This is a genomic window from Rhodococcus sp. IEGM 1341 (assembly GCF_030056895.1).
Classification (GTDB): Bacteria; Actinomycetota; Actinomycetes; order Mycobacteriales; family Mycobacteriaceae; genus Rhodococcoides.
In genome coordinates this window covers 115,344-171,850 of record NZ_JASHKV010000003.1, presented here as the reverse complement: position 1 = coordinate 171,850, position 56,507 = coordinate 115,344, and the positions used below count along the sequence as shown (strand labels likewise).

At 64.5% G+C, this 56,507-nt stretch carries 58 protein-coding genes, 3 tRNA genes and 1 other RNA gene (2 of these 62 cut by a window edge); 26 read left to right on the top strand and 36 right to left on the bottom strand.

The window, feature by feature from the left end:
• The 3 genes in view from panB to pip are tightly spaced (at most 42 nt apart) and all read left to right on the top strand, a layout consistent with a single transcriptional unit that may run on beyond the window.
• Positions 1-401 carry the final stretch of a 3-methyl-2-oxobutanoate hydroxymethyltransferase gene (panB, locus tag QM615_RS10260; RefSeq protein ID WP_149406151.1) on the top strand. 451 nt of this gene lie to the left of the window's left edge, so 401 of the gene's 852 nt are visible here — the last part of the coding sequence; the start codon falls outside the window, past its left edge; the stop codon is at positions 399-401.
• 42 nt (positions 402-443) lie between these two features.
• Positions 444-890, top strand: coding sequence for a hypothetical protein (locus tag QM615_RS10255; RefSeq protein WP_176460269.1), 447 nt, complete (start codon positions 444-446; stop codon positions 888-890).
• A gap of 1 nt (position 891) precedes the next feature.
• Entirely contained in the window at positions 892-1,848 is a 957-nt protein-coding gene (gene pip, locus QM615_RS10250) for a prolyl aminopeptidase (RefSeq protein WP_149406152.1), read from the top strand.
• Here pip and QM615_RS10245 read toward each other — a convergent pair.
• The 5 genes from QM615_RS10245 to QM615_RS10225 form a co-directional block, all read right to left on the bottom strand.
• A complete protein-coding gene (locus tag QM615_RS10245) occupies positions 1,838-3,268 on the bottom strand; it encodes an RNB domain-containing ribonuclease (RefSeq protein ID WP_149406153.1) in 1,431 nt (476 codons plus the stop codon). The two genes, pip and QM615_RS10245, sit on opposite strands and share 11 nt — an antisense overlap.
• 2 nt (positions 3,269-3,270) lie before the next feature.
• The gene (locus QM615_RS10240; RefSeq protein WP_094688449.1) at positions 3,271-3,453 is read right to left on the bottom strand and encodes a hypothetical protein; all 183 of its coding nucleotides are present in this window, start codon (positions 3,451-3,453) and stop codon (positions 3,271-3,273) included.
• A gap of 57 nt (positions 3,454-3,510) precedes the next feature.
• Positions 3,511-3,951: RNase P RNA component class A (gene rnpB, locus QM615_RS10235), an RNA gene on the bottom strand.
• Positions 3,952-3,967: 16 nt separating this feature from the next.
• A complete protein-coding gene (locus QM615_RS10230) occupies positions 3,968-5,380 on the bottom strand; it encodes an MFS transporter (RefSeq protein ID WP_149406154.1) in 1,413 nt (470 codons plus the stop codon).
• Positions 5,377-5,955: a TetR/AcrR family transcriptional regulator gene (locus QM615_RS10225; protein ID WP_262498374.1), complete on the bottom strand. Its 579-nt coding sequence runs from the start codon at positions 5,953-5,955 to the stop codon at positions 5,377-5,379. The genes QM615_RS10230 and QM615_RS10225 overlap by 4 nt, the downstream gene beginning before the upstream one ends.
• Positions 5,956-6,026: 71 nt before the next feature.
• Here QM615_RS10225 and QM615_RS10220 point away from each other — a divergent pair, with 71 nt between their 5' ends.
• Complete coding sequence (locus QM615_RS10220) at positions 6,027-6,551, top strand: DUF1697 domain-containing protein (RefSeq protein WP_149406155.1); 525 nt, start codon at positions 6,027-6,029, stop codon at positions 6,549-6,551.
• Positions 6,548-7,798, top strand: a complete 1,251-nt coding sequence (locus QM615_RS10215; RefSeq protein WP_149406156.1) for an SLC13 family permease — start codon at positions 6,548-6,550, stop codon at positions 7,796-7,798. The genes QM615_RS10220 and QM615_RS10215 overlap by 4 nt, the downstream gene beginning before the upstream one ends.
• A 32-nt stretch (positions 7,799-7,830) precedes the next feature.
• Here the strand turns inward: QM615_RS10215 and QM615_RS10210 are convergent, their stop codons facing one another.
• Positions 7,831-8,250, bottom strand: a complete 420-nt coding sequence (locus tag QM615_RS10210; protein WP_149406157.1) for a MerR family transcriptional regulator — start codon at positions 8,248-8,250, stop codon at positions 7,831-7,833.
• Between QM615_RS10210 and QM615_RS10205 the strand changes: the two genes are divergently transcribed.
• Entirely contained in the window at positions 8,237-9,043 is an 807-nt protein-coding gene (locus tag QM615_RS10205) for an SDR family oxidoreductase (protein WP_283347318.1), read from the top strand. The two genes, QM615_RS10210 and QM615_RS10205, sit on opposite strands and share 14 nt — an antisense overlap.
• Before the next feature lie 219 nt (positions 9,044-9,262).
• Here QM615_RS10205 and QM615_RS10200 read toward each other — a convergent pair whose 3' ends face one another.
• The 5 genes from QM615_RS10200 to cobC all read right to left on the bottom strand — a co-directional run bounded on the left by QM615_RS10200 (position 9,263) and on the right by cobC (position 14,026).
• On the bottom strand, positions 9,263-9,799 hold the full coding sequence (locus QM615_RS10200) for a Uma2 family endonuclease (RefSeq protein ID WP_149406158.1): 537 nt from the start codon (positions 9,797-9,799) through the stop codon (positions 9,263-9,265).
• A gap of 94 nt (positions 9,800-9,893) precedes the next feature.
• Positions 9,894-11,012, bottom strand: a complete 1,119-nt coding sequence (locus QM615_RS10195; RefSeq protein WP_283347317.1) for a bifunctional RNase H/acid phosphatase — start codon at positions 11,010-11,012, stop codon at positions 9,894-9,896.
• Positions 11,009-11,746: a zinc ribbon domain-containing protein gene (locus QM615_RS10190; RefSeq protein ID WP_283347316.1), complete on the bottom strand. Its 738-nt coding sequence runs from the start codon at positions 11,744-11,746 to the stop codon at positions 11,009-11,011. Before QM615_RS10190 ends, QM615_RS10195 begins: the two co-directional genes overlap by 4 nt.
• Positions 11,747-11,852: 106 nt before the next feature.
• Positions 11,853-12,974: a Nif3-like dinuclear metal center hexameric protein gene (locus QM615_RS10185; RefSeq protein ID WP_283347315.1), complete on the bottom strand. Its 1,122-nt coding sequence runs from the start codon at positions 12,972-12,974 to the stop codon at positions 11,853-11,855.
• Positions 12,975-12,988: 14 nt separating this feature from the next.
• Positions 12,989-14,026, bottom strand: a complete 1,038-nt coding sequence (gene cobC / locus QM615_RS10180; protein WP_283347314.1) for an Rv2231c family histidinol phosphate aminotransferase CobC — start codon at positions 14,024-14,026, stop codon at positions 12,989-12,991.
• A gap of 55 nt (positions 14,027-14,081) precedes the next feature.
• Here cobC and QM615_RS10175 point away from each other — a divergent pair, with 55 nt between their 5' ends.
• From QM615_RS10175 to QM615_RS10165, 3 genes are read left to right on the top strand one after another with little or no spacing between them, the layout of a single operon-like run.
• Positions 14,082-14,774 (top strand): HAD-IA family hydrolase, encoded by a 693-nt coding sequence (locus QM615_RS10175; RefSeq protein WP_283347313.1) that lies wholly within the window; start codon positions 14,082-14,084, stop codon positions 14,772-14,774.
• Positions 14,771-15,244, top strand: a complete 474-nt coding sequence (locus QM615_RS10170; RefSeq protein ID WP_283347312.1) for a low molecular weight protein-tyrosine-phosphatase — start codon at positions 14,771-14,773, stop codon at positions 15,242-15,244. Before QM615_RS10175 ends, QM615_RS10170 begins: the two co-directional genes overlap by 4 nt.
• Positions 15,245-15,262: 18 nt before the next feature.
• Positions 15,263-16,186, top strand: coding sequence for an SURF1 family cytochrome oxidase biogenesis protein (locus tag QM615_RS10165; protein WP_283347311.1), 924 nt, complete (start codon positions 15,263-15,265; stop codon positions 16,184-16,186).
• Here QM615_RS10165 and QM615_RS10160 read toward each other — a convergent pair.
• A complete protein-coding gene (locus tag QM615_RS10160; protein ID WP_283347310.1) occupies positions 16,127-17,095 on the bottom strand; it encodes a cobalamin biosynthesis protein in 969 nt (322 codons plus the stop codon). The genes QM615_RS10165 and QM615_RS10160 overlap by 60 nt on opposite strands.
• A gap of 364 nt (positions 17,096-17,459) precedes the next feature.
• Complete coding sequence (locus tag QM615_RS10155) at positions 17,460-18,356, bottom strand: LysR family transcriptional regulator (RefSeq protein ID WP_283347309.1); 897 nt, start codon at positions 18,354-18,356, stop codon at positions 17,460-17,462.
• A gap of 113 nt (positions 18,357-18,469) precedes the next feature.
• On the opposite strand from QM615_RS10155, the gene QM615_RS10150 reads away from it, so the two are divergent.
• Positions 18,470-19,963 (top strand): CoA-acylating methylmalonate-semialdehyde dehydrogenase, encoded by a 1,494-nt coding sequence (locus QM615_RS10150; protein ID WP_283347308.1) that lies wholly within the window; start codon positions 18,470-18,472, stop codon positions 19,961-19,963.
• Positions 19,964-19,993: 30 nt separating this feature from the next.
• On the top strand, positions 19,994-21,160 hold the full coding sequence (locus QM615_RS10145; protein WP_283347307.1) for an iron-containing alcohol dehydrogenase: 1,167 nt from the start codon (positions 19,994-19,996) through the stop codon (positions 21,158-21,160).
• Between the two features lie 6 nt (positions 21,161-21,166).
• On the opposite strand, the gene QM615_RS10140 is transcribed toward QM615_RS10145, so the two are convergent.
• Positions 21,167-22,567, bottom strand: coding sequence for an amino acid permease (locus QM615_RS10140; protein WP_283347306.1), 1,401 nt, complete (start codon positions 22,565-22,567; stop codon positions 21,167-21,169).
• Between the two features lie 104 nt (positions 22,568-22,671).
• On the opposite strand from QM615_RS10140, the gene QM615_RS10135 reads away from it, so the two are divergent.
• Positions 22,672-23,613 carry an NAD(P)/FAD-dependent oxidoreductase gene (locus tag QM615_RS10135; RefSeq protein WP_283347305.1) on the top strand — a complete coding sequence of 314 codons (942 nt, stop codon included), beginning with the start codon at positions 22,672-22,674 and terminating at the stop codon, positions 23,611-23,613.
• Between the two features lie 45 nt (positions 23,614-23,658).
• On the top strand, positions 23,659-24,087 hold the full coding sequence (locus tag QM615_RS10130) for a hypothetical protein (protein ID WP_283347304.1): 429 nt from the start codon (positions 23,659-23,661) through the stop codon (positions 24,085-24,087).
• Here QM615_RS10130 and QM615_RS10125 read toward each other — a convergent pair.
• The 4 genes from QM615_RS10125 to QM615_RS10110 form a co-directional block, all read right to left on the bottom strand.
• Positions 24,084-24,758, bottom strand: a complete 675-nt coding sequence (locus QM615_RS10125; protein WP_283347303.1) for a nitroreductase — start codon at positions 24,756-24,758, stop codon at positions 24,084-24,086. The two genes, QM615_RS10130 and QM615_RS10125, sit on opposite strands and share 4 nt — an antisense overlap.
• 99 nt (positions 24,759-24,857) lie before the next feature.
• Positions 24,858-25,745 carry a MetQ/NlpA family ABC transporter substrate-binding protein gene (locus QM615_RS10120; RefSeq protein WP_283347302.1) on the bottom strand — a complete coding sequence of 296 codons (888 nt, stop codon included), beginning with the start codon at positions 25,743-25,745 and terminating at the stop codon, positions 24,858-24,860.
• A 25-nt stretch (positions 25,746-25,770) separates the two neighbouring features.
• A complete protein-coding gene (locus QM615_RS10115) occupies positions 25,771-26,388 on the bottom strand; it encodes a methionine ABC transporter permease (protein ID WP_283347328.1) in 618 nt (205 codons plus the stop codon).
• A gap of 83 nt (positions 26,389-26,471) precedes the next feature.
• On the bottom strand, positions 26,472-27,479 hold the full coding sequence (locus QM615_RS10110; protein WP_283347301.1) for a methionine ABC transporter ATP-binding protein: 1,008 nt from the start codon (positions 27,477-27,479) through the stop codon (positions 26,472-26,474).
• A gap of 168 nt (positions 27,480-27,647) precedes the next feature.
• Between QM615_RS10110 and QM615_RS10105 the strand changes: the two genes are divergently transcribed.
• Positions 27,648-29,039: an LLM class flavin-dependent oxidoreductase gene (locus tag QM615_RS10105; protein ID WP_317548607.1), complete on the top strand. Its 1,392-nt coding sequence runs from the start codon at positions 27,648-27,650 to the stop codon at positions 29,037-29,039.
• A 1-nt stretch (position 29,040) separates the two neighbouring features.
• Here QM615_RS10105 and QM615_RS10100 read toward each other — a convergent pair.
• From QM615_RS10100 to QM615_RS10090, 3 genes are all read right to left on the bottom strand, one after another.
• Positions 29,041-29,115, bottom strand: a tRNA-Val gene (locus tag QM615_RS10100).
• 87 nt (positions 29,116-29,202) lie between these two features.
• The gene (locus QM615_RS10095) at positions 29,203-29,664 is read right to left on the bottom strand and encodes a peroxiredoxin (RefSeq protein ID WP_094640166.1); all 462 of its coding nucleotides are present in this window, start codon (positions 29,662-29,664) and stop codon (positions 29,203-29,205) included.
• Between the two features lie 31 nt (positions 29,665-29,695).
• The gene (locus QM615_RS10090) at positions 29,696-30,118 is read right to left on the bottom strand and encodes a DUF3052 domain-containing protein (protein ID WP_032379129.1); all 423 of its coding nucleotides are present in this window, start codon (positions 30,116-30,118) and stop codon (positions 29,696-29,698) included.
• A 258-nt stretch (positions 30,119-30,376) separates the two neighbouring features.
• Between QM615_RS10090 and aceE the strand changes: the two genes are divergently transcribed.
• From aceE to QM615_RS10060, 6 genes are all read left to right on the top strand, one after another.
• Positions 30,377-33,196 carry a pyruvate dehydrogenase (acetyl-transferring), homodimeric type gene (gene aceE / locus QM615_RS10085; RefSeq protein ID WP_269593833.1) on the top strand — a complete coding sequence of 940 codons (2,820 nt, stop codon included), beginning with the start codon at positions 30,377-30,379 and terminating at the stop codon, positions 33,194-33,196.
• A gap of 87 nt (positions 33,197-33,283) precedes the next feature.
• Positions 33,284-34,663, top strand: a complete 1,380-nt coding sequence (locus tag QM615_RS10080) for a PucR family transcriptional regulator (protein WP_231893914.1) — start codon at positions 33,284-33,286, stop codon at positions 34,661-34,663.
• A gap of 128 nt (positions 34,664-34,791) precedes the next feature.
• Positions 34,792-35,700: an ACP S-malonyltransferase gene (locus QM615_RS10075; RefSeq protein ID WP_149406177.1), complete on the top strand. Its 909-nt coding sequence runs from the start codon at positions 34,792-34,794 to the stop codon at positions 35,698-35,700.
• Positions 35,701-35,788: 88 nt separating this feature from the next.
• Positions 35,789-36,133, top strand: coding sequence for a meromycolate extension acyl carrier protein AcpM (gene acpM, locus QM615_RS10070; protein WP_045199610.1), 345 nt, complete (start codon positions 35,789-35,791; stop codon positions 36,131-36,133).
• Between the two features lie 8 nt (positions 36,134-36,141).
• A complete protein-coding gene (locus tag QM615_RS10065; RefSeq protein WP_068052249.1) occupies positions 36,142-37,392 on the top strand; it encodes a KasA/KasB family beta-ketoacyl-ACP synthase in 1,251 nt (416 codons plus the stop codon).
• Positions 37,393-37,520: 128 nt separating this feature from the next.
• Positions 37,521-38,954 carry an acyl-CoA carboxylase subunit beta gene (locus QM615_RS10060; protein WP_283347300.1) on the top strand — a complete coding sequence of 478 codons (1,434 nt, stop codon included), beginning with the start codon at positions 37,521-37,523 and terminating at the stop codon, positions 38,952-38,954.
• A gap of 144 nt (positions 38,955-39,098) precedes the next feature.
• Here the strand turns inward: QM615_RS10060 and QM615_RS10055 are convergent, their stop codons facing one another.
• The 3 genes from QM615_RS10055 to QM615_RS10045 form a co-directional block, all read right to left on the bottom strand.
• Complete coding sequence (locus tag QM615_RS10055) at positions 39,099-39,545, bottom strand: cold-shock protein (RefSeq protein ID WP_283347327.1); 447 nt, start codon at positions 39,543-39,545, stop codon at positions 39,099-39,101.
• Positions 39,546-39,629: 84 nt separating this feature from the next.
• Positions 39,630-40,142, bottom strand: coding sequence for a DUF3145 domain-containing protein (locus tag QM615_RS10050; protein ID WP_283347299.1), 513 nt, complete (start codon positions 40,140-40,142; stop codon positions 39,630-39,632).
• A gap of 144 nt (positions 40,143-40,286) precedes the next feature.
• Positions 40,287-41,090 (bottom strand): serine hydrolase domain-containing protein, encoded by an 804-nt coding sequence (locus tag QM615_RS10045; RefSeq protein ID WP_283347298.1) that lies wholly within the window; start codon positions 41,088-41,090, stop codon positions 40,287-40,289.
• Positions 41,091-41,157: 67 nt separating this feature from the next.
• Here QM615_RS10045 and QM615_RS10040 point away from each other — a divergent pair, with 67 nt between their 5' ends.
• The 3 genes from QM615_RS10040 (at position 41,158) to QM615_RS10030 (ending at position 44,215) form a co-directional block, all read left to right on the top strand.
• Complete coding sequence (locus QM615_RS10040) at positions 41,158-43,311, top strand: molybdopterin-dependent oxidoreductase (protein ID WP_283347297.1); 2,154 nt, start codon at positions 41,158-41,160, stop codon at positions 43,309-43,311.
• A gap of 69 nt (positions 43,312-43,380) precedes the next feature.
• Positions 43,381-43,454, top strand: a tRNA-Ile gene (locus QM615_RS10035).
• A gap of 143 nt (positions 43,455-43,597) precedes the next feature.
• Positions 43,598-44,215 carry a YdeI/OmpD-associated family protein gene (locus tag QM615_RS10030; RefSeq protein WP_149406180.1) on the top strand — a complete coding sequence of 206 codons (618 nt, stop codon included), beginning with the start codon at positions 43,598-43,600 and terminating at the stop codon, positions 44,213-44,215.
• 16 nt (positions 44,216-44,231) lie between these two features.
• Here QM615_RS10030 and QM615_RS10025 read toward each other — a convergent pair whose 3' ends face one another.
• The 4 genes from QM615_RS10025 to QM615_RS10010 form a co-directional block, all read right to left on the bottom strand.
• Entirely contained in the window at positions 44,232-44,780 is a 549-nt protein-coding gene (locus QM615_RS10025; RefSeq protein ID WP_149406181.1) for a hypothetical protein, read from the bottom strand.
• Between the two features lie 32 nt (positions 44,781-44,812).
• Complete coding sequence (locus QM615_RS10020; protein WP_149406182.1) at positions 44,813-45,163, bottom strand: hypothetical protein; 351 nt, start codon at positions 45,161-45,163, stop codon at positions 44,813-44,815.
• Positions 45,160-46,950: a TIGR03767 family metallophosphoesterase gene (locus tag QM615_RS10015; RefSeq protein ID WP_149406183.1), complete on the bottom strand. Its 1,791-nt coding sequence runs from the start codon at positions 46,948-46,950 to the stop codon at positions 45,160-45,162. Before QM615_RS10015 ends, QM615_RS10020 begins: the two co-directional genes overlap by 4 nt.
• Positions 46,951-47,054: 104 nt before the next feature.
• Complete coding sequence (locus tag QM615_RS10010) at positions 47,055-47,522, bottom strand: universal stress protein (RefSeq protein WP_068052281.1); 468 nt, start codon at positions 47,520-47,522, stop codon at positions 47,055-47,057.
• A 116-nt stretch (positions 47,523-47,638) separates the two neighbouring features.
• Between QM615_RS10010 and QM615_RS10005 the strand changes: the two genes are divergently transcribed.
• Complete coding sequence (locus QM615_RS10005; RefSeq protein WP_068052282.1) at positions 47,639-48,361, top strand: GAF and ANTAR domain-containing protein; 723 nt, start codon at positions 47,639-47,641, stop codon at positions 48,359-48,361.
• A 10-nt stretch (positions 48,362-48,371) separates the two neighbouring features.
• Here the strand turns inward: QM615_RS10005 and QM615_RS10000 are convergent, their stop codons facing one another.
• The 3 genes from QM615_RS10000 to QM615_RS09990 all read right to left on the bottom strand — a co-directional run bounded on the left by QM615_RS10000 (position 48,372) and on the right by QM615_RS09990 (position 50,585).
• Positions 48,372-49,838 (bottom strand): DHA2 family efflux MFS transporter permease subunit, encoded by a 1,467-nt coding sequence (locus QM615_RS10000; RefSeq protein ID WP_149406184.1) that lies wholly within the window; start codon positions 49,836-49,838, stop codon positions 48,372-48,374.
• 52 nt (positions 49,839-49,890) lie between these two features.
• The gene (locus tag QM615_RS09995; RefSeq protein WP_156516304.1) at positions 49,891-50,043 is read right to left on the bottom strand and encodes a hypothetical protein; all 153 of its coding nucleotides are present in this window, start codon (positions 50,041-50,043) and stop codon (positions 49,891-49,893) included.
• Positions 50,044-50,117: 74 nt separating this feature from the next.
• Entirely contained in the window at positions 50,118-50,585 is a 468-nt protein-coding gene (locus tag QM615_RS09990) for an NUDIX hydrolase (protein WP_149406185.1), read from the bottom strand.
• An 82-nt stretch (positions 50,586-50,667) separates the two neighbouring features.
• Between QM615_RS09990 and QM615_RS09985 the strand changes: the two genes are divergently transcribed.
• A complete protein-coding gene (locus QM615_RS09985; RefSeq protein ID WP_149406186.1) occupies positions 50,668-51,309 on the top strand; it encodes a ScbR family autoregulator-binding transcription factor in 642 nt (213 codons plus the stop codon).
• Here the strand turns inward: QM615_RS09985 and QM615_RS09980 are convergent.
• The gene (locus QM615_RS09980) at positions 51,287-52,201 is read right to left on the bottom strand and encodes an AfsA-related hotdog domain-containing protein (RefSeq protein ID WP_149406187.1); all 915 of its coding nucleotides are present in this window, start codon (positions 52,199-52,201) and stop codon (positions 51,287-51,289) included. The genes QM615_RS09985 and QM615_RS09980 overlap by 23 nt on opposite strands.
• Before the next feature lie 270 nt (positions 52,202-52,471).
• Positions 52,472-52,544: transfer RNA gene (locus QM615_RS09975), tRNA-Asn, on the bottom strand.
• Positions 52,545-52,682: 138 nt separating this feature from the next.
• Between QM615_RS09975 and QM615_RS09970 the strand changes: the two genes are divergently transcribed.
• Positions 52,683-52,928 (top strand): hypothetical protein, encoded by a 246-nt coding sequence (locus QM615_RS09970; RefSeq protein ID WP_068052299.1) that lies wholly within the window; start codon positions 52,683-52,685, stop codon positions 52,926-52,928.
• On the opposite strand, the gene dnaG is transcribed toward QM615_RS09970, so the two are convergent.
• The 3 genes in view from dnaG to QM615_RS09955 are tightly spaced (at most 53 nt apart) and all read right to left on the bottom strand, a layout consistent with a single transcriptional unit that may run on beyond the window.
• A complete protein-coding gene (gene dnaG / locus QM615_RS09965) occupies positions 52,925-54,841 on the bottom strand; it encodes a DNA primase (protein WP_149406188.1) in 1,917 nt (638 codons plus the stop codon). The genes QM615_RS09970 and dnaG overlap by 4 nt on opposite strands.
• A 53-nt stretch (positions 54,842-54,894) precedes the next feature.
• Positions 54,895-56,169 carry a deoxyguanosinetriphosphate triphosphohydrolase gene (locus tag QM615_RS09960; RefSeq protein ID WP_149406189.1) on the bottom strand — a complete coding sequence of 425 codons (1,275 nt, stop codon included), beginning with the start codon at positions 56,167-56,169 and terminating at the stop codon, positions 54,895-54,897.
• On the bottom strand, positions 56,170-56,507 hold the final stretch of the coding sequence (locus tag QM615_RS09955; protein WP_149406190.1) for a YdcF family protein. It continues 379 nt past the right edge of the window; only the last 338 of its 717 coding nucleotides appear in the window; its start codon lies beyond the right edge, outside the window; the stop codon is at positions 56,170-56,172.

Sequence of the window (56,507 nt, the reverse complement as noted above, 5' to 3'; positions counted from 1 at the left end):
GCATCCCGGTGATGGCCCATGTCGGCTTCACCCCGCAGAGCGTCAACACCCTCGGCGGCTTCCGCGTCCAGGGTCGCGGAGACGCGTCCGAGCAGCTCGTGGCCGACGCCATCGCAGTCCAGGAGGCGGGTGCATTCGCCGTCGTCATGGAGATGGTTCCCGCCGACATCGCCGGCCAGGTGACCCGCAAGCTGACCATTCCGACGGTCGGTATCGGCGCGGGCAACGAATGCGACGCGCAGGTACTGGTGTGGCAGGACATGGCCGGATACACCAATGGCAAGACCGCGAAGTTCGTGAAGAAGTTCGCCGACGTCGGCGATTCACTGCGGACCGCGGCAACGACGTACATGTCCGAGGTGCGATCGGGAGTCTTCCCCGGGCCCGAACACAGCTACTGATCGTTCTCGCCTCGCCGGAGTTCGGGTGGCACACTCGGGGCCATGACAATCAGACGGGGTACGACGTCCATTGCAGGAAGAAGCGCAGTCGCATTGGCAGGCGCGGCTGCGCTTCTCGTCGTAGCGACTGCATGCAGCACCGACACCACCAACACCGGTTCGTCGTCCACCACGACGGTCGCACCGACCCCGACGGTCACCGCACCGCCTGCGGGCGCAGCGATCACCGACGCGCAGAAGCAGCAGCTGTGCACCGATCTCGAAGCGCAGCTGTCCAATTGGCGCGTCCAAGGGCCCACCCTTGGTCGCGGCGGGCTCAACATTCTCGTGCAGACCTGGGCGGCGCAGAGCGGCGTCATCAATCTTCAGGTGGTGCAGGACCGAGCGATCATCGACGACATCACGACGGAAACGTGTTCGGACGTACGAGACGAGGCCATCCGATCGCTCGACATTCCGGACCTCGCGTCCGGTCTGGTGGGCTTCTGAGATGCGGACCCTCTACCCCGAAATCGATCCGGTGGAGACCGGCCACCTCGATGTCGGCGACAGCCAACAGATCTACTGGGAGGTCTCCGGCAATCCCGACGGTGCGCCGGTGGTGTTCGTGCACGGCGGTCCGGGCGGTGCCACCAATCCGTTGCAGCGCAGGTATTTCGACCCGCAGGCCTATCGAATCGTGTTGTTCGATCAGCGCGGCTGCGGGCAGTCGACCCCGCACATTGCCGACGGTGCCGATCTGTCGGTCAACACCACCGACCGGTTGATCTCGGACATGGAGAAGCTCCGCGAGCACCTGGGTATCGACACGTGGTTGGTGTTCGGCGGTTCGTGGGGCTCGACGCTGTCCCTGGCGTACGCGCAGTCGCACCGTGATCGTGTGCGTGGGCTCGTACTACGGGGAATCTTTCTCGTGCGTCCGTCGGAGATCGCCTGGTACTACGGCGGCGGGGCAGGCCACATCTTCCCCGATCTGTGGGAGAAGTTTCTCGAACCCATTCCGGAAGACGAGCGCGACGGCAATCTCGTCGAGGCGTATCACCGGCAGCTGATGTCCGAGGACCACGAAGCCGCGACGCGAGCTGCGGTGGCATGGTCCACCTGGGAGGCAGCGACGAGTTACCTGCTGCCCAAACCGGATGCAGTGCAGTCCAATTCGGATGCACGGTTCGCCCTGGCGTTCGCCGGTATCGAGAACCACTACTTCCGGAACAACTGCTTTCTCGAAGAGAATCAACTGCTGCGCGACGCCCACCTGCTCGACGGCATTCCCGGTGTCATCGTGCAGGGCCGCTACGACGTCGTGTGCCCGGCAACGAGCGCGTGGGCGCTGCACAAGGCCTGGCCCTCGGCAGATCTGGTGATCGTCGACGATGCCGGCCATTCTGCGGCCGAGCCCGGCATCGTGCATCACCTCGTCGAGGCGACGGATCGTTTCAGGCCGTAACGGCCGGGTAGTCGAATCGGACTGTGCGCGAGTCGGTGTCGGCCCGGGTCAACCGGACCTGCACCGACTCCCCCGCGGGCGGTTCTCCGTCGCACTTTCCGAGAACGATTGGCTGTGACACCAACACCTCGGCGTCCCGCTTGCCCTCGGCCCCGCGCAGTACGACAGCCGAGAACTGCTCGCCCACTCGATCTTTCAGTACGTGCGCTTCGGTGAGGTCGATGCAGGCACGGTCCACTTTCGACGCCGCGGAATCCGATCCGCGCATGGTGGCGGGCAGTTCCGGCAATGCCTGCGCGACCCAGTCCGGTACCGGCGCTCCGGCTACGACGGCCAGGCACACCTCGGTGGCGAAGCGATCGGACAGCCGACGCAACGGTGCCGTCACGTGCGCGTACGGCGCACCGATTCCCGAATGCTCGACCGATGCGTCACTGTCCACAGGGTTTGTCGTGCGGTCGAACGCGAGGTAGTCCGCGCCGCGCAGCAAACCGGTCGCCTGGGTCATCATCGCCAGCGTCGACGGCTCGTCGGTGGGCAGGCCGGCCAGCACAGAACCGGCGGATGCTCCTGTGGGCCAGTCGATTCCGAGTGCTGCTGCCGTCTTCTTCAGTGTGTCCACCGATTCGGGCGAGGCAGGCGGCAGAGTGCGGACGATGCCGATCCCGGCGTCGAGCATGATTCTGGCGGCGCACATTCCCGTCAGCAGCGATACTTCGGCGTTCCACCCGTCCACTGCGGTGCGTGGTTGCAGGACGATGCGCCAGCCCTGTCCGTCGGGTGCCACTTCCTGCTCGGGCAGGGTGATGTCGACGGCTCCGCGCCGTCGGGCTGCAGCTGCGCGCAGTGTCCCGAATTCGGCCAGCGCCGCGATGGACGGATGCGGCGTCCCCGCGTCCACATCGGCTTGCACCGAGGCGTAGTCGAGCCGGGCGGTCGATCGAACGAGCGCGCGGGTGACCGTCCACGCGGCCGCCTCGCCGACGTCGTCGAGTTCGATGGTCCACAGCGCGGCGCAACGAGTCTGCCCCTCCAGCAGGCTGCCCGACCCCTCCGACAGCTCTCGTGGATGCAACGGCACGGATCCGTCGGGGAGGTAGAACGTCTGGCCGCGTCGACGGGTTTCGGCATCGAGTGCTCCCCCGGGCGTTACCAGTGCGCCCACATCCGCGATCGCGTAGTGCACCACCAGCCCGTTGGACGTCTTCTCGATGTGTACGGCTTGGTCGAGGTCCTTCGAGCCGGGTGGGTCGATGGTGACGAACGGAATGTCGGTGCGGTCGATTCTGCTGTCGGCGTGCAGGTCTCGTGCTTCGATCGCCTCGCGCATCACGTCTGCTTCGAAAGTTTCGGTGAGAGCGAACTCGGATCTGATGGCCTCGAAGTCGAAGCCCGGAGCCCTGAGCCGGGTGAGCAGCACCGTCAGTTGTTCCAGTCGTCGTCGGAATCGGCGGCCTTGTTGCGCGCCGCGGCGATCTTCAGCGCCTGCTCCGCGGTGGCCTTGTCCGGATAGGGGCCCATGCGGTCGAGGGCGTTGGTCTGCTTGCCCTGCACGACCTGCTTGGTGGTGATGTCGTAGTACCAGGAGGTGTCGTCGTCGGTCATGACTTCCAGTGTGCCCCATGGAGCGACGCCGCAGGCGAACTGCGAGAAAAGTGAGTGCGAACGAGTCGGCCTGTAAGCCGGATCCTGTTCATCGTTCCCGCTCACGCGGGTTCGAATCGACGACCATCCATCTGGGCACACCGTTGCCGGGTACCTCGAGCAGTCCACCCGCAGGCTCGGGCGAGCAGCCCTCGAGCACCTGCGCAGCTGCACCCCTTGCGCGATGCAGCCTTCGACCTTGCTCCGGGCGGGGTTTACCTAGCCATCCCAGTCACCTGGGATGCTGGTGCGCTCTTACCGCACCGTTTCACCCTGACCTGCAGTTCGATTCCGAAGAATCGTCCCGCAGGCGGTCTGTTTTCTGTGGCACTGTCCCGCGAGTCACCTCGGGTTGCCGTTAACAACCGCCCTGCTCTGTGGAGTCCGGACTTTCCTCGGCCCGAAGCGCGACGAAACTACTTCGCCGGTCCTCCGAGCCGCAGCCGTCCGGCCAACTCGTTCGCGATTGCGTACTCTACTCGGCTCGCGTCGAGGGTCCGGCGACTCCCCGGCTGCGAAGTACGGTTGCGCTCGTCACGGCTGCGGCGGCGGTGACGGCCACCCCCACCCAGGCGGCGGTCGTATAGGCATCCTCTATGGGGAAGGTGGAGCCCGGACTCGTTCCGGCGGCGAGGACCAGACCACCGATCGCGCTTCCAAGAGAGAATCCGACACTGCGCACCACCTGGTTGATACTCATGACACTCGAGGTCTCCTCGGATGGCACCACCGGAAGCACGACGGCCGGCAGCGCGGCCGAGAAGCTTCCGACCCCGAAACCCAGAATCGCCATCACCGCACAGAGTTCCACGACACTGGCGCGGGTACCGGCGAACAAGGCGAGAGAGACCAGAACGATCAGGGCACTGACCGTCAGCGCGCTGCCTGCCCCCACCCGACGCAGAGCGCTGGGCACCAGCTTGCCTGCGAGAAATCCGAACACCGAGAACGGAACCAGGACGAGGCCCGCCGTGAACACGTCGAGGCCGAAACCGTATCCGGCACCGGAAGGCGTCTGCGCGTAGCGCGTGACGATGGTCAGCAGCAGATACATGCCAATGCCGCCGAGAAACATTGCACCGTTTGCTCCGACCACGGCAGTGTGACGAAACAACCGAAGATCGACGAGCGGTGCCGAGCTCCGGAGTTCGACCCGGACCCACATGCCCGCGCTGAAGACCGCGATCGTGGCCAGCATCGCCGCCGCCCATGGGTGGCTCGTCCACAGCTCCGTTTCACCGATGAGAATCAGTAACAGGGAGAGAGCGAGCGCGAGCAGCAGTGCACCGGGAACGTCGATGCGAGGTGCGCGCTTCCGAGTGGAGGTCGGAATGATTTTCAGAGCAACTGTCAACGCCATGACCGTCATCGCGGCACCGAACCCGTATGCGACGCGGAGACCGCCGTGCTCGGTCAGAAAGCCCGACAAGGGGTAGCCCACGCCGACACCTGCAGTCGATGCAACCGACAACAAGGCAATGGTCGATCCGGACCGCTTGTCGGACAGATGATCTCGCGCAACGCCCATCAGCATCGAAGTCAGAGCCAGACCCACTCCCTGGGCTGCGCGGCCGAGGAGCAGCCAGGAAAAAGACAACGGTAGTGCGGTCAAAATTCCACCGACCGAAACGACGCCGAGTGTCCCGAGCATGGCCGCCCGTCGATGCGGACCCGACGCGAGGCGGCCCAGAACTGGAGTCGTGACGGCACCGGTCAACAGCGCCAACGTCAGTGTCCATTGTGCGCTGGAGAGGGAGACGTCGAATGTGGTTGCAACACTGGTGATCAATGGAGCACCGAGGCTGCCGACGGCAGCCACGACCACTCCGACGAACACCAACGCAGGCACGAGCAGTCGCGAGTCGCAGGTCCCGGCGTCCGCGGTCATCGGTTCGTATCGCTCGTGATGTGGTCGAACAATCCAGCCTGGATGCGAGTGCCCACCCCGTTCGCCCACGGTGCGTCGACGTCGTTGATCTGCAGGGCCGCACCACTGTTGAGTAGCATGCCGAACGCGAGAAACGCCTTGACGGTCACGGCGTCGAGCCCGGTGACCTCTGCGACTGTGTTCCACATCCGGCCGAAGCCGGCCCGCACCGCATCCCGGACCTCGGGATCACCACATGCTGCGATCCCTTGTAGTTGCAGCAACAGCGAGGTTCGATCCTCGAGCATCGTGTAATAGCGCTCCCCCATCGAGGCCAACGCCTGCTGCCCGGTGTCCGTACCCGCCGCTTCGCGCATTCCGTCTGCCAACCGATCGAAGGACGCGACGACCAGTTCGGAGAACAGTGCCTTCTTGGTACCGAATATCCGAAAGATGTAGGCCTGAGTAATCCCGGCTGTCCGGGCGATTGCCTCGGTCGAACCGCCGTGGAGTCCAGCCGTAGCGAATTCGTCTGCTGCAATCCGCAGGATCTGCTCACGACGGTCGGGTCCGGTCATCCGTTTTCGCTGCGCCATGACCGCTAAGTTACTGATTACTAACTACTAACTCAAGGGTGATTGTCGAGCACTTCACTACAGTTCCTCCCATGAGTGAGTGGGTCGTGTTGCTCCGCGGCATCAACGTCGGTGGCATCAACATCAAGATGGCCGATCTCCGTGAGGCCCTGACATCGGCCGGCTTCACCGATGTCCGCACTGTTTTGGCGACCGGCAATGTTCTGCTGGGCTCCTCGCTGAGCGTCGACGCCGTCAAGGCGCAGACGGAGAGCACTCTGGCCGAGACGTTCGGCTACCAAGCCTGGGTTGTCGTCCTCGACGTGACCACACTTCGAGCGATAGTGGAGTCGTACCCGTTCGACGCCGAGCGGGAGGGCTGGCATCCTTATGTGGTGTTCGGTAGCGACGATAAACATTTGACCGAATTGTCCGCTCTTGCAGACGAACTCGACCCCGAGCTCGAAAGGATCGCCGAGGGGAACAGCGTGCTCTATTGGGAGGTGCGCAAGGGCAACACCACCGACAGCACATTCGGGAAAGCCACGGCCAAAGCAAAGTACAAGGCCACGACCACCACACGAAACGTGCGCACGCTCGTGAAGATTCTCGCGTGACCGTTCTTGCCGCGGCACTGGTCGCCGCCGTTCTCGTCTTCGCCATCGTTCGCCCTCGCGGCCTGCCCGAGATCGTCGCCGCACTTCCGGCTGCGGCGATCGTTCTGCTCGTCGGCCTCGTAAGCCTCGACGCCGCGCGAGAGCAAGTACTCGAACTCGCTCCGACCGTGGTCTTTCTGGCGTTCATCCTTATCCTGGCGCACCTCTCGGACGCACTCGGAGTGTTCACGTGGATAGCCGCGAAGCTCCGCCGAGGATCCAGGGGCAGTCCCCGCCGATTGCTCACCCTTGTGTTCGCGGCGGCGGCGTCGACCACCGCGGTGCTGAGCCTCGACGCCACCGTGGTTCTGCTGACACCGGCCATCATCGGTGCTGCGCGGATCTTGGGGATGTCGCCGCGTCCGCACAGTTACGCCACTGCACACCTGTCCAATTCGGCGTCGACTCTGCTGCCGGTGTCGAACCTGACCAACCTTCTTGCATTCGCCGCGACCGGTCTGACCTTCCTGCACTTCACTGCCTTGATGGCCCTGCCGTGGATCTTCGCGGTGGCCATCGAGTTGGCGGTGTTCCTGATCTTCTTCCGCAAAGACCTGTCCCGCACCGCCACACCGCCGGAGAAGTCCGTCGAGCAGAGCGCCGAGGACGTACCCGCACCGCGAGCCACGCTGGCAATCCTCGGCGCGACACTCGTCGGCTTCGCAGTGGCAGGCCTGTTCGACGTCGAACCGTTCTGGGTGGCGGCGGTGGGATCGGTGGCATTGGCCATCCCCGCACTCCGGGGCCGGCACACCAGTGCTCGCGCCATTCTGCGCGGTGCCGATCTACCGTTCTGCGGCTTCGTCTTTCTGCTCGGCATCGTCGTTCTCGGCGTCACCACAGGCCCGATCGGCGACTGGCTGACGCGAATTCTGCCGTCGGACACCACCTTCGCATCGCTACTGGCAACCGCAGCCATTGCGGCGGTGGCGTCGAACATCGTCAACAACCTGCCCGCGACGCTGCTGCTACTGGCCGCCTTCGGGGCCGACGCTCCCCCGGCGTTGCTGTTGGCCATGGTGATCGGGGTCAACCTCGGCCCCAACCTCACCTACGTCGGTTCGCTGGCGATCATGCTGTGGCGACGCGTCGCGTCGGCCAACGACGAGCCGGCAGACCTGCGGACCTTCACCGTGTTGGGCGTCATCACGACACCGCTGACCATCGTCGGTGCCGTGGCCGGTCTGTGGCTTGCATTGCAAGTGTGACCGGCGTGTCGCTGTAGCGACGGCGAGCACGCCTACGGGTGCTGGTTCCGACTTACAGTCGGGTCCCACAACCCCCCGATATTGCCGGTACGCAACCTCTGTTCGTAGACATCGGTCTTCCACGCGATGATCTCGCGGGCCTGTTCCAGCTCAGCGATTTGAGCGTCGATTCGGGCACGATGCGTGCTGAGCAGCGCGAGACGGTTGGCCTCGTTACCTGCCCCATCTCGCACAAGCACGGCAAACCGCTCGAGATCCGCCAACGGCATACGCGACTCCCTCAACCGGGTACACACCCGAAGCCAGTCGATGTCGATCTGGCTGTATCGCCTGCGTCCGCTGGCGGTACGTTCTACCGACCCGAGGAGCAGACCTTTGCGCTCGTAGAACCGCAGCGCATGCACACTGAGCCCGACCGCTTTCGCGACCTCTCCGATGGTGTACTCGGACATCTGCCACCTCCCGCAGCTTGACCTAGAGCGAACTCTAGAACATAGCGTGCTGTTCATGACCTCACGATTCCAAGGAAAACGAATACTGATCACCGGAGCGACCAACGGAATAGGACTGGCCGGCGCGCGACTTCTGGCGCGCGAAGGAGCACAGTTGATTTTGACTGGGACGAACAATGAACGCCTGGCAGCTCTGGCTGACGAAATCAGTTCGGCCACCGTCTTGTTCAATGATGCATCGCTCCCGGACACCGGACACACACTCGCCGAGCAATTGGACGAGCTCGTCATCGACGGACTGTGGTTCAATGCCGGTTACGCCGGCATCGCCCCGATTACCGACGTCAGTACTCCCTTCTTCGACACGATGATGGCAACCAATGCGCGTGGCCCCCTGCTTCAGCTTGCCGCGCTGAGTGATCAACTGAGCGACGGTGCCTCCGTAGTCGTCACCTCATCGACGTCGACCTACGAAGGGGCTCCGCTGACCGCCGTGTACGCGGCAACAAAAGCGGCACTGATTGCCGCTGCGCGCACCTGGGCCACAGAACTTGCCCCTCGGAAAATTCGGGTCAACACTCTGGTTCCAGGTGCAATCGAAACAGGTTTCCGAAGCTTCATGGATACCGAGACTCGTCAGGACTTCGAGGCCGGCGTCCTCGGCCGAGTGCCACTCGGCCGAATCGGGACGGCTCCGGAAGCTGCTGCGGTTGCGCTGTTTCTGCTTTCCGAGGAGTCGAGCTACGTCACTGCCAGCCAATACTCGGTCGACGGTGGATTGGGCCACCGCTGACTACTTCCGGCATCGGCCCTGTGCGAGATGAGTTGCACGGCGCTCGATTTTCGATTCGACGCCCAGAACACGCGGCGGATCTACTAGCGCTCCACGAGCCCCATCCATGTTGCCGAAATACGAATGAGATCGACTGTAAAGCAGTTACTTTCGATGAACGCGGGCTGCCGAGTGGGAACGGAACGCCAATGAGGTACCACACGACTATGGACAGTCTTGTCAGCTCAACGCAGCGTCGAGATCGATCGTCAGTGGCACTGGAGCTTCGATGACGCATCGCCCTCGACGAACCTGCTCGACATATCCGTGCGGACTCAGATCCAGCGTTGTGAGCGTGGCTGCATCCGGATCGACAATCCAGTAATGGGGAATCCTCGCGTCGGCGTACTCGCTGCGTTTCGTCACCACATCAGTACGACGAGACCCAGGCGAGATCACCTCGACAACCAACACGACGTCTTCGGCAAGCAGCGCCTCAGGTGAGTCGATTGCGCACACCACCACGTCGGGTACCCGCACCGTCGCCGGCGTTACCGAATCGACGACAACCTCGACCTCCGGTAATGCCTCCAGACCGCCCTGCAACTGGTCGTCGAGCTGTGCGCACAGTCGAAACAGAATTCGGGCGTGGGCTTTCGACGGTCGCGGTGACGCGATCAGCACACCCTCCTGCATTTCGGCGTGAAAATCGTCTTCACCCAGCGCGCGCCACTGCTCGACAGACAGCAGTTCGGAATGCGCTCTGGCGACGGTCACTCGTGCAGTTTATCCGCGGTCACTGCGGCACCACCGACTATGACGGCGCTACCTGCTCAGTCGTCAACGTGCAGTTACCCGCGCCATCCGGCCGTCAGGCCAGTCGACCCAGGTGCGAGGTGTCGTTCACCAATCGCACCGATGCCCCGCCGTCGGGGTAGAACTCGGCGATGCTCAGCGACGCGAGATCGAGGTGCAGTCGATACAGCAGCGACGGGCCGACGTCGAGTGCGAGTTGCAGCAGCATCTTGATCGGGGTGACATGAGTGACCACCAGCAGGGTCTTCCCGGCGTACTCGGTGAGCAACTGGTCGCGGGTCGTTTCGATGCGCGTGCGCACCGCGTCGAAGCTCTCCCCGTTCGGCGGTGCGACGGAGGTGTCACCGCGCCACGCCTTGTGCGCGTCGGGGTGACGTTCCATGGCCTCGGTGAACGTGAGGCCTTCCCAGTCGCCGAAGTCGGTCTCGATGAGTCCGTCGACGGTGGTGACGGGCAATCCGAGAATGCCAGCGGTGGCCGAGGCGGTCTGCTGTGCGCGAGCCAGCGGCGAGGCAACGATGGCATCGATATCGGTACGCGAGCCCAGAACCGTTGCGGCAGAATCGGCTTGACGTCGACCCAATTCGGTGAGATCGGGGTTGCCGCGGCCGGAGTAGCGTCGGTCCACCGACATCGGGGTCTGGCCGTGACGCAGCAACAGCAGGCGAGTCGGCTCCCCCATCGCACCGGTCCAGCCGGGCGACTCGACCTTCTTCGCTACCGGCTCGGCATCGGGCAATTCCGACAGGTCCGCGCCCTCGGCCGCGGCGTCCATCGCCTCGTTCGCCAGTGCATCGGCGTGCGAGTTCTGCGAACGCGGAATCCACTCGTAGGTCACGGAATCGAAGTGGCGGGCCAGTTCGGCCGCTTTTCGCTGAAGCGGAATCATGTCCGGGTGCTTCACTTTCCAGCGCCCGGACATCTGTTCGACGACGAGTTTGGAGTCCATTCGGACTGCAACCTCACGGGCCCCGACATCACGAGCCGCGCTCAGTGCTGCGATCAGTCCGTTGTACTCGGCGACGTTGTTCGTGGCCACGCCGAGCGATGCCCGACGCTCGGCCAGAACCTGCGAGCGATCGGCACTGAACACCACTGCGCCGTACCCGGCCGGGCCGGGGTTACCCCGCGATCCACCGTCGGCCTCGGCGACGACCCTCGATACCTGACTCAAATTCCGGATTCCTTGGTGCGCACCAGGATTGCATTGCACTCGGAGCAACGGATGAGAGCGTCCGCGGGCTTGTTGGCGATGCTTGCAATCTCGTTGCGATCGAGTTCGATGCGACACGCTCCGCAACGGCGAGCCTGCAGCAGTGCCGCACCGCGGCCGGTGAGCGCTCGCTGCTTCTCGTAGAGCGCAAGCAGATCCGTGGGCAATCCCGAGGCCAACGATTCGCGGCGCTCGGCGCTGCGCTTCTCGGCGACATCGAGGTCTGCGACGGCGTCGTCGCGGCGACGGCCGGCGTCGACGAGTTCGTCTTCGATCTGCGTCAGCTGCGCACCGGCGTGCTCGTAGTCCCGCTCACTGGCCTCGCGCTGCTCCATGACCTCGAGCAGTTCCTCCTCGAGGATGCCCTGGCGACGCTCGAGGCTGCCGAGTTCGTGCTGCAGTTCGGTCATCTGCTTCGGGGCGATGGTGCCGCTCTCGAGCATCTTCTTGTCGCGAGCCTCGCGTTGCCGGACCGCGTCGACCTCGCCTTCGAGTTTGCGGATGTCCCGATCGAGGTCGTCCATCGAGATCTGCACCGTCACCGCGGCGTCCTTGCGGGTGGTGCGCTCGGTCTCGAGCTTGTCCACCTCTTGCTGCTCGGGGAGGCTCTTGCGGCGGTGGGCGATCTGCGAGAGTTCGGTATCCACACCGGCCAATTCGAGCAGCGAGGCCTGGACTTTGGGATCGACGTTCACGCTTGATGACTCCTGCGACTATGGAAGTTGATAAGAGATCACCCTACCGGCTACCCGAAACCCAGACAGCCGGATCCACCTCACCGTCGGTCGCTGGGCTCGATGGTCACAGCGTCCACGGGTCGGTACGCACGTCGGTGACCCGGCTGCTCCACCCGTCGGTGTCGCCGAACGCGGCGTCGACGATGCCTCTCGCCTGTTCGCACCACGGAAACTCCGAGGCCCAGTGCGCGGTGTCGATCACGGCGGGTCCACCGGCGCGCAGATGCTCGTCGACGGGGTGGTGCCGCAGATCCGAGGTGACGTACACGTCGGCGTCGGTGCGCGCCACCGCGGACAGGAACGAGTCACCCGCTCCCCCACACATCGCAACCACCGAGACCGTGGCCTCAGGATTCCCTGCCGCACGTACTCCCCATGTCGTGGCAGGCAACGCCTCGCGGACGACCTCGGTGAACTCGGCAAGGGTCATCGGATTCGGTAGCTTTCCGATGCGCCCCAAACCGGTGCACGACGGAAAGGCCGCGGACTCGAAGACATCGAACGCGGGCTCCTCGTACGGGTGTGCCCGACGCATTGCCGAAAGCACCTCTGCACGTATTCCTTTCGGGGCAACGACTTCGATGCGATCCTCCGCCTCGGTGTGCACCTCTCCGGCGACACCGAGCGTCGGGTGCGCATTCGGACCCGGACGGAATTGGCCGAGTCCTGCGCTCTGCCAGCTGGCTTCGCTGTACTCGCCGATCTGTCCGGCTCCGGCGTCGAACATTGCCCGTCGCACCGCGGCCGAGTCGGAGGTCGGTACGAAAACCACCCACTTGTCGTGTGCGGGAGCAGGAATGGGGTCGAGCGGCCTGGTGTCGATCACGCCCAGGGCGGACGCGAGTGCATCGGAGACACCGGGATCGGCGGAGTCGGCGTTGGTGTGGGCGGTGAACAGCGCGCAGTCGGCCTTGATCAGGCGATGGATCACCGAGCCCTTCGCGGTGTCGGCCGCGACGGTGTCGACGCCTTTGAGCAGTAAGGGATGGTGGGCGACGATGAGATCGGCACCCCCAGCGATGGCGTCGTCGACCACGGCGTCGGTGACGTCGACGGTGTACACGACCTGCTGCACAACAGCTTCGGGATCTCCGCACACCAGGCCCACCGAGTCCCAGCTCTCGGCCAGACGGGGTGGGTACGCGTCGTCGAGTACCTCGATGACGTCCGCCAGTGTCACTGCCATGGTCGATGCTCTCCTCACAGAACGGTGTTCAACGCGTCCACCAGTATGTCGACCTGCTGCGAGTCCCGTACCGCGACGCGCAGGTAGTGACGGTCGAGCCCCGGGAACGTGTCTGCACGCCGCACCGCGATACCCATCGCGCGCAGTCGTTCTCGCACGAGGTCGGCATCCTGGACGCGCACCAACAGAAACGGCCCCCGGGCCGGGCCTGCGACGAAGAGGCCAAGAGCCTCGAGTCGCGGGATCATCGCGGTTCGTTCGCGGTCGATGCGCTCGGACTCGCTGCGTGCCTGATCGACGGCGAACGGTTCGGTGCAGGCGCGGATCGCTTCGAGCTGCAGACTCCCCAGAGGCCAGTGCGCGCGACCGTGCTGCAGTCTCGCGAGGACGTCTGGATGGCCCAGCGCATATCCGCATCGCAATCCCGCCAGCGCCCACGTCTTCGTCAGACTGCGCAGAACCAGCACGTCGTCCAGGCGCTGTGAAGCGATCGACTCCCCCGACCCGAGAACGGCGTCGGCGAAGGCCTCGTCGATCACCAGCGTGCGTCCGGATCCACGCAGACTCAATACCGCCTCACGGGGATGCAGAACCGATGTGGGGTTGGTCGGGTTGCCGAGGATCACCATGTCGGCGGCATCGGGCACGAGCGTCGGATCGAGCTCGAACGGCGGCGGCAGGATCACTCGGTGCACCGGAATGCCCGCCTGCTCCAGCACCCAGTCGGGCTCGGTGAACGACGGGTGGATCGTCGCAACGAGCTCAGGCTCGAGACGCGGCAGCATCGAGAACCCCTCGGCCCCACCGCTGAGCAGCAGCACCTCGTCCGGTGAGCGGCCGTGGTGTTCGGCCACCTGTTCTCGTGCAGCCTTGTCGGCGGCCTTGCTCGGGTACGAACCCAATACGCTCAGTGCCGCGGCCAGTCGATCGCGAAGCCATGCCGGCGGTCCGTCACCGCGCACGTTGACGGCGAAGTCGACGAAGCCGGAATCGACCTCGACGTCGCCGTGGTGACGGAGTAGCGCATCGGGATCGGCAGCTGTGTCGGACATCGCGACGAGCGTAGCCGCGCCTTCACAGAACAGCCCGCACCGATAGGCTCGGGCCATGTCTGTCGATGCTCCCGCGTCCGTTGTCCTGTTCGATCTCGATGGGACGTTGACCGATTCCGCACCGGGAATTCACGCCGGTTTCCGCCATGCATTGGCGTCGGTGGAGGCTCCCGAACCGACCGAGGAACAGCTGTCGATGGTCGTCGGGCCACCCCTGATCGACACATTGCGCGGGCTCGGCCTGGACGAGGATGCAGCGCAGCGCGCCTTGGCGGCGTACTTCCAGCGCTACGACGAGCGGGGCTGGGCCGAGAACACCGCGTTCGACGGCATCGAGACGGTGTTGACGCGGTTGCAGGATCGCGGCGTACGCCTCGGCGTGGCGACGTCGAAGTCGGAGCGATTCGCCGTCCGGATTCTGGACCACTTCGGCCTGTCGCGGTACTTCGAGTTCATCGGCGGGGCAAGCAACGACGGCACCCGACGGGCGAAGTCCGATGTGATCGCGCATTCGCTGACCAACCTCGGCATCGAGCCGGTGGAATCCGCGGACGGCGGCACGGCCGGGGTGATCATGATCGGTGATCGGGATCACGACGTGCACGGTGCCGCTCGATTCGGCATTCCCACGGTGTACGTGGAGTGGGGCTACGGCGTCGACGGCGAGAGCGACGACGCCGCGTTCACCGCGTCGAGCATGGACGAACTGGCCAAGTTGCTGGAGCAGAACACGGCGGCCGTGCAGTGAACGAGCCACTGCACGTGACCTTCGTGTGCACCGGCAACATCTGCCGGTCGCCGATGGCCGAGAAGGTTTTCGCCGGGCATCTGCGCGACGCCGGTCTGGGCGACGCGGTGCGCGTCTCGAGTGCCGGGACCGGCGGTTGGCATGTGGGCGACGGCGCAGATCCACGCACCGTCGCCGAGCTCGATGACCACGGATACGACAGCGAACACGAGGCAGCGCAGGTCGGACCGGATCACCTGGCGGCAGATCTGATCGTCGCGCTCGACACCGGCCACGCGAAGGCATTGCTGCAGCTCGGTGCGCCTGCCGAACGGGTGGCCCTGTTGCGCTCGTTCGATCCCGATGCCGACGACTCCTCGGTGGCCGATCCGTACTACTCCTCCGATTCGGCGTTCACCGAGGTGCGCGAGCAGATCGAAAGTGCCGTTCCCGGCATGCTGGACTGGGCACGGTCTCGACTCTCTCGCTGACCCGGCTACCGTGGTGGAGTGCGAAAGTTAGCGTTCTTGCTGCGACCCAAATGGTTGGTGCTGGCTGCGGTGGTGCTGGCCTTCGCGTTCCTGTGCTTCAGCGTGCTCGCTCCGTGGCAGTTGGGGAAAAACACCTCGACGTCCGCGCGCAACGATCTGATCACCCGATCCGTCGACGCGGATCCGGTGCCGATCTCCGACGTTCTCACCGCAAACGGGTTTCCGGCCGAGGACGAGTGGCGTCGGGTCATCGCCTCCGGGGCCTATGTCACCGATTCCGACGTGCTGGTGCGACTGCGCAGCATCCGTGATCAGCCCGCATACGAGGTCATCACCCCGTTCGTGATCGACGGCGGGCCCACCGTGCTCGTCAATCGCGGGTACGTGTTGCCGGTGGAGGGAACCAGAGCGCCCGAGTTCGAGGCGGCACCCGCCGGAGAAGTGACGCTGAACGCACGGGTACGCCAAGCCGAGGGCACCTCGCGCGAGCCCGTCGAGGACGACGGTCGGCTGCAGGTCTACAACATCAACCCGGAACAGATCGGCGCGGCGGTCGGAGTCGACGCCATCGACGGATACCTACAGCTCGACGACGCTCAGCCGGGCGGTCTCGGCTTGATCGAGCTGCCGCAGACCGACGCGGGCCCCTACCTGTCCTACGGTCTGCAGTGGCTGGCGTTCGGCATCATGGCACCGCTGGGTCTGGCGTATTTCGCTCGGGCGGAGATACGGGAACGCCGCAATTCACGTGCCGAGCTCGCGAACGCGATGTCCGGCGAGCCGGACATCGAGCCCGAGCCGGAGAACAAGGCCGGCCCGGACGAGGAAGAAGAATTCACGCTGCCCACCCGACGCGAGAAGCGGGCAAAGGCGCGCGCGGCGTCACGCCCGACGACGCCGTCGGATCCTCGCTTGGCCGATCGCTACGGCAAGAATCGCTGACGCGACCGCCGACAGTTCCTGCACTCGGCTCGAGAGTGCGACCGATCGACGAAGATCGCGTGCGGTCGGCGAATGTCCGTCACCGAGTGTCGGCCTGATCTCGACGCCGTGTCGGTATTGCGTTCTGCCGCCGAGCTGCAGCCCCAGCGCCCCGGCAGCCGACGCCTCCGCAACACCTGCGTTGGGGCTGGGGTGCTGCGCGGCGTCGCGTCGCCACATCTGCAGGGCTCGGGCGGGCGATCCCTGCACCGAGGGCGCTGCGACAACCGTCGCCACTCCGGTGACGCGAGCCGGTAGCAGGTTCAGAACATCGTCGATTCGCGCTGCGGCCCAACCGAACCGCAGATACTTCGGAGACCGGTAGCCGACCATCGCGTCGAGCGTGTTGCTCGCTCGATAGGCCAGAATTCCCGGGACCCCGGCCAGTGCTCCCCACACCAGCACCCCGACCGTGGCATCGGAGGTGTTCTCCGCGATGGACTCCAGTGCGGCGCGCGCGAGGCCGTCGGAGTCGAGTGGTTCCGGATCCCGACCGCACAATGACGGCAGCAACGCGCGTGCGCTCGCGAGGTCGTCGTTGTCGAGGTGGTCGGCCATCCGCCTGCCCACCTTGGACAGGGACGTGCCACCGAGGGCGGCCCAGGTAGTGGCCGCAACCAGGGCGACCTCGGCGGGTGCACCCACACGAACGGCTACGCGGTTCGACCCGACGCCGAGTGCGGTCACCGAGCCGATCAGCGCGACTGCATGGACGACGCCCAGCACCCGACTATCGCGATAGAGGACGTGTTCGACGCGCAGCGCCGTGGTGCCGAATCCTGCGACCGGGTGCCAGCGTTGCGGGTCTGCGAACACTCGATCGAGGCCAAAGCCGACCAGTAAGCCGATCGCTCGGGGGTGTGTCCACATCCCACGAATCTTGCCAACTGCGCACCCGGCGCAGGAATTCGGTATGCCGGACTCAGCGCTGGCGGTACGCGCCTGCCAACTGGCGACCGCGGAAGTCGATGTCGCTTCCGTCGTTGAGCAGTGCGATTGCCATTCCTACGAAGCCGACCGTTGCAATTACGAACAGTGTCATGATTCCCCCAGAATCTCGAGTGGATCCGCGTCCGCGGATGTGTCTGTAACAGATTGTTACCCCTATCTTCACTGTTTCCCACTTCTTTGAGGTCGGCGTCACGTGTGTCCGTCATCACGAGACGCGCGTCTCATCGAAACGTCCAAATATCAACGGCCACCGGCACTCTCGGACTGTGCACTTCTCCCGTCGTTACTGCGACACAGGAACGAGATGCTCCTCGTCGGTCACGACCGACCTGAGGAACTCGTCGACGACCTTCACCCGGGCCAGACCGGTCAGCTCTCGCGGCACCACCGTCCAATACGTCCTCTCGACCGAGACGACGCCGTCCAACACCGACGTGAGAACCTCGTCCGGCTCACCGATGTAGCTTGGCAGGGGCGCAATTCCCACCCCGGATCTCGCCGCGATCCACTGCCCGGTGATGTTGTTGGTCTGAATCTGCGCGCGGCCCTCCGGCAGGATCGCATCCAGAATTCGCAGCGGTGCCACGTCCAGCAGCGCGTCGACGTACGAGATCAGCGTGTGTTCTCGCAGATCGTCGACGGTGTCGATGGGCGACGTCGCGGCGAGATACTCGGCGGCAGCGTAGAGCCCGAGGGAGTACGTGGCCAACCTGCGAGTCACCACGAATCGCGGCGACGGCCGCTCCAACGTGATTGCGATGTCGAATTCCCTGGTGGCCAACGAGTTGTGCTCGGTGGCGGTGACCAATTCGATGTCGAGATCGGGGTGCTTGTCTCTGAGCAGCCCCAGTTTCGGTGTCAGAACGAACGCTCCGAACCCGTCCGGGGCCGCGATGCGCACGGTCCCTCGCAGGGTGCCGGTGTCGGAGGTCTGATCCTCGAAGGCGGCGATGAGTGTCGATTCGACGGTCTCGGCATATCCGACGAGGCGTCGACCCGCCTCGGTGAGTCGCCAACCCGACGGCGTTCTGTCGAACAGGCGCTGCCCGGCCGATTTCTCGAGCGCGGTGATGCGCCGACCGACGGTGGTGTGGTCCACACCGAGAGTGTGCGCGGCGTCGGTCAGACGCCCGGTCCTCGACACTTCGAGGAAGTAGCGGAGGTGGTCTGCGTTGAACACCCATCGAGACTATCGACGGTGTGCATTTCTGCACAGCGATCTGCGGTTTTGGCCTTTGACATGTGCATCCTTACAAGTGAGACTCGGGACACACCCGAAGGGAGGATCGAACGTTGACCGACGTCATTGCGCACTGGCTCGATGGAAAGACCTATTCCGGCGCCTCCGACCGAACCGCGGCCGTCACGAACCCCGCGACCGGCGAGGTCACCGACACCCTCACCCTGGCCGATCAGGGCGACGCCCGGGCGGTCATCGATGCCGCTGCAGCCGCATTCCCGGCGTGGCGCGACACCTCCCTCGCCAAGCGCACATCGATCCTGTTCTCGTTTCGAGAGTTGTTGAACGCGAAGAAGAACGAGCTCGCCGAGATCATCACCTCCGAGCACGGAAAAGTGCTCTCCGACGCACTCGGCGAGATCTCTCGTGGCCAGGAAGTCGTCGAATTCGCCTGCGGCATGGCGCATCTGCTCAAGGGCGGATACACCGAAAATGCGTCGACCGGCGTCGACGTCTACTCCATCCGCCAGCCGCTCGGACCGGTCGGCATCATCTCCCCCTTCAACTTTCCCGCCATGGTCCCGATGTGGTTCTTCCCCATCGCCATCGCGGCCGGCAACACCGTGGTACTCAAGCCCTCGGAGAAAGACCCGAGCGCGAGTATCTGGCTCGCCCGACTCTGGGCCGAGGCCGGTCTGCCCGACGGCGTGTTCAACGTCCTCCAAGGCGACAAGGTTGCCGTCGACGAACTCCTCGAGAACAAGAAGATCAAGTCGATCTCCTTCGTCGGCTCCACCCCCATCGCCCAGTACGTCTACTCCACCGGCACCGCCCACGGAAAGCGCGTCCAAGCCCTCGGCGGCGCCAAGAACCACGCCGTCGTACTCCCCGATGCAGATCTCGACCTCGCCGCCGACGCCATGGTCAACGCCGGCTTCGGCTCCGCAGGCGAACGCTGCATGGCCATCTCCGCACTCGTGGCCGTCGGGAACATCGCCGACGAACTCGTCGCGAAGATCGCCGAACGGACCACCCCGCTGGTCACCGGCGACGGCACCCGAGGGGCAGACATGGGTCCGCTCGTCACCAAGGCCCACCGTGACAAGGTCGCCTCGTACGTCGATGCAGGCGAAGCCGCCGGGGCCACCCTCGTGGTCGACGGCCGCGGTGTGAAGGCCGACGGTGGAGAGAACGGATTCTGGCTCGGCCCCACCCTCATCGACCACGTCACCCCCGACATGAGCGTCTACACCGACGAGATCTTCGGACCGGTCCTCTCGGTCGTCCGCGTCGAGACCTACGACGACGCCCTGCGGCTGATTAACGACAACCCGTACGGCAACGGCACCGCCATCTTCACCAACGACGGTGGGGCGGCACGCCGCTTCCAGAACGAGGTCGAGGTCGGCATGGTCGGCATCAACGTACCCATCCCGGTTCCCATGGCGTACTACAGCTTCGGCGGCTGGAAGAACTCTCTGTTCGGCGACAGCCACGCCCACGGCACCGAGGGTGTTCACTTCTTCACCCGCGGCAAAGCTGTCACCAGTCGCTGGCTCGACCCCAGCCACGGCGGCATCAACCTCGGCTTCCCTGAAAACAGCTGAGCCCCCACACAGCTAGCGAAGGAGCACTCCATGGTTGCCAATATTTCGTTTCCTCGGTTCCTCAAGTTGGGCGACGGTTCCGTCGAGGAGCTGGGGACGGTTCTGACCGACCTCCACGTGTCACGGCCGTTGCTCGTCACCGATGCGTTCATGGCCGGCAACGGCTCGGCGGATCGTTTGATGAAGATCATGACCGAGGCCGGTAAGACGCCTGCATTGTTCTCGGGCACCGTTCCGGATCCGACGACCGATTCGTTGGTCGCCGGTCTCGAAGCGGTGCAGCAGCATTCGGCCGATTCGATCATCGGGTTCGGCGGTGGCAGTCCGATGGACACGGCCAAGGCGTTGGCCATCCTCGCGGTGCAGGGCGGCACGATGCGGGACTTCAAAGCTCCCGTGCTGTCGACCGGCCCGGCCCTACCGATCATCGCCATCCCCACCACGGCCGGAAGTGGTTCGGAGGCAACTCAGTTCACCATCATCACCGACGTCGCCTCGGACGAGAAGATGTTGTGCCCCGGGCTGTCGTTCCTGCCGATCGCCTCGATCATCGACTTCGAGCTGACCATGTCGATGCCGGCGCGTCTGACGGCCGATACCGGCGTCGATGCACTGACCCATGCCATCGAGGCGTACGTCAGCAAGAAGGCCAACCCCATCTCCGACGGTCTGGCGCTCAGTGCGATTCGCACGATCGGGACGTCGTTGCTGCGGGCGTATCGGGACGGCGACGACCGGCAGGCGCGCGAGGCGATGATGCACGCCTCGACGCAGGCGGGAATGGCCTTCTCCAATGCGAGCGTCTGCCTGGTGCACGGGATGAGTCGTCCCATCGGGGCGCATTTCCATGTTGCACACGGGCTTTCCAACGCGATGCTGTTGCCTGCCGTCACCGCATTCTCGATCGACGGAGCACCGGCGCGTTACGCCGACTGCGCACGCGCACTGGGCGCGGCGTCGGAAAGCGATTCGGATCAGGTTGCCGGTGGCAAGTTGCAGGATGCGATCGTCACACTGTGCCGTGAGGTGGAGGTTCCGACGCCGGAGACCTTCGGTATCGACAAGGCGAAATGGGACGAGCTGTTACCGCTGATGGCCGAGCAGGCACTCGCGTCCGGCAGCCCGGGCAACAATCCGGTCGTGCCGACCGCCGAACAGATCGTCGATCTGTACCGGCAGGTGTACGCGGGAATCTAGTCGCACTCACTCCGATGCGCGGGCGGCAACAGTGTCGCGCCGCGTATTTCGGCGTTGCACCACTATTCCGCCGATCACGGTCACTGCAGCGAGGACGGCCGAGAGCAGGATCGACGACCGCTGCTCCGGCCGCACCACCATCATCACCAGGACGAAGACGATGAACCCGATGGCCAGGTAGGTCAACCACGGGTACAGCCACATCCGAACGGCAGGGCGTTCGTCGTCGCGATCGAGTTGACGCCGCAGCACCAGCTGGCTGCTGGCGATGGCAAGGTAGACGAACAGGGCGACGGCCCCGGTGGTCGCCAGCAGGTAGGTGAAGAGTTTCTCGGGCAGGATGTAGTTTCCGACCACGGCGAGGAAGCCGAGCACCATCGAGGCGATCACCGCGATCCACGGCACCCCATTTGTGGTGATCTTCTTGACCGCCCTGGGTGCGTCGCCTCGATCGCCGAGCGAATACAGCATGCGCGACGCGGTGTAGAGCGCCGAGTTCAGGCACGACGCGACGGCGGTCAGAATGACGATGTCCATGATGGTCTCGGCGTGCGGAATTCCCATCTTGGACAGCACGAATTGGTAAGAGCCCGTATTGGGATCCAGTTCGTTCCAGGGCACCAGCGCGACGATGACGAAGATGGAACCGAAGTAGAAGATCGAGATTCGCCAGATCACCGAGTTGGTGGCGCGGGTGATTCCCTTTGCCGGGTCCTTGGATTCGGCAGCGGCGATGGTGACGATTTCCGAGCCCATGAACGAGAACATCGTCGTGAGCATGGCCGCGATCACCGCGCCGAAGCCGAGCGGCATGAATCCGCCCGAGGCCCACAGTTGGTCCACACCACTGACTTCCGAGTCGGGTAGCCACCCGAAGATGGCCGCGATCCCGAGGCCGATGAACGCGATGATCGCCACCACCTTCACCAGCGCGAACCAGAACTCGAATTCGCCGTAGTTGCCGACGCTGATCAGGTTGGTCGCGGTGAGGGCAATGACGATGAGCAGCGCCCACATCCATTGGGCCCCGCCGAGCCAGTTGGTGAGAATCGATGCTGCCGCGGTGGCTTCCACCGGGATCACCAACACCCAGAACCACCAGTAGAGCCATCCGACCGAGAACCCGGCCCAATGTCCGAGTGCGCGTGTGGCATACGTGGAGAACGAGCCGGTGTCGGGATTGGCCGTCGCCATCTCCCCCAGCATGCGCATCACCAGGATCACGAGTGTTCCCGCGAACAGGTACGCCAGCAGCACCGCCGGGCCGGCCGTCGCAATCGCGTTGGCCGAACCCACGAACAATCCCGCGCCGATGACTCCGGCTATCGAAATCATCGTCACGTGCCGTGGCTTGAGGCTGGTACCGAGTCCGTTCTCGCCGGTTTCCGGCTTCTCCGTAATGGCCATCCCTGTAGTCGAACACAATGTGAACGCCGACGCAGCGGGTGACCGATTTGTCCAGACAGGCGGTGGTACAGAGATATTCGCGCGAATCCGGGCATACTGGACGCATGAACTCCGCAGCGGGCAGCATCACCGATCCGGTCACCATCGTCGGTGCGGGCATAGCCGGCGCGGCCTGCGCGCAGGTTCTCCGCGACGCAGACGTGCCGTTCCGCATTCTCGACCGAGGCCGAGCTCCGGGCGGGCGGATGTCGTCGCCGGAGTTGCACGGCCGTCGCGTCGACCTGGGCGCCGGCTACTTCACCGTTCGTGATCAGGAATTCTCGACGGTGGTCGCCGATTGGGAGTCGGGCGGATTGGCGCGCCAGTGGGCCAACACGTTCGGCATCCTCAAGCCCGAAACAGCTCCGTGCACAACGACCGGACCGGTTCGCTGGGCCACCCCGAACGGGCTGCGATCGCTGGTACGAAACATGCTCGACGGCTTCGACATCGAACACTCCACCGAGCTGACCGAATTGCCCGACGGTCACGTCGTGGTCGCGATGCCGGATCCGCAGGCGGCGCGACTGACCGCCGTCCCCGATGCCGTCGATTACGTTCCTGTCATCGCAGTGGCGTGTGGGTTCGACGGGCTCGACATCCCCTTCCGCGATGCGGCGTTCGTCAACGATCATCCTGATATCGATTTCGTCGTCGACGACGGTGCACGCCGAGGCGACGGCGCTCCGGTTCTGGTGGTGCACACCACGTCGGAGCGAGCGCATCAGCATCTCGAAGACCCAGACGGCGCGATCGCCCCGGTTCTCGACGCGCTACGCGAGTTGTCCGTCGCCTCGGCGGCACCCGTGTGGACCCACGCTCATCGATGGACCTTCGCCAAGCCTGCGACCCAGCACGATTCGAACTACGCGCTTCAGCAGCAGGACGGACGTTTCGTCGGATTGGCGGGCGATCAGTGGTGTGAAGCCGGAGTGCCCAGGGTGGAAAGCGCCTGGCGTTCGGGGACGGATGTCGGTACAGAGCTGGTTCGTCGTCTTCGGAGCTGACGTTTGCCCTGCGTCCACCCGTGACGCCGAATAGCATCTCCCCCCGTGCTGTCCGTGAAGTCGTACTCCCGCGAGTACATCGACGCGTGCCGTGCGCGCCTGGATTCTCAGCTGGCCGCCTACCGTGCGGTTGCGTCTAAACGAACGTCGACCACCGACGTGGACGAGGCATTCGACGTCGCCTTCTTCAACAATCTCGTGCTGACGCTCGAGGTCTATTTCCTGCACCGCATTAGCGGCCAGGAGAAGAAGAACGGCAATCCACTCAACGAGGTCCGCGTCCTGGCCGCATCGATGACAGCGGCCGAGGACATCATGACCAGCGATTCGACCATAAACTTGGATCCCGCCAAAAGCATTCTCGGATACGCAGTCGGCGATCGAATCGCGCTCGACGAGCAGCGATTCGTCGCGTTGGCCGATGCGTACTTCGCCGAGATCGAGGCCAAGTTCGGGCCGCAGCTCGCTCTCTAATCGCTGACGAATCTCACAGTCTCGTCCAGAGGTGCTCGGCTGGTGCGGAATCCGTTGATCGGGTGGGTCTCGTCGGGGTAGCCGAAGGAGATGCCGGCCACCACTTTTCGAGTGTCCGGGATGTCGAACCACTCGTGCAGAAACGGTGAGTACGCGGCCAGGGCTGCTTGCGCGATGGCCGCAAGACCGAGACTCTGCGCGGCCAGCAGGAAAGTCTGCAGATACAACCCGCAATCGACCGCCCCGTACACACCCAGATCGGCGTCGGTGGTGATGATGGCTGCGTGTGGGGCGTCGAACAGCTCGTAATTGCGAATGAATTGACGGGTCGTCGCCTCGGTGTCGGACTTGACCACGCCGATGCTCTCGTACAGAGCGCCACCGCATTCACGTCGCCGGGCTCGGTGCAGGGCGTTGTAATTCGCGGGAAAAGGGAAGTCCGGTTGCGGCACACCGGACGCCACGTGCTCCACCAGTGCGTCGGAGAACTTACGGGTGGCATCGCCTTCGGTCACGATGATCTGCCACGACTGGGTGTTGGACCACGAAGGTGTGCGCCGGGCGGCAGACAGCAGCTGTTCGAGTACCTCACGCGAGACCTGCTTCGGCAGGAACTGCCGGCACGAGTGCCTCTCGTCGAGCAGTTCTGTCAGGGCGTCGTACCGGGTCACATCGTCCGCCTCGTGTCGGTGTTCGTCGGGTGCGGGTCGAACGTAACACCACGGCTGCGCCCGACGGTCAGCCGCTGGACCGTCGGACGCAGGGTGCCGCTACTGCAGGGGTAGCAGGATGTCCTTCATACGCGGATCGGTAGCCAGGAATTCCTGCACCGCAGGGTCCTTGAACGCTGCGACGAGATTCTTGATGTTGTCCGTATCCGCCCAGCGGCTCCCGATCGTGAGCTGGCCGGCGAACTCGTCCGGTGCCGGCGGAGCGAAGATCTGCTTCTCGACGGGGATGCCTGCGGCGAGGTAGTACTCGGTGTAGCCCACAGCTGCATCGAGATCCGGGAGCGCCCGCGACTGTGCTGCGAAATCCAGAAGAGTGAATTTCAGGTTCTTCGGGTTGCCGACGATGTCCTTCTGTGTGGCCGTCGACTTGTCGACCGCCGGGTCGAGGGTGATCAGACCTGCTCGTTCGAGTACCCACAGGCCTTGGGCTTCGTTGGCCGGGTCGGAGTAGAGCGACACTGTCGCGCCGTCCGGCAATTGGGCCGGGTCGGAGTACTTGTCGGACCACAAGCCGAAGCCCCATCGGAACACCGGGGTGGCGGCTTCCTCCCGGAAGTCCGGGTTGGATTCGAGGACCTGGCCGAGCCACAGCTTGTGTTGGTAGACGGTCGCCGCTACTTCACCTTCGCTGACGGCGCGGTTGATGGTGTTGCTGTCCGCGAGTCCGCGGTACGCGACCGTGATGCCGTACTTGGGAGCAACCTGATCGGCAACGAATTCGACCAGGGCCTGCTCGGATGCATTGCCTTCGGCAGTGGCGACAACAAGGGTTGCCCCCTCGGTCTCGTTCGCCGAGGCCGTGTCGCCGAAGAAGGCGATGCGGACAATGACGGCGAGGGCGATCAGCAGTACGACGGCCGCGATGATCCAAGGAGCTTTTCGACGGTTCTTCAGCTCGAAGCCGTGTGCTTCGGTGGACGTTGTCATGGTGGATGGACCTTTCGAATGTGGTTCAGACAGTGCGCACAGCGCGTTGATGAGGTGTGGTGTAGCGAACGAGAGCATCGCCGACGAGCTGGACGGCGGCGACGGTGAGAATCAGAATGACGATCGTTGCGATCATGACGGTGTGGTCGAATCGCTGATATCCGTATGTGACTGCGACATAACCGATTCCGCCTGCACCGATGGTGCCCGCGATGGCCGAGTACTCGATCATGGCGATGACGTTGATGGTCAGTCCACCGATGATCGACGGCACAGCCTCGGACAACTGTGTGGTGGTGACCTGCAGCGTGGAGCCACCCGACGCTCGGGCGACGTCGACCACCGACGTCGGGACCGAGCGCAGGGAGTTCTCGACGATGCGGGTGAAGAATGCGATGCCCGCCAACGACATCGGCACCACAGCGGCTGCGATACCGATGTTCGTTCCGGTGATCCATCGCGTGACCGGAACCAGTGCAGCCATCAGGATCAGAAACGGCAACGACCGTCCGATACTGACGATCCAGCTGATGGGCGCATGGAGTACCGGGTTCTCGAACAGCCCACCGGGGCCAAGGTTGAACAGCGCGGACCCCAGCGGAACACCCACGAACACCACGATGAACATCACGATCCCGACCATCGTGAGGGTGTCGCCGAGCGCAGGCAGGAGTAGAGCAGGCAGCTCGTCGACCGGAACCTTGTTGCCTGCGGCCACAATTGCTATCACGACGCCACCTCGAGTACCGGTTGGTCGGATGCTGCGGATCCGGAAAGTCCTAGCGCCGCGAGAGCACCGGGGACGCGTGCACTCAGGTGGGCACCGATGCCGAGTGCGGCGCTGCCGACAGCCACTCCGGCGACCACCTGGACCGAGGCTCCGAGTAATGCGACGGGTGCGCCGAGATCCTGGCCCAACCGCCCGATCCAGTCCTGCGGAACCTCGGGCGAGTCGTAGATCACGTTCCATTGCACGTCACCGGCCGCAGCCGGTGCGTCGTCCCGCCTGGGGCGCAACTCGTTGCCGAGCGCCGACGTGTGGTCGGTCAGCAAATCGACCAACTTTCCGGATTCGACGATGCGTCCGTGATCGAGTCGGGCTACCAAATCTGCAGCTCGCAGAACGGTATCCATTTCGTGGGTGATGAATACGATGGCGAGGTCGAGATCGCGACGAAGTTCACGCAGCAACTCCACCACCGAGTCGGTGGTCTGCGGATCCAAGCCGGAGGTCGCCTCGTCGGAGAGCAGCACCGACGGTCGAAGCGCCAACGCTCGCGCAATTCCCACTCGTTGACGCTGCCCGCCCGAAAGCTGAAAAGGATAGCGAGCGGCTTTGTCGGACAACCCCACTCGGTCGAGAAGCTCGCCCACCCTCCTGGCCGTCTCGGCTTTCGTGACCCCGAGGAAGTCCAGTGGTAAGGCGACGTTCTCCGCGACGGTTCGACGCGATAGCAGACTCGACGACTGAAACACGGTACCGATGCGCCGCCGCGCGACCCGAAGTTGCCTGGCATTCAACAACGTCAGGTCATCCCCGTTGACGATCACGGAGCCCGAGGTGGGCCGGGTCAGCAGGTTGATGCATTGGGCCAGCGTGCTCTTGCCGGCTCCACTGGGGCCCACGACAGCGAGGATCTCGCCGGCCTGAACTGTGAAGTCCAGCCGGTCGAGTACGACGGCTCGGCTGTCCCCCGCCCCGTATGTCTTGGTCAATTGCGCTATTTCGATCATGCTCCGACGCTTCTTTCGCTGATGTGACTGCGCAAGAGTGAGGCATCGGAGCACTACTGACCAGCTATCGACTCATCACGATCCGAACTGTTCCCACCGGTCTGAGTCGTCGGTAGCGTCGCCTCGCTGTCGAATCCAGACAGGTCGTCCCGCCGAAGGAGTTACCCCGTGTCACGCGAGATTCGTTTCAATGCTTTCGACATGAATTGCGTCGCGCATCAGTCCCCCGGTCTCTGGCGTCATCCACTCGATCAATCGTGGCGATACAAGGAACTCGGCTACTGGACCGATCTCGCGAAGCTGTTGGAACGAGGCCTGTTCGACGGTTTGTTCATTGCCGACGTCCTCGGCACCTACGACGTGTACGGCGGGAATCACGATGCCGCCATCCGGCACGGTGCGCAGATACCGGTCTCGGACCCACTCCTGCTCGTCAGCGCGCAGGCTGCCGTCACCGAGCATCTGGGGTTCGGCATCACTGCGGGTACCGGTTTCGAGCATCCGTATCCGTTCGCGCGACGGCTCTCCACGCTCGATCACCTCACCAACGGCAGGATCGGCTGGAACGTCGTGACCGGGTATCTGCCGTCGGCGGCGCAGAACATGGGCCACGACGACCAGTTGAAGCACGACGATCGTTACGATCACGCCGACGAATATCTCGAGGTGCTCTACAAGCTGTGGGAGGCGTCGTGGGACGACGACGCGGTGGTCCGTGATCGCGAAACCGGCGTGTTCACCGACCCCACCAAGGTGCATCGAATCGGCCACCGCGGCAAGCACTTCACGGTGCCGGGTATCCATCTGGCCGAGCCGTCGCCGCAGCGGACGCCGGTGATCTTTCAGGCCGGCGCGTCGCCGCGGGGCGTACGGTTCGCGGCGCAGAATGCCGAAGCGATCTTCGTCGGCGCACCCACCAAGGAGATTCTGGCGCAGACGGTTTCGAATATCCGTCGAGCCTTGCGCGAGGCCGGCCGCGATCCGTACTCGGCGCGGATCTATCAGCTGCTCACCATCGTCACCGATGAGACCTCTGAACTCGCCCATGCCAAGCACGCCGAGTATCGGTCGTATGCCAGTGCCGAGGGTGCGTTGGTATTCATGTCGGGCTGGATGGGCGTCGACCTGTCGCGGTATGCGCTCGACGAGCCGCTCGGCAATGTCGAGAGCAACGCGATTCAGTCGTTCGTTGCGTCGTTCCAGTCCATCGGAGCCGACGGCAAAGAGTGGACGGTCCGCGATATCGCCGAGTGGGGCGGCATCGGCGGTGCCGGCCCACGCATCGTCGGCTCCCCCGGCGAGGTCGCGGATCAACTGCAGGAGTGGGTGGACGAGACCGACGTCGACGGCTTTAATCTCGCGTATGCCATCACACCGGGGACATTCGAAGACGTCGTGCAGTACGTCGTACCCGAATTGCAGCGCCGCGGTGTCTATCGCACCGAATACACGCCGGGGACATTGCGTCACAAGCTCTTCGGCAAGGGCGATCGACTGCCCGAGGAACACCGGGCGCAGCAGATCGTGCGAGAAGTTCGGGCGAACCGAGAATCGCTGTGAATGGTGGGCGCAGAGGGGTTCGAACCCCCGACCGCTGGTGTGTAAAACCAGAGCTCTACCGCTGAGCTATACGCCCGAGTACCGGTGGCCTGGGGACAACCCCGGGCCACCGGAACGCTTGGAGAAATTTATCGTGTCTGATCTCTAACTACAATTCCGCAGGTCAGCTCACCTGTGCGAGAGCCTCGGCCCACGAAGAACTGTCGCGAGCCTCGCCGGGTCCGTTCATTTCGGCGAACCTGATGATTCCGGATTTGTCGACGACGAACGTTCCACGATTGGCGAATCCGGCGCTGTCGTTGAACACGCCGTACGCCTGAGCAACCTCACCGTGCGGCCAGAAGTCCGACAGCAGCGGAAAGGTGTAACCCTGTTCTGCAGCCCAGATCTTGTGGGTCGGAGGCGGACCCACCGAGATTGCCAGGATCGCAGTCTCGTCGTTCTCGAAGGTCGGTAGCTCGTCGCGCACTCTGCACAGCTCGCCCTGGCACGTGCCGGTGAAGGCCAGTGGATAGAACACGAGCAGAACGTTTTTCACGTTCCTGTACGACGACAACGTGACCAGTTGGTTGTTCTGGTCTTTGAGGGTGAAGTCGGGCGCAACTGCGCCAACCTCGATCGGCATCTAGAACCGTCTTCCTGTATCGAGCATCGGCCTACCGCTTGGTGGCAGGGGTCTTGGGCTGAACCAATCGACTTCCGATCCAGTCACCGAGGTTTGCCGCAGAGGTCTGCGTCAATCCTGCGGTCGGGGCGGACTCGGCAATCTCACTGGGTTCGACATGACCGGACATGCCGGTCTTGGGGCTGAGGACCCACACGATGCCATCGTCCGAGAGCGGACCGATCGCATCCATGAGCGCATCGACCAGGTCACCGTCTCCGTCGCGCCACCACAGCAGTACAACGTCGATCACCTCGTCGGAATCCTCGTCGAGGGTCTCGCCACCGATCGCATCTTCTACGTCGGCGCGCAGATCATCGTCGGTGTCCTCGTCCCAGCCCAGCTCCTGTACGACCATGTCGCGAGTGATGCCAAGTTTCTGAGCGTAGTTCTGAGCGTCCGCCGCGGCGACCACGGTGGTGACCTCCTTGAATTGTGGGTGCAGTAGTCAAAGCGAACAGTGTCGAAGCCGTTCGCGCAAGCTGACCGCGCCGAAATTGAGTACATAAATTTCTACTGGTGGGTATCGGACCTCTGTACTACCAGAACCGACGAGATGCGGCAGGATTGGGGAGGAATCACGAGAACGAGGAAAGTAGACCGCCGTCACAGGGGCGGGACTACCGGGACCGGGCGCCACACCGAGCGTCCGCCACATTGAGGAGTGCACACGTTGTCCGAAGTGAACAGCGGCGAACGGCAGAACACATCGTCTGCAGGCAAGAAGGGCTCGGACGGCCGGGTCCGCGTCATCCGTGAGGGTGTCGCGTCGTACCTGCCCGATATCGACAACGACGAGACCAACGAATGGATCGAGTCGTTCGACGGCTTGTTGGAGAGGTCCGGCCCCAACCGCGCTCGCTACCTGATGCTCAGGTTGCTCGAGCGCGCCGGCGAGCGCCGCGTCGCGTTGCCGTCGCTGACGTCGACGGATTACGTCAACACCATTCCCACCGAGAACGAGCCGTGGTTCCCCGGCGACGAGTCGATGGAACGCCGCTACCGCGCCTGGATCCGCTGGAACGCCGCGATCATGGTGCACCGCGCGCAGCGTCCCGGCGTCGGAGTCGGTGGCCACATCTCCACGTATGCCTCGTCGGCAGCGCTCTACGAGGTCGGCTTCAACCACTTCTTCCGCGGCAAGGACCACCCGGGCGGCGGCGACCACATCTTCATCCAGGGTCACGCCTCCCCCGGCATCTACGCCCGCGCCTTCCTCGAAGGACGTATCCCGGCCGAGCGCATGGACGGCTTCCGTCAAGAGGCCAGCCACGTGAACGAGGGTGGCGGACTGCCGTCGTACCCGCACCCGCGTCTGATGCAGGACTTCTGGGAGTTCCCGACGGTATCGATGGGTCTCGGCCCGATGAACGCCATCTACCAGGCCCGCTTCAATCACTACCTCAACGACCGCGGCATCAAGGACACCACCGATCAGCACGTGTGGGCGTACCTCGGCGACGGCGAGATGGACGAGCCGGAGTCGCGTGGACTCGCGCACGTGGCCGCTACCGAGGGCCTCGACAACCTGACGTTCGTCGTCAACTGCAACCTGCAGCGCCTCGACGGCCCGGTCCGCGGCAACGGCAAGATCATCCAGGAATTGGAGTCGTTCTTCCGCGGTGCCGGCTGGAACGTCATCAAGGTCGTCTGGGGCCGCGAGTGGGACTCGCTGCTGCACAAGGACCGCGACGGCGCGCTCGTCAATCTGATGAACACCACCCCCGACGGCGACTTCCAGACCTACAAGGCCAACGACGGCAGCTATGTCCGCGATCACTTCTTCGGCCGCGATCCGCGCACCAAGGAGCTCGTGAAGGATCTCTCGGACGACGAGATCTGGAACCTCAAGCGCGGCGGCCACGACTACCGCAAGGTGCACGCTGCCTACGCGGCCGCGATGTCGCACAAGGGCCAGCCGACGGTCATCCTGGCGCACACCATCAAGGGCTACACCCTCGGCAAGCACTTCGAGGGCCGGAACGCCACGCATCAGATGAAGAAGCTGACGCTCGACGATCTCAAGACGTTCCGCGATCTCCAGCACATCCCGATCTCCGACGAGGAGCTCGAGAAGGATCCGTACATGCCGCCGTACTACCACCCCGGTGCGGACGCTCCCGAGATCCAGTACATGCTCGATCGCCGCAACAAGCTCGGTGGATTCGTCCCCGAGCGGCGAGTGGACGTCAAGCCGCTGCCGCAGCCGGGCGACGACACGTACAAGACGCTGCGCAAGGGCTCGGGCAAGCAGGAAGTCGCCACCACCATGGCGCTCGTGCGCGTCATGAAAGAGTTGTTGCGAGACAAGGAGATCGGCCACCGAATCGTGCCGATCATCCCCGACGAGGCCCGCACATTCGGTATGGACTCGTGGTTCCCGTCGCTCAAGATCTACAACCGCAACGGCCAGCTGTACACCTCGGTGGACTCGGAGCTGATGCTCGCCTACAAGGAGAGCTCGGTCGGCCAGATCCTGCACGAGGGCATCAACGAGGCCGGTTCGACGTCGTCGTTCACCGCGGTCGGCACCTCGTACGCCACGCACGGCGAGGTCATGATCCCGCTGTACATCTTCTACTCGATGTTCGGTTTCCAGCGCACCGGCGACGGTCTGTGGGCTGCAGCGGACCAGATGGCTCGCGGATTCGTCCTCGGTGCCACCGCGGGTCGCACGACTCTGACCGGTGAGGGTCTGCAGCACGCCGATGGTCATTCGCTGCTGTTGGCGTCGACCAACCCGGCGGCCGTGGCCTACGACCCGGCGTTCTCGTACGAAATCGCACACATCGTCAAGGACGGTCTGCGACGGATGTACGGCGGCACCGAGGGCGTGGAAGGCTTCGGCGGCGAGAACATCTTCTACTACATCACCCTGTACAACGAGCCGTACGTACAGCCGGCCGAGCCGGAGAACCTCGACGTCGAGGGTCTGCTCAAGGGCATCTACCGGTTCGCCGCCCCACAGGAGGGCGACGGACCCGAGGCACAGCTTCTGGCGTCGGGCGTCGGCATGGTCTCGGCCCGCAAGGCCCGTGAGCTGCTGTTCGAGGAGTGGGGCGTGCGTTCGGCCGTCTGGTCGGTGACGTCCTGGGGCGAGCTGCGCCGCGACGGCGTCGACGCCGAGAAGGAGTCGCTGCGCAACCCCGGTGCCGACAAGCGCGTTCCGTTCGTCACCTCGGCACTGGCCGACGCCAACGGCCCGGTCATCGCGTCCTCGGATTGGATGCGCGCTGTTCCGGACCAGATCCGTCAGTGGGTTCCGGGCGATTACGTCACCCTCGGCACCGACGGCTTCGGATTCTCCGATACCCGTCCGGCCGCCCGACGGGTGTTCAACGTCGATGCCGAGTCGATCGTCGTCGCCACGTTGTCCGCTCTCGCCGCGTCCGGTGAGATCGACAAGTCCAAGGCAGTCGAGGCCGCGGAGAAGTACAAGATCGACGACGTCACCGCAGCTCCGACGTCGTACGCCGACACCGGTTCGGCGTAGGTTCCACCCCTGTTCGGCCGACCCCCGTCCCACGTCGCGAAGCATGTCCGTCGCGATGGGGGCGGGGGTCGGGCGTAGGTTCTCCTTATGTCCGATGCGAAACCCGACTCACCGGGCAGCGCGTCATCACGCGATGTGTCCCGACGCGACGCCTACCGTGAGGCGTTGCGCGAATCGTTGACCTCGGACAACGAAGTGCACCTTCCGGTCGCCTCACTGGCACCCTCCCGCCAGAAACGCGATCCCCTGCCTGATGCGCTACTGCGCCGCGTCAAACAGTTCTCCGGCCGACTCTCGACCGAGGCCGTCACCACGATGCAGGGGCAGTTGCCGTTCTTCGGTGATCTCGACGCCGCCCAACGTGCCAGCGTCCAGCTGTTGATTCAGACAGCCGTCGACAACTTCCTCGAATGGCTCAAGAACCCCAACAGCGATATTCGCTTCTCGCTGGACGCCTTCCAGGTCATTCCCCAGGACCTTGCCCGACGCCTCACTCTGCGCCAGACGGTGGACATGGTGCGGGTGGCGATGGAGTTCTTCGAGCAGTGGCTCCCGGCACTGGCCCGCAACGATCAGCAGTTGGTAGCCCTGACCGAGGCCGTGTTGCGATACGGGCGCGAGCTGGGTTTCGCGGCCGCGTCGGTCTACGCCAGCGCAGCCGAATCGCGCGGAGCTTGGGACACCCGCCTCGAAGCCCTCGTGGTCGACGCTGTCGTACGCGGAGATACCGGCTCGGACATGCTCTCGCGTGCCGCCACGTTGAACTGGGACGCCACCGCGCCCGCCACGGTGCTGGTGGGCACTCCTCCCGACGATCGAGGCGTCTCGGTCGTCGGAACTGTGCACGCCGTGGCGCAGAAGCACGGCCGCGCCGCACTGGCAGTGGTGCAGGGAACGCGGCTGGTGATGGTGGTCAGCGGTCAGCTCGACGACACTGCCACCCATCGCGCCTTCATCGACGACATGCTGCAGAACTTCTCGGACGGACCCGTCGTCATCGGCCCCACCACCCGCACCCTCGGTGCGGCGCACTCGAGCGCGGTGGAAGCATTCGCGGGGATGCAGGCCGTGGCGGGGTGGCGGGGTGCGCCTCGTCCGGTGCATGCGGGCGAGCTACTGCCCGAACGCGCACTGCTCAACGACGGTGCGGCGATATCGGCGTTGAACGATCACGTGGTCGTCCCGTTGGCCGCGGCAGGTTCGGGACTGGCCGACACCCTCGACGCCTATCTGGACTGTGGCGGAGCGGTGGAAACCTGCGCACGGCAGCTGTTTGTTCATCCAAATACCGTCCGGTATCGGCTCAAGCGCATCGCCGAGGTCACCGGTCGAGACCCGACGCATCCGCGCGACGCGTACGTACTCAGGGTTGCGGCAACGGTAGGTAGGTTGGCTCGAACGCATCACGAACCGCCCCATCCTGCCCCATATGTCACACAGGTCACATTCGGAGAAGTAGTCACGTAACGCCGGACCACCCTTCGGCGATAGCGGATCCCCACGAGGCAATTTGTAGGGTTCCCACAAATTGCTTGTCGAGAGTTCATCGAGCGCGACATCACTCATTCGGCACCCGACGGTGTTCTCTTAACCCTGTGATTGCGTTGCTTGCGCCCGGTCAGGGCTCCCAGACTCCCGGCATGCTGCTGCCTTGGCTCGAATTGCCGGGTGCGGCAGATCGACTCGCGTTGTGGTCGAAGGCCTCCGGTCTCGACCTCGTCCGCCTCGGCACCACAGCCACCGCCGAGGAAATCACCGACACCGCAGTGACCCAGCCTCTGGTCGTCGCGTCGGCGTTGCTCGCGTTCGAGGAGATCGCGTCGCGCGGCCTGTTCCCCGAGGACGCCGTCATCGCCGGACACTCGGTGGGCGAACTCGCCGCCGCTGCGATCGCCGGCGTCATCTCCTCCGACGACGCCGTATCGCTCGCTGCCGTCCGTGGCGCAGCAATGGCCAAGGCCTGCGCGCTCGAGCCGACCGGCATGTCCGCCGTGCTCGGGGGCGACGAAGCTGCTGTCCTGGCCCGCCTCGAAGAGCTGGACCTCGCTCCGGCCAACGTCAACGCTGCAGGTCAGATCGTCGCAGCAGGGCTGCTCACCAAGCTCGCCGAGTTGGCCGAGAGCGCACCCGAGAAGGCTCGGGTTCGCGCACTACCGGTCGCAGGCGCATTCCACACCAAGTACATGGCGTCCGCGGGCGACACCGTTGCCGCAGCCGCTGCAGCCATCACCCCGTCGGAGCCGACGCGGACGTTGCTGTCCAACTCGGACGGTCAGCCGGTCTCCTCGGGTGCCGACGCCCTGAACAAGCTCGCTGCCCAGGTCACTCGCCCCGTGCGATGGGATCTGTGCAACGCCTACCTACGTACCGCGCAGGTCACCGGACTCGTCGAACTGCCCCCGGCAGGCGCACTTGTCGGTATCGCCAAACGCGAACTGCGCGGCGTCGCCAATCTCGGCCTGAAGACACCGGCGGACATCTCCGCAATGGCTGAGCTCGGCTAGCTCGACCCACACACTTCGCAGTCACAGCACTGCGGCTCGCACTTCCACTCCCCGAGTGGCAGAAATGCACAATCGCGTCTCGAAGCACATGACTTCGGCGTTCTACACAGAAGAGAAGGGAGCCACAACAGTGGCCAGCCAGGAAGACCTCATCGCCGGACTTGCAGAGATCATCGAGGAGGTCACGGGCATCGAACCGTCCGAGGTGACCATCGAGAAGTCCTTCGTGGACGACCTCGACATCGACTCACTCTCCATGGTCGAGATCGCAGTGCAGACCGAGGACAAGTACGGCGTGAAGATCCCCGACGAGGACCTCGCAGGTCTGCGCACCGTCGGCGACGCCGTGAACTACATCCAGAAGCTCGAAGCGGAGAACCCCGAAGCCGCAGAAGCTATCAAGGCCAAGCTCGACGACTCCGCGAGCGAGTGACACGGCCCATGACCAACCCATCCACCGCCAACGGACGCTTCCCCAGTGTCGTCGTCACCAGCCTCGCTGCGACCACGTCACTCGCGGGTGACGTCGATGCCACGTGGAAGGGTCTGCTGAACGGCGACAGCGGAATCGCAACGCTGGAAGACGATTTCGTCGCCGAGTACGACCTGCCCGTGCGGATCGGCGGCCACCTCGCGGTGAACCCGCAGAGCCTGCTCTCGCGGGTCGAGATTCGTCGCCTGAGCTACGTGGAGCAGCTGGCCACCGTTCTCGGTCGTGAGGTCTGGAAGAACGCCGGGACTCCCGACGTCGATCCCCTCCGCCTCGGCGTGTCTATCGGTACCGGCCTCGGTGGCGGCGATTCTCTGATCGACGCCAACGACAAGATGAAGGCCGGCGGCTACCGCAAGGTGTCTCCGCTCGCCGTTCAGATGGTCATGCCGAACGGCCCTGCAGCGGTCGTCGGACTCGAGCTCAAAGCACAGGCCGGTGTCATCACTCCCGTCTCCGCCTGCTCCTCGGGATCGGAAGCCATCGCACACGCGTGGCGGATGATCGTGATGGGCGACGCGGACATGGTCGTCACCGGCGGCGTCGAGGGTTACATCGACGCGGTTCCGATCGCCAGCTTCTCCATGATGCGGGCGATGAGCACCAACAACGACAACCCGAAGGGTGCGTCACGTCCGTTCGACAAGGATCGTGACGGCTTCGTCTTCGGTGAAGCGGGTGCGCTCATGGTCATCGAGACCGAGGAGCACGCCAAGGCACGCGGCGCAACGATTCACGCCCGCTTGCTCGGTGCCGGAATCACTTCCGACGGGTTCCACCTCGTGGCTCCCGACCCGGAGGGCACGGGTGCCGCGCGCGCTATGAAGCGTGCGATCGAGACCGCAGGACTGCAGAAGTCCGACATCACCCACGTGAACGCCCACGCAACGGCAACTCCCATCGGAGACACCGCCGAAGCGCTCGCGATCAACAAGGCCGTCGGAAATCACGCAGCCGTGTACGCACCGAAATCCGCTCTCGGCCACTCGATCGGTGCCGTCGGCGCTCTCGAGTCGGTTCTGACGGTGCTGGCAGTGCGTGAGGGAATCATCCCTCCCACACTGAATTTGGAGAATCAAGATCCCCAGATCGATCTCGACGTCGTCAAGGGCGAGCCCCGCGTCGGACAGATCGATTACGCGATCAACAACTCGTTCGGATTCGGTGGGCACAACGTAGCGCTCGCCTTCGGAAAGGCGTGATGCACTGAGTCGTTCTTTCGACTCAGCGAATCTCGCTCTCGCAGTGCATGATCCGGACCGGGGCCGTTCCCAGGGAACGGTTCCGGTCCGGGCCTCGCCCCCTCAGGGGCCCTGAAGAAGGACAAGCGATGACCATTCTGGCCCCTGTCACACGATCCGGTACCTCCACCGATCCCCGCGATCCACTCGCCCGCCTCGAGAATCTGTTCGACGCCGGAACCACTGTGCCCCTGCACGATCGGGACAAGTCCGGCATCCTCGCTGCATTCGGTGAGATCGACGGCGTCCACACCATCGCGTATTGCTCCGACGCCACCGTCATGGGCGGTGCCATGGGCGTGGACGGCTGCAAGCACATCGTCGCCGCCATCGACACGGCCATCGAGCAGCGCGCTCCGATCGTCGGTGTCTGGCATTCCGGCGGTGCTCGCCTCGCCGAGGGCGTCGAAGCCCTTCATGCCGTCGGACTCGTCTTCGAGGCCATGGTCCGAGCGTCCGGCCTCGTCCCCCAAGTTTCCGTCGTCCTCGGCTTCGCAGCCGGCGGCGCCGCCTACGGTCCTGCGTTGACCGACGTCGTCATCATGGCTCCCGAGGGACGCGTGTTCGTCACCGGTCCCGATGTCGTCCGCAGCGTCACCGGTGAGCAGGTCGACATGGCCTCGCTCGGCGGCCCCGACACCCACCACAAGAAGTCCGGCGTGTGCCACATCGTCGCCGACAGCGAGATGGACGCGTTCACCCGCGCCCGCCGCCTGGTGTCCATGTTCTGCGAGCAGGGCGAATTCGACATCGCCGCCGCCGAGCACGGCGACACCGACCTCCGAGCGTTGATGCCCGAATCCAACCGTCGCGCATACGATGTCCACCCGATCGTGCACGAGCTGCTGGACAACGTCGAAGGGGAATCGACCTTCGAGGAGTTCCAGGGCGGCTGGGCCCGCAGCATCGTCATCGGCCTCGGACGCATCAGCGGCCGCACCGTCGGCGTCATCGCCAACAACCCCATTCGTCTCGGCGGTTGCCTCAACTCCGAAAGTGCCGAGAAGGCAGCCCGTTTCGTGCGACTGTGCGACGCATTCGGCATCCCACTGGTCGTGGTCGTCGACGTTCCCGGATACCTCCCCGGCGTCAGCATGGAATGGGAGGGCGTTGTCCGCCGCGGAGCGAAACTGTTGCACGCTTTCGCCGAAGCCAAGGTCCCCCGCGTCACCCTGGTGACGCGCAAGATCTACGGCGGCGCGTACATCGCTATGAATGCTCGCGCACTCGGTGCCACTGCTGTGTACGCCTGGCCCGGCTCCGAGGTCGCCGTGATGGGCGCGAAGGCTGCCGTCGGCATCCTGCACAAGAAGGCCCTCGCAGCCGCTCCCGAGGAAGAGCGTGAGGCACTGCACGATCGCCTCACCGTCGAGCACGAAAGCATCGCCGGTGGCGTCGAGCGCGCCGTGGCCATCGGTGTCGTCGACGAGGTCATCGAGCCGAGCAAGACCCGCAGCACGGTCGCCAAGGCGCTCGCGGCCGCCCCTGCGGCACGCGGCAACCACAAGAACATTCCGCTCTGATCGTCACGGGGTGCCCCGCCGCCTCGTGTGGTGTCACCCCCGGCCCCGGTTGGGATCAATGCGGCTCCGAGTCGCTCCGAGTGCAACAAAGCCGCATTCATCCGGAACCGAACGGGCCCCACAACGGACGGGCGAACTACAGCGTCAGCTCTCGATCCACTTGTGGTCGTGAGCCAGTCGCAACATTGCCGATCGGATGTCGAGGATCTGCGCTGCGGAGACAGTTCCGTTGGCTTTCAGGAGTGCCTCGGTCACTTCGGCGGTGAAGTCCGCCTCGGAGAGCACGTCGCAGATGACGTCCTCGAGTTGCTCGCGTTCGCTGATCGGAACGTCGTGGAACGGCACGTCGGGCTTGCGCCGGGTGACCAGCGCGGTCGACGCGGGAGTGTCGATGATCTGCACCTGGGTGGCCTTGAGGCCTCGATCGCCCTCGACGGCAACGTATTCGACGCGAACCCCCGGTGCCAACAGTCGTTTGTCGAAGTCCAGATCGTTGACGTGAATGAACACGTCCTCGCCGCCCTCGTCCGGCGCTACGAATCCGTACCCCTTGAACTCGTCGAATCGAATCACTTTTCCGGTCGACAACATCGAACTCACCACTCCACGGTCGTTCCCACATGCCTACCCCAGGCACGGACGCAAACTACCGCGAGCCAGAACCCCCAGCAACCCCTAGCCGACGTTGCGACTCAGCCATGTCACTTCGGCTCCGGCCCCGCCGGTTCGGTACGGCTCCAGGGCTGCGTCCCAGTCCGATCCGAGAGCCTGCTCGACGGCCGCGGTGAAGTTGCCCTGATTGTTCTCCATCAGGGCGCGCAGCCGCATCTCGCCGAGCATCACGTCCCCGTTCGCGCTCGTCGTTCCGCGCCACAGCCCCAAACCGGGCACGTGGGAGAACCGTTCGCCGTCCACGCCTTCGCTGGCGTCCTCGGTCACCTCGAACCGCAGCATCTGCCACGAGCGCAGGATGCCGGCCAGCTTTGCTCCGGTGCCGACGGGGCCGACCCAGTCGGTGGTGGCGCGCAGCTGCCCATCGGAGGCGGGCTGCGCAGACCACTTCAAGTTCGCACGGCAATCGAGGGCGTCGGTCAACGCCCATTCGACATGCGGGCACAACGCAGCGGGCGACGAGTGGATGTACACAACACCCGACGTCGCATCTGCGAATTGGTTCGATCCACGCATTGCACTACCTCCAGCTTCGACGAGGGACGTCTTCCCCAACGACCTCGACATGCTTCGGCTGGCTGCAGTGAATCAATGCGTCTGTGTACTAGTGTGCCCCGAGTTGCCCCTGTTGCGCCAGTGCAATCTGTGAACGATGAAGTTTCACCCGGCCAGCACTGCGTCGGAGAGCTCCGGCCACAGCGGCTTCGCCCAGTCTCCGAAGGCTCGATCGGTCAACACCACACACGCGGTGCGTACTGCCGGATCCACCCACAGGAACGTTCCGGCCTGACCGAAGTGGCCGAACGTGGCCGACGAGTTGGCGCTCCCGGTCCAGTGCGGGCTCTTCCCGTCGCGCAACTCGAACCCGAGTCCCCAGTCGCAGGGCTTGTGCGATCCGTATCCGGGCACGATTCCGTTCAGCCCGGGAAACTGCACCTCGGTCGCCGACGCCAGTGTCTGCGACGCCAGCAGCGTCGGTGCCAGCAGTTCGGCGGCGAACCTCGTCAGATCGGCGAGGGTAGAGCTGGCCCCGTGGCCCGCCGATCCCGGCAACGACGTGTTCGTCATCTGCAGCGGCCGACACACGGCCTCGTCCAAGTAGTCGGGGAAGGCAATGCCTGCCTCGGTTTCGATCAGCTCGGCCAGAACCTCGAACCCGGCGCTCGAGTAGATCCGCTTGGTACCGGCCGGTGCCTGCACTGTGCGGTCACCGAACGCCAGTCCCGACGCGTGTGCCAGGAGGTGTCGAACCGTCGCCCCTTCCGGTCCTGCAGGCTGATCGAGCTCCACCGCACCTTCCTCGACGGCGACGAGAACTGCGTACGCACTGAGCAGCTTGGTGACCGAGGCCAGCTCGTAGACGCGATCGGTGTCCCCGACCTCCTCACGAACTCCGGAGTCGGTGACGACTGCTGCACTGACATGGTCGACGGGCCAGGAGGCCGTGAGATCGAGGGTGGTCACGACTCACGAGCCTAATTGTCGGTCGACGACGGTGCCCCGGTCCCCCGCCGGGCTACGCTCGCAGCACATGAGTGGGAGGAATGCGATGTCGGTTGTGTATGGATCGTGCAATCTGTGCGAGGCGATCTGTGGGCTCGAGTTCACGGTGGAGAACGACGCGGTGGTCTCGATCCGTGGTGACGAGAAGGATCCGCTCTCACGCGGCCATATCTGCCCCAAAGCGCTGTCGCTGATCGATCTGCACGCCGATACCGATCGGCTCACCACGCCGGTCAAACGTGTAGGTGAGAAATGGGAGAAGATCGGCTGGGACGAGGCATACGACCTCGTGATCGACGGTTTGATCTCGACGCGTGAGAAGTACGGCCGCAACGCGGTCGGGATCTATCAGGGAAATCCTAACGTCCACTCGATGGGCGCGATGACCCACGGCATTCCGTTCACCTCGCTGCTGCGCACGCGCAACCGATACTCCGCCACCTCCCTGGATCAGTTGCCGCACCAGCTCGTCGACCATCTTCTCTACGGGCATCAGTTGCTACTGCCGATCCCGGACATCGATCGAACCGACTTCTTCCTCGTCCTCGGCGGCAATCCGATGGCCTCGAACGGCAGCATGATGACCGTGCCCGATTTCGCCAAGAGGGCGCGGGCACTGCGCAAACGGGGCGGCCGCCTGGTCGTTGTCGATCCGCGCAAGACCGAGACCGCCGATATCGCGGACACACACTTCTTCGTTCGGCCCGGCAGCGACGCACTGCTGCTGCTCGCGATGATTCACACGATCGTGGCCGACGGCACGGTACGGGTGGCCGACTACATCGACGGGGCCGATCGACTCGCAGATCTCGTCGCCGAGTTCACGCCGGAATCCGTCGCTCCGGTCGTCGGTATTTCTGCGGACGAGATCTCGACTCTGGCGCGCGATTTCGCCTCGGCGAAGTCCGCGGTGGCGTACGGCCGAATGGGGGTCTCGACCCAGCAGTTCGGCACGGTGTGTCAGTGGGCAATTCAGGTACTGAACATCATCACCGGCAATCTCGATCGCCCGGGCGGTGCCATGGTGACCGATCCCGCGATCGATCTGATCAAGCAGGGCATCGTCGGCCGCGGCCATTTCGACAAGTGGCGCAGCCGCGTTCGCAATTTGCCCGAGTTCGCCGGCGAATACCCCTGTTCGACGCTCGTCGACGAGATCACCACCGAGGGCAAGGACCAGATCCGCGCGATGGCGGTCCTGTCCGGCAATCCGGTGTTGTCGATGCCCGGCGGCACCACCCTGAACGACGCGTTCGCGGGTCTCGATTTCATGGTGTCGTTCGACTTCTACATCAACGAGACCTCGCGTCACGCACACGTGATTCTGCCGCCGACGATGTCGCTCGAACGCGACCACTACGACCTCATCTTCAACTCCTTCGCCGTTCACAACACAGCGAAGTACATGCCTGCAGTTCTGCCCAAGCAAGCCGACGCCAAGCACGATTGGGAGATCTTCCGAGATCTGTCGCTGCGCTACAAGAGCCGTATGGCCGGTTCGACGGTCGGTCGGTTGAAGTCGCGAGTGACTCCGAAGAGCATGATCAGCGAGGCACGCCTGCGCCTGTCCCCCGCCCGCACCCTGGACATCCTGCTCCGCAGTCAACGAAAAGGACTGTCGCTCAAAAAACTTCGAGACAACCCACACGGTGTCGATCTCGGACCATTGCGTCCCGGCTTCCCACGGAAGTTGAAGACGCGGGACAAGCGGGTACAGCTGATTCAGGACATCGTTGTTGCCGAGCTCCCCGCGTTGGGGGATCTGATGCATTCCAGCGCAGTTCCGTCCGGCGATGAATTGTTGATGATCGGTCGGCGACACCTGCGCAGCAACAACTCGTGGATGCACAACACCGCCCGGCTCACCAAAGGCAAAGCGCGACATCAGCTTTTGGCACATCCGGAGGATCTCGCGAATCGCGGTATCGAGGACGGGTCGATGGTGTCGGTCACCTCCGCCGCCGGAACCGTCGACATCGAGGTAGCGGCGTCGGAGAAGATGATGCCGGGCGTGGTGAGCATGCCGCACGGGTTCGGGCATCAGCGCCCCGGCGTGCAGTTGTCCGTTGCCACGACGGTGCAGGGGCCGAGCGTCAACGACATCACCGACCCCAATCGCGTCGACGCCGTCTCGGCAAATGCGATCCTCAACGGTGTCCCGGTGCAGGTCCGAGCGAAATAGCTGCCCCGATGCACCGTCGAGGCGACGCGATTCTGTACGATTCTGCAGGCTCGTACCTGGTACGGGCATGGGGCGGTAGCTCAGTCGGTTAGAGCCGTGGACTCATAATCCATTGGTCGCGGGTTCGAGCCCCGCCCGCCCCACTCCAGCGGTCTTCCCATAAAACTGTTGCACGAATTCGGCAGTTCATCCCCGAACATCGGCCAATGCGGACGCAGGATGTCCTCGAGGGTGGGCACACTGACGAGATGTGCAACCACAGCGCGATAACACCACGAGCAAGCAAGTGACTGCGTCGGAGTCGCGGTCGGCATCTGTTCACCCACCGACGTGGAAGTTCGACTACCCGATCGTCCACGCCGAAACTCGAGCACAGTGGCGCACCTGGCTGGCGGACAATCACAGCTCGACCCGAGGCGTGTGGCTGTGCTCCTGGCGGAACACCCTCGACCGATCCCGCTGCGTGTACCCCGATGCCGTCGAGGAAGCCATCTGCTTCGGTTGGATCGATTCCACCAGCAGCATCCTCGACGACGAGCGCAGCCTGCAGATGTTCACGCCGCGCAGGCCCAAGAGCCAGTGGACCCGCCTGAACCGGAAACGCGCCGCCGATATGGAAGACCGTGGTCTCATGACCGACGCGGGTCGCCGCGCCATCGGTGCCGCGAAATCCAACGGCTGGTGGACGATTGCCGACCAAGTCGAAGACCTCGTGGAACCACCCGCGTTGGCGACGGAGCTGGACAGAGATCCACGCGCCCGAAGCAATTGGGACGGCTTTCCGCCCAGTGCTCGCAAGCAGATGCTGTGGTGGATCATCAGTGCCGTGAGAGAGGACACTCGCGTAGGTCGAATCACTCAGGTCGTCGCGGAGGCCGCGGCCGGTCGACGAGCCCGCGGCTGAGTGCCGTCGACCGAGGTCACGTCAGCACTGCTCTTCGGTACAGCCACGACCAATACACCAGCAGCGCAGCAGCATTCGCTCCGAACCACACCCACGTGAGAAACGCCGCCACCACGCCGGTGACGAAGAAGCCCAGTACCAGTGCCACGACCCAGGCGAGGACGAAGGCAACAATCGTGACGACTGCCGCGACTGCGTACCGCCCCGGGGACTGCCGGACCGTAGCCGACGCTGCGCGGAACGGATGTCGTTGCCCGTCGGCCACGGCCGGAAGTACCAGCAGCACAACCAGAATCACGACGACCGGAAGCAGCGGGAAAAGAACTGCCAGCGCAACGGCCACCAGAGTCGAGACCACACACCACACCAGGACGCGCGGCCGCCGCCATGCCCGACCCAGCGCACCGCGGACGTTGCCGTCGACCACATCGAGTGCCGTCGATGCGGTGATCCACAGGGCGACCACCAGTGCCGCGGCAGACGCCGCAACCAGCCCACCGAACCCCACGGAGGATTCTGCAACGGGATCGCCCAGGACTGTCAGCGCCTGAATCAGCGCAGACACGAGCACAACGGCAGAGAGCACCGCACTCCCCCTCACGGCGCACCGACCGTCGAATTGCGGTCGAGCACGTCCTGCACAGACCCCGAGTAGAGAACCTCCGTACCGACCTTCACCTCGACGGTGCTCGCGTCGTCCGACGTGGCGGAACCGGTGATCGCCTCGTTGTCGGTTGTCTCCCCCGCGCATTCGATGTCCGCTCCGGTGCCGGAGCAGACCGGCGCGACCAGTATCTCGATTCCATTCTCGAACAGAACGTCGTTCACTGCGTAGCGGAGGTCCCCGAGTTCGGCACCGCCGACCGGCGCGAGCGCAGCGGTCTGCGAGCATCCCGCGCACGCCATCACGGCGGCGACCAGGAGAATCTTCCTGCACACTCCGTTCATCGGCCCTGCCTCGTCTCGTAGGCGATCAGTCTCGCGTGCTCGTCCAGGTGTTGTTGCTCGAGCGCGGCGTCGGTGATGGCACTCAGATCGAACGGTGCAGGCAAGAGCAATTCGGTGTTGCGATCCAGGCGCGACCCTCGACGCATCAGCGGATTCTCGGCCCAGTCGTTGGCCGCCAATTCGCGGCTGCGGGACGCCAGATCCAGGTAGCTGCCGCTGTTTCCCGGTGTGATCGGCGACGCGTGATCGAGCACCGTGGTGAACAGCGACAAAGTTCCGTCTCGGTTGTCGACGATCTCGACCACCTGCTGCTGCTGCGGGAAATCGATGCACGACGCGGTGGTGATCTCCCAGAATCCGCGTCCGCCGCTCGAATGCGCCAAAATCTGGTTCTGATGGGTGTGGCCGTTGAGCCAGCCGATCACCACCGGATACTTCAGCAGCAGATCGATGAATTCGTCTGCGCCGTAGAGCTTCCCCGATTCTCCCGGACGCTGCGCTCGGTTCTCCAGCGTGAGACTGTTGTGATGGGTGTAGATCAGCACGAGCTTGCGCTCGGCCTGCGCTTTCTCCAATTGCTGGGTGAGCCAGTCGAATTGGTTCTCGGGCACCGCACCGTCGGGGCCGGCGACGGCGTTGCAGGTGTCGAGTCCGAACGTTCGAATGTTCGGGGTGGGGTCTGCCGCCCACCAGGTCTCACCGGAGTCGAGATTGTGCTGGGTGAAGCCGTGTCCGATCGGTCCCGGTGTCGGGGTGGTCTCGAAGTGCTCCTGCATGAACTCGCGTTGCTCGAACAGGTACCGTGCCGGGTCGGCCGACACCGCGCGAAACCCCGGTCGCGCACCGGATCCGACGCCCAGCGCATCGACCATTCTCTGCAGTGGACTGGCCGTCGATGCGTAGCCGGCCAGGGCCGAGGTGGCCGTCGCCTCGAGGGTGTACGCCTTGCGGCCCCCGACGGCGAGCGCGTGCAGCTGCGAGGACAGGTCGAAGGTGCCGAGCAACAGAGTGTCGTGGTTGCCGTAGACCGAGTACCACGGCACGGGCAGCCCCACCGATTCGACGGTTCCCGACATCGCCTGGGTGAGAAGGTCGGGAAGCGTCGGGAATCCGTAATCGCCGAACGACCCTCCCGAAGGGTCACCGGGTCGGTAGGCCCACTGCGCCTCCGGCCAGGCCTGAACACCCTCGAAGTTGTCCGCGGCCCCACTCGTCGGCCGGACCGGTACGCCGTCGAGAACGTCGATGTACCAGCGCAATTCGAGGTGCGAATGCATGTCGGCACTGTCCCCGGTGACCACGGCAGCCCCCATCGGTGCGCCGGTGACCGGGCTGATCCGCGCGTCCGCGAATGCCTTCACCATCGCCGCGGTGACGTGCACGGTCAGCGGGTCCTGCGGATGGAACGCCGAACCCCAAGCGGCGTGGTCGGAGACGATCATGGGCTCGATGCGGCCGGGCGATTGGGCGTCGATGACGTGCATGTCCGACAGGTGCCCGAGGTAGAGCAGCGACCGTCGCGACTGCACTCTCGACGGGTTCGGCGCTCGTCCCAGAACGTCGAGGCGTGCGACGTACGGCTCCCCCGGACCGGCACCGAGCACGCGGTACTTCCCCGGCCCTGTCGAGGATCGCAGGATCGTCTGCGCAAGAGTTCCGGTTCCGCCCGCGTCCACGGGCTGGGCGTGCGCCGCAAGAGCCTGACCCAGCACGTGGGGTGCGATCCCCCACACCGCCGCGAGTGTCCCCACTCTCGCTACGAATTGTCTACGCGACAGCCCGGTCATGGAACTCCTCGGATCCGAAAACGGCACCACGTGCGCCTCGCATCCGACGAGGTGACTGCCTATTTTTACAGGGCAGACCGCAGATCGGCTCGATTTCGCCGCGTTCAGGGCACGACGGTCACCGGCCACCGTCCCGCTTTGACCAATCGCACCGCCACCGAGCCGGCGATTCGGTGTCCGGCAGTCTCGGACGCCCCCACCACGACGGCGTCGGTACGCAATTGCTCTGCCACGGCGATCAGCCCGTTGTACGGGTCGCCCTGTGCGGTTCGGAACTCCCACCGCACGTGCTCCCGATCCCCGAACCGGGCGGCCGACGTTCTGATGTAGTCGAGCAGTTCGTCGGCTATCTGTTGACCGGTTTCGACAAGTGAAATGCCTGCCTGGCCCCACGAGGCCGTCGCAATGGGTTGCACGTACACCAGCACCAGCAGCGACCGCTGCCTACGGGCGAGCCCTGCCGCATAGGCAGCAGCGCGCCAGGACGAATCGGACCCGTCGACGCCCACCACGATCGATTTCGGTCCGTCGTGGCCGTACTCGAACCCGGTGGACTCCTGCGCATCGCTCACGACCTGAGGCTACTGCCGAGACCCGACTGTTCGTACCCCCAGCCGCCTGGCGGTACGGTAAGGAGCACCTACGCCCGGTTATCGGGGAGACGGTTCCACACGCGACGGGAGAAGCAATGAACGACGACCGACAGTTCGACGCCCCGTCCACCGACCCGGCTACTGTGTTCGCGGCCCTGGCCGACATCGTGTACCGAGGCACCACCGCCGAAGAGGTCTACACCGCACTGTGCAATGCAGCCACGCTGTTGGTCCCGCATTGTGACCACGCCAGCTTGATGTTGATGCGCCACGGAAAGGCTGTCACGGTCGCAGCCTCGGACGACATCGCGCGTGTCGTCGACGATATCGAGCGCGCTACCGGCGAAGGACCGTGCCTGGACGCGATCACCAGCGAGGCAGCCCAGCTCGAAGCCGACTTCCGCACTCCCACCCAGTGGCCGGCGATGGCTCGCGGTGTGTTGAACCGGACGCCGGTACGAGGCGCGATGGGATTTCGGCTCAAGGTCGACGATCAGAAGGTGGGCGCGCTCAACCTGTTCACCGATCGTCCCGGCGTCTTCGGCTCGGACAGTGTGGACAAGGCAGTCATTCTGACGGCTTTCACCTCGATCACCGTCGCCGCCGTGATGAACGGCGAAGAAGCGTCGACGCTGCGCGCCGGCCTCGAGAGCAACCGTGAGATCGGCAAGGCGATCGGCTTGATCATGGCCTTGCACGACGTGAACGGCGACGAGGCGTTCGCGCTGTTGCGCAAGTCTTCCCAGGATCTGAACGTCAAGATCGCCGATCTCGCGTCCACCGTGGTCGCGCGACACAGCAAAGGCCTGAAGGGCTGATCGGCAGCGCTCAGTGTGCGCCCTGAACCTTCTTGGGAAGCGCGAAGACCAACGCCAGCGCAATCACACTGAACGCTGCGCTGACAGCCATTGCCATGGCTGCTCCGTGTAGAAAGCCCGACCCGACGGTGTCGGGCCCGGTGATCTCGAGCGACCCGAACAGCACGCTGCCGATCACTGCGATGCCGATCGCCGAGCCGACGCGCTGCATCGTGGAAATGACGCCGCTCGCGGCTCCCGCGTCGTCACGATCGACGGTCGCGACGATGAACTGCGCGTTGGGTGCGATGAACGCACCGTTGCCGAGACCCGCGATGAACAGTGGCACCATCAGCGTCCAGTGCGAGATCGTGTCGGCGGAGCTGGTCGCGAGGATGATCCACAACCAGATGAGCCCGATCGAGACCAGGGACGCGCCGAGTATCAGAACGGTACGCCCGAGTCGGATCGTCAGCCTGTTGCTCTGCGAGGCGGCGATGATGCTGCCGATCGCGAAGGGTATGGACACCAGGCCCGATGCCAGTGCCGTGTTGCCGAGTCCGGTCTGCCACAGCAGCGAGATGGTGAAGAAGATGCTCGTGAAGGCAGCGAAGTAGACGAGCGCGAGGATCACGCCTCCGGTGAACGCCGGACGGGTGAACAATCGCGGTGGTACCAACGGATTCTGTCCGCGGCCCGTCCGAATCACTTCCCACCAGCCGAACAACGCGATCAGACCGAGTCCCGCTGCGATCGTCAGGTAGGTCCACATGGGCCAGCCCAGTTCCTGGCCCTCGATCAGCGGAACGAGCAGCGCGATGAGACCCGCGGAGATGAGCACCAGTCCGAGCCAGTCGATTCCGGGGCGCGCAGCCGGTTCGGTATCGGTCTTGCCCGGAAGTAGCACTGCAGCCGCGACGAGACCGACGATCCCGATCGGCAGGTTGACCCAGAAGACGAGCCGCCAGCCGTTCTCGTCGCCGAAAGCCTGGATGATCAGGCCGCCGGCGATGGGACCGAGCGCGGTCGACACTCCGATGACGGCACCCATGATGGCGAAGGCCTTGCCCCGCACCGGCCCTGGGAACAACAGCTGGATGAACGCGGTGACGGCGGGAACGAACATGCCGCCCGCCAAGCCCTGAACGACTCGCGCGACGACCAGTTGCAGATCGTCCTGAGCCAGCCCGCACGCGAAACTCGCGAGGGTGAAGAGTGCCAGACCGGTGAAGAAGACCCACTTGTGACCGATGCGGTCGCCTACGTTGCCCGCCGGGATGAGAGCCAATCCGAAGGCAAGTGCGTACCCCGAGATGATCCACGACAGAACCGATTCCGACGCTTCCAACGTGGTGCTGATCGTCGGCAATGCCACGTTGACGATGGTGGTGTCCAGCAACGCCATGAACATCCCCAGCAGCAGAACCACGAGCGCTTTCCAGGCGCGTGCGGGCACCTCCGTCGAGGGTGGTGTTGCTGAGGCAATGCTGTCGGTCACAGTGCTGTCCTTCGTCGTTGTCGCCGAGCAGTATCGGCCGACCGATTCTCGGTCACTGTCCGATCATTGCCGACGCGACGAAGACCCACGACAGTCCTGTGGCCAGAACCACGAACCCCGATGCCACTATCCGGCCGCCCCACACTGTCTCCACGAGAGCAGTCTCCGCGTGAGCAGTCACGCCTGCCGTACCCGTAGGTGTCATGATCTGTTTCCCACTCTGCATCCGCGACCCTCGCCATTTCCGGCCGGTGGATACCCCGGGAACCCGCACCGAAACTACGGTGCTGCGACAACCGCCTCCACCGCGTCCAGAAAGGGGTGCTGGGAGGCGAGCAGTTTCGTTCTCGCCTGCGCCAGCGGAAACCACTCGACGCGATCGACCTCGGGAAACGACTTCATGAGACCGGATTTCGGCGGCCATTCGATCTCGAATGTGTTGCTCACCGCATTCGAGACATCCAGATCGGCCTCGACGCCGAACGCGATGACGATCTTGCCGCCGCGCTGCCTGACGGTGCCGAGTTCGACGTGTTCTCCGGCCGGCACATCGACACCGACTTCCTCTCGGAATTCCCGTCGCGCCGCCGTCCAGGGGTCTTCACCATCGGTGATCAGCCCCTTGACGATGGACCAGGCTCCGTCGTCCTTACGCGCCCAGAACGGTCCTCCGGGGTGAGCGATCAGGACTTCCGGACCGTCGACACCGACGCGATACAACAGAATTCCTGCACTGGTGTGGACCATCGCCTCAGCCTGCCATCGAATCGGAGGGAGAAGTCCTTCGCGCCGTCGTGCCGCGAACCCGGGTAACAGTTATTGTCTACCGATGCAGGAGCGTGCAGCGTCCACCAGGCAGGCCGTACTCCAAGGGGCCGCCGCCAGTTTCGAGAAGTTCGGTTACGGCACAGCAAGTTTGAGCACCATCATCGCCCATGCCGGGGTCAGCAAAGGCGCGATGTACTTTCATTTCTCGTCCAAGGAAGATCTGGCGCAGGCAGTTATCGACGCGCAACTGTCCATGGCGGCGAGCGCGAGTGCCCTCATCATGGAGCGGACGCCGAAGGCCTTGGATGCCTTGATCCTGGTGAGCAAGGAGTTGGGACGCCAACTGCAGACCGAATCCATCGCCCGCGGGGGTATGCGGTTGACGTTGGAGTCGGCCATCGCGGACAGCCCCAATGCGCGCGCGTTCGAGGACTGGATCGGCAAGATGGGCGATCTGGCCGCACGTGCCCAGTCCGAGGGCGACATCGTCGACGGTATCGACGCGCACACGCTCGGTCGATACATCGTCGCCTCGTTCACCGGCGTCCAGACGGTCTCGGAGATGTTGACCGGACGCGCCGATCTACAGCAGCGGCTGACCGAGATGTGGCAGATGTTGCTGCCCTCGGTGGTGCCGCGCCGACGCCTCGCGCGCGTGATGGCAGTCGCCGAAGACGCCCTTATCGACTGGAGCGATCGGTAGGCGCCAACCACGGTTCGGACGTCACCGTGACGGACATCGCCGACAGCACCTCCCCGTCGTGCTCGAACTGAATCCGAAAGACGCCGTCGGTGGAGGCCGTGTCGACGATCACCGTGCACGGGTTGGTCCACTCCGCGAATCCCATGAATCTCACCTCGCAGGAGGTGAAATCCAACGTCGGTGTTTCGGTCGCCAGACGCAGAGCCTGACGGGCTGCCTCGAGCATCGTCACTCCCGGCAGATACTCGACCGAATGGTCGAACATCGCCAGGTTTCGCGGATCCGGCGCGACGACGATGGTGCCGTCGGATGTGTGCCGTGCCAGCACCACGTCGGACGGATCCAGACGGCCGACGGAGGACGCCGGGACCACCTCGGTTCCGGCCGGCAGGAAACGGAAGTGGGGGTCGGCAACAGTTGACTTGCGGAACTGCGAATACACCTCGGGTCCGATGGTCCGGACCGACGCCGTCCCCGACGCGACGAGGTGGGTGCCGTTCAGGAGCCGGGCCGACAGCTTCATGTTGTCGAGCGACTCGTTCTCGAACACCACGTCGGTCGTGATCGACTCTGCGACAAGCGAATCGTCGATGTCGTCGACCGAGAGCGGGTCCAGGATCTCGAAGCGGGAGTGCTCGATGAACACCACATGATCGAGTGGCACCCCGTGGTTGACGTGGCAGAAGAGGCTGATCGCTTGACGCAGAGCCTCGGCCACCATCAACGAGTCGTGGGTTCTGCGAACCGGCGCGAACATGCGATGCGACGTGGGGAACTGAACGGCCGCCCGATGGGTGCCCTCGACGGTCTCGTAATCGGTCAACAGAACGTCGCCCGGCGACCTCCGATGCACGAGGTGCCGTGGAACCGTTGCTGCGTAACTCAAACTCATGAAGCCCCTTAAAACCGACCGACCCGGCTTTTTATAGCACTGTTGAGCCACCGGGATCGCTCGTTCAGTATGTCGCGGGAGACCGACAAAACTGGCATCGGTTGGTGGGATTCATTCAATCGATATACAGAAATAACCATCACGATCTGTTAACTGACTCGAACTCTCGGTACCACTTGTTTCGCCACGTTCACGGGCGGTGCCGGGGGCTCGTGCGGCTCACTCCGGACAGCAAAAATCCCCGCCCGGGCGAACCGAACGGGGACTGCGCTCCCCCACCTGGACTCGAACCAGGAACCCTTCGATTAACAGTCGAATGCTCTGCCAATTGAGCTATGGGGGATTACCTCGCGGCGTCACACTCTCGTGCGAGCCGTTGGAAACAATAGCGCACACCCCCTGCCGAGTACCAAATCGCCCTGCTCGAGGTTCGTCGGGCAAGATGGAAGAACAGCCGCACGCTCTACGGAAGGACCTACTGATGATTCGTTTGGTACTGGCGGCTGGAGCTGCTTATGTGCTCGGTGCCAAGGCAGGACGGGGCCGGTACGAGCAGATTCGCAAGACGGCGAACGCCGTTGCGTCGAGCCCCGCCACCAAGAAGGCGATCGAGGTCGGCCGCCAGAAGCTGTCCGATTCCCTGAACACACAACCGCGGCTCGAGCCGATGCAGCCGATCGACGACGAGACCCAGGTCTTCGTTCCCCGCGATCAGCTGCGGCGCTAACCGACCTCGGCCACACTTCCGACGGCGAGCTCGAGCAGACTGCGGCGGTACTGCTCGAGGGCGATGAGGTCGCCGAACAACGCGTTGTAGTCGTCGGGCTTCTCCACCGGGGACATACGCTGCAGTTTCGACTTCAGTTCGGCCACCTGTTGGCCGACCCACACCTCCTGCAGCCGTGCGAGTACGCCCGAGATGTAGCGGGTGAGGGCGTCGTCGGCCACGCGCATCGGGTCGACGGCCAACTCGGTCACCAACGACACGACAACGGCGTCCTTGGCCTGTTTTGCGACGGCGTCGACCCACTCCCCTCCGCCCAGGCCTGCAGCGGTGCCGCCGGCAGCGGCCACCGCGTCGCGGACGGCCGAATACGCCGGATGGTGGAAGCTCTCCGGCGGCAGTGAATCGAAGACCGTGCCTGCCACGGCAGGCATCTGCAGCACCGCCTTGAGCGCTTCTCGCTGCGGCCACAGTGTCGGATCGGTGGGGTTGGGACGCGGAGGACCCGTAGGGGCCGGTGCCGGAGCGGCCTGACGCTTCTCGAACGGGACACGTTTGCCGCTCGTGTCGCCCCTGGCACCCTTCTTCGCCTCGTCGCGCACTCGGGCGAGCACCATCGCGGTGTCGTCCCAGCCGGTCCACCCGGCCAACTGCCGGGCGTACTCGTCCCGCAACGACGCGTCCTTGATGCGGGCAACCACCGGGACGGTTCGCTTCAACGCCTCGACGCGTCCCTCTGGCGTGTCCAGATCATGTTCTCGCAGAAGCGATTTGACCACGAAGGCGAACATCGGGGTACGCCTGGCGACCAGATCGCGAACGGCGTTGTCGCCGGACTTCAGCCGTAGGTCGCACGGGTCCATTCCGTCCGGGGCGACGGCGACGAACGTCTGACCGGCGATCTTCTGATCACCCTCGAACGCCTTCATCGCGGCGGCCTGGCCGGCTTCGTCGCCGTCGAAGGTGTAGATCACTTCCCCGCGAAAGTAGCTGTCGTCCATCATCAGTCGGCGCAGCATCGCCAGGTGGTCCTCGCCGAATGCGGTTCCACAGGACGCCACCGCAGTCTTGACGCCTGCCAGATGCATCGCCATCACGTCGGTGTAGCCCTCGACGATGACGGCCTGATGGGACTTCGCGATTTCCTTGCGCGCAAGATCGAGGCCGAACAACACCTGAGACTTCTTGTACAGCATGGTTTCCGGGGTGTTGATGTACTTACCCGGCATCGTGTCGTCGTCGAACAACTTGCGCGCGCCGAAGCCGATGACGTCGCCGCTCTGGCTGCGAATGGGCCACACCAGCCGGCGCCGGAAGCGGTCGATGGGCGTTCCGCGCTTGCCGGGTGTCGCCAGCCCCGCGTCGACGATCTCCTTGGCCTCGAACCCCTTGCCCAGCAGGTGTTTGGTGAGGGTGTCCCAGCCGTCGGGTGCGTACCCACAGCCGTAGGCAAGGGCAGCGTGCCCGTCGAAGTTGCGTTCGGTCAGGTAATCCCGCGCGGCCTGTGCGTCGGGGCCACTGAGCCTGCCCGCGTAGAACTGCTGCGCTGCCGCGTTGGCGGCGATCAGTCGCGCACGGGTGCCGCGGTCGCGCTGAACCGACGGGCCGCCGCCCTCGTAGGAGATCGAATAGTTAAGCCGGTCGGCCAGTTGCTCGACGGCCTCGACGAACGAGATGTGCTCGATCTTCTGCAGGAAGGAGTAGGCGTCACCGCCCTCGCCGCAGCCGAAGCAGTGATAGTGACCGTGATTGGGGCGAACATGGAACGACGGGGATTTCTCGTCGTGGAAGGGGCACAGCCCCTTCATGGAATCGCCGCCCGCGCGCTTGAGCGAGACGTAGTCGCCGACTATGTCCTCGATCCGTGTGCGTTCGCGAATGGCGGCGATGTCGCGTTCAGGAATTCGGCCGGCCACGAAGGGCAGTCTAGTCCCGATTCGGACCTACCCACATTCGGTCGGCGGAGCGATCAACCCCAGCTGGCCTGAGCCCCGAGTGACCGCTTGTCGATCAGTTCGAGTCGACTTTCGGTGTACGAGGCGATCTGGTCGACGACCACACGCGTCCGTTCCGCATCGCTGTCGGCCCGCTGCCACGCAGGCACCAGAATGGGGTCCAGTTCGCCAGGAGCAGAGCGCATCAACCACTCGGCGACGCGGTGGATACGGTCGCGTTGGCGCTCCTGACGGATCTTGTGTCCGGCATCGGACATCACGTACCGCAACGCCATCGTCTTGAGCAGTGCCACTTCCGAGCCGACGATCGACGGCACCACCAGATCGGCGTCGTATCGGCTCAGCGGCGCAGTGCCGTACTTCTCGTGGGTGCCCTCGATGGCGGCGGTGGCGAAGCGGCCTACCAGTTCGCTGGTCATGTGCTTGAGCGCCACGGATGCGGCGAGAGTGCCGTCGTAGCGTCCGACCGCGACCACGACGGGCATCTTCGACAGTCGATCTGCGGCCTCGATCAGTTCCTCCACATCGAGTCCGCGGAATTCCGAGACGCCGAGTTCGGCGAGGGCGCGTCGCTCGATCGGATCGGACAGCGCCCGTAGGTCGATGCGGGCGTCGATCACACCGTCCTCGACGTCGTGCACCGAGTACGCCACATCGTCGGACCAGTCCATACTCTGCGCTTCGAGGCACTTGTGCTTGTCCGGAGCGCCGTCACGTACCCAGCCCAAGATGGCGGAGTCGTCGTCGTAGGCACCGAACTTCGCGCCGGGGGCGGGCCTGATCCATGGGTACTTGGTAGCGGCATCGAGCGACGCCCGGGTCAGGTTGAGTCCTGCGCTGCGACCGTCGGAGTCGAGGATCTTCGGCTCGAGCCCGGTCAGGATGCGCAGGTTCTGCGCGTTGCCCTCGAACCCACCGCAATCCTGAGCCACTTCGTCGAGGGCGCGTTCGCCGTTGTGTCCGTACGGCGGGTGGCCGATGTCGTGCGCCAGCCCGGCGAGGTCCACCAGATCCGGATCGCTGCCGAGCCCCTCGGCGATGCTGCGGCCGATCTGCGCGACTTCGAGCGAGTGCGTCAATCGTGTGCGCGGGGTGTCTCCGTCTCGAGGACCGGTGACCTGAGTCTTGTCGGCGAGCCTGCGCAATGCGGCGCAATGCAACACGCGCGCTCGATCACGTGCGAACGCGCTTCGATGCGAGGCGTTGTCTGCCCCGGACCGCAGTCCTGCGGTCTTCGGGGGTTCGGTGACGAATCGTTCGACGTCGTGCGCCGAGTACGTGCCGGTCATCTACTGGCCCGCCGTGTAGGAGAAGTCCGCGGTGAAGTGGGTCAGCTGATACCACAGCAGAGCGCCTGTCTCCCTGGCGATTCCGTGTGCCTGGGATTCTCTGGTGTAGACCGCGGGCCCGGTGCGCGTGGGCGAAGTCCAGGCATCGAGGCCAGCGTCGCGCGCCATGGTTCGGGTGCGTAGTGAATGCCACGGATCGCTGACCAACACCACCGACGAACTGCCCTGCTCACGCAGCGTGTTGCTCACCGCCTCGATGCTCTCGAGGGTGTCCGAGCCGGTCTCGACGGCAATGATGGCGTCGGCGGGAACTCCCTGATCGATCAGATAGTTGCGAC

Excerpts from the sequence above, each read along its gene's own strand:
- QM615_RS10115 (WP_283347328.1), bottom strand. The coding sequence starts at position 26,388 with ATGGTCGGGATCGTGATGTTCATCGTGGTGTTCGTGGGTGTTCCGCTG.
- QM615_RS09980 (WP_149406187.1), bottom strand. The coding sequence starts at position 52,201 with ATGAGTTTGAGTTACGCAGCAACGGTTCCACGGCACCTCGTGCATCGG.
- QM615_RS10060 (WP_283347300.1), top strand. The coding sequence starts at position 37,521 with ATGACCATTCTGGCCCCTGTCACACGATCCGGTACCTCCACCGATCCC.
- QM615_RS09995 (WP_156516304.1), bottom strand. The coding sequence starts at position 50,043 with ATGACACCTACGGGTACGGCAGGCGTGACTGCTCACGCGGAGACTGCT.
- QM615_RS09960 (WP_149406189.1), bottom strand. The coding sequence starts at position 56,169 with ATGACCGGCACGTACTCGGCGCACGACGTCGAACGATTCGTCACCGAA.
- QM615_RS10240 (WP_094688449.1), bottom strand. The coding sequence starts at position 3,453 with ATGACCGACGACGACACCTCCTGGTACTACGACATCACCACCAAGCAG.
- QM615_RS10095 (WP_094640166.1), bottom strand. The coding sequence starts at position 29,664 with ATGCCGATCGAGGTTGGCGCAGTTGCGCCCGACTTCACCCTCAAAGAC.
- QM615_RS10230 (WP_149406154.1), bottom strand. The coding sequence starts at position 5,380 with ATGACCGCGGACGCCGGGACCTGCGACTCGCGACTGCTCGTGCCTGCG.
- QM615_RS10050 (WP_283347299.1), bottom strand. The coding sequence starts at position 40,142 with ATGCGTGGATCGAACCAATTCGCAGATGCGACGTCGGGTGTTGTGTAC.
- QM615_RS10005 (WP_068052282.1), top strand. The coding sequence starts at position 47,639 with ATGAACGACGACCGACAGTTCGACGCCCCGTCCACCGACCCGGCTACT.
- QM615_RS10140 (WP_283347306.1), bottom strand. The coding sequence starts at position 22,567 with ATGGCCATTACGGAGAAGCCGGAAACCGGCGAGAACGGACTCGGTACC.
- QM615_RS10135 (WP_283347305.1), top strand. The coding sequence starts at position 22,672 with ATGAACTCCGCAGCGGGCAGCATCACCGATCCGGTCACCATCGTCGGT.
- cobC (WP_283347314.1), bottom strand. The coding sequence starts at position 14,026 with ATGTCCGACACAGCTGCCGATCCCGATGCGCTACTCCGTCACCACGGC.
- QM615_RS09970 (WP_068052299.1), top strand. The coding sequence starts at position 52,683 with ATGATTCGTTTGGTACTGGCGGCTGGAGCTGCTTATGTGCTCGGTGCC.
- QM615_RS09990 (WP_149406185.1), bottom strand. The coding sequence starts at position 50,585 with ATGGTCCACACCAGTGCAGGAATTCTGTTGTATCGCGTCGGTGTCGAC.
- QM615_RS10040 (WP_283347297.1), top strand. The coding sequence starts at position 41,158 with ATGAGTGGGAGGAATGCGATGTCGGTTGTGTATGGATCGTGCAATCTG.
- QM615_RS10120 (WP_283347302.1), bottom strand. The coding sequence starts at position 25,745 with ATGACAACGTCCACCGAAGCACACGGCTTCGAGCTGAAGAACCGTCGA.
- QM615_RS10110 (WP_283347301.1), bottom strand. The coding sequence starts at position 27,479 with ATGATCGAAATAGCGCAATTGACCAAGACATACGGGGCGGGGGACAGC.
- pip (WP_149406152.1), top strand. The coding sequence starts at position 892 with ATGCGGACCCTCTACCCCGAAATCGATCCGGTGGAGACCGGCCACCTC.
- QM615_RS10055 (WP_283347327.1), bottom strand. The coding sequence starts at position 39,545 with ATGTTGTCGACCGGAAAAGTGATTCGATTCGACGAGTTCAAGGGGTAC.
- QM615_RS10015 (WP_149406183.1), bottom strand. The coding sequence starts at position 46,950 with ATGACCGGGCTGTCGCGTAGACAATTCGTAGCGAGAGTGGGGACACTC.
- QM615_RS10185 (WP_283347315.1), bottom strand. The coding sequence starts at position 12,974 with ATGGCAGTGACACTGGCGGACGTCATCGAGGTACTCGACGACGCGTAC.
- QM615_RS10220 (WP_149406155.1), top strand. The coding sequence starts at position 6,027 with ATGAGTGAGTGGGTCGTGTTGCTCCGCGGCATCAACGTCGGTGGCATC.
- QM615_RS10255 (WP_176460269.1), top strand. The coding sequence starts at position 444 with ATGACAATCAGACGGGGTACGACGTCCATTGCAGGAAGAAGCGCAGTC.
- acpM (WP_045199610.1), top strand. The coding sequence starts at position 35,789 with ATGACTTCGGCGTTCTACACAGAAGAGAAGGGAGCCACAACAGTGGCC.
- QM615_RS10160 (WP_283347310.1), bottom strand. The coding sequence starts at position 17,095 with ATGTGGACACACCCCCGAGCGATCGGCTTACTGGTCGGCTTTGGCCTC.
- QM615_RS10210 (WP_149406157.1), bottom strand. The coding sequence starts at position 8,250 with ATGTCCGAGTACACCATCGGAGAGGTCGCGAAAGCGGTCGGGCTCAGT.
- QM615_RS10065 (WP_068052249.1), top strand. The coding sequence starts at position 36,142 with ATGACCAACCCATCCACCGCCAACGGACGCTTCCCCAGTGTCGTCGTC.
- QM615_RS09985 (WP_149406186.1), top strand. The coding sequence starts at position 50,668 with ATGCAGGAGCGTGCAGCGTCCACCAGGCAGGCCGTACTCCAAGGGGCC.
- QM615_RS10225 (WP_262498374.1), bottom strand. The coding sequence starts at position 5,955 with ATGGCGCAGCGAAAACGGATGACCGGACCCGACCGTCGTGAGCAGATC.
- QM615_RS10080 (WP_231893914.1), top strand. The coding sequence starts at position 33,284 with ATGTCCGATGCGAAACCCGACTCACCGGGCAGCGCGTCATCACGCGAT.
- QM615_RS10020 (WP_149406182.1), bottom strand. The coding sequence starts at position 45,163 with ATGAACGGAGTGTGCAGGAAGATTCTCCTGGTCGCCGCCGTGATGGCG.
- QM615_RS10175 (WP_283347313.1), top strand. The coding sequence starts at position 14,082 with ATGTCTGTCGATGCTCCCGCGTCCGTTGTCCTGTTCGATCTCGATGGG.
- QM615_RS10145 (WP_283347307.1), top strand. The coding sequence starts at position 19,994 with ATGGTTGCCAATATTTCGTTTCCTCGGTTCCTCAAGTTGGGCGACGGT.